Genomic DNA, 57,671 nt, shown 5'->3' with positions numbered 1-57,671 from the left:
TTCTTCATTCCGTTGCTGGCGGCGTAAAGGACCTGGCCCAGGACTTTCTTGGTCTCTTCTCTGGCCATGGCGGCCATGGTTTCGTTCCGGGCTTCCAGATACCGGCTTACATTCTCTCCGGCTTCTCCCCGGTCTCCTTCCTTCAGCAGGGCATGGGCCCGGGCGGCCACTTTGTTCTGGTAACGCTCGATCAGATTGGCGCAGGCGCCGAAATGAGCATCGGCCAGGGCCCCGATCAGTCGGTTAGCCCAATAGAACTGATTGGAATCCGGTTCTTCTCCCGTAACCGCCAGATAGTCCGGGGTCTTGTCCACATTGGTGTAGAAAGGCACAAAGGCATTGAACACATTGCATCCTTCGGCGATCCATTCCACGGCCCGCCGGTTTTCCGGCAGGTCCGGCCGCAGCTGGGTGAGAGCCAGGAAGTTGGTCCGGTTGATGCCGATGGGACGGTATTTCCCCCGAAGGCTCCCGTCCCCTTTGTGGCCGTAAGGATCGTAGGGAGTCCCCTGGTAGTGACTGCTGAGGATGTATTTCACGTCTTCCACGGTCACCTTCCGGTCCGGTTCCACGGACCAGGGCAGATCGTCGTCTTCCGGATGGAACGGCGCTTCCGGTCCTTCCCACTGGACACTGAAGGGAGTCAGGCACCGGAGCATGTACCAGGCCCGGGGTGTGTTGTAGGTATGGTCCGCATCATCGTGGCTGCCAAAGGCGGACCGGCAGTCAAAGGCCGTATCTTCCGCCACCGGCCCTTCCCGGTCTTCCGCAAGGGTCAGATCCAGGTGGTTGTCTTCAATGAATTCCGCCAGATCCCGGGAGCACAGGTTGTCCTTTCCCTGGTCCAGGGCGTCCGCCAGGTCCAGGAAATCGATGCCCTGCTGGTTGGGCATGACCACCGCCTCGTCGTCAGGCACCCGTTTGGCAATCCAGTGATGGCCCCCGATGCTTTCCAGCCACCAGATTTCATTCACATCCTGGAACCCGATGCCGTTCATCTCATAAGTGCCGTACTGTTCCAGCAGGCTCCCCAGCCGCAGCACCCCTTCCCGGGCAGACCGGATATAGGGCAGCACCAGGGTCAGCAGGTCCTCTTCGCCAATGCCTCCCGGCACCAGAGGATCCGCCCCCAATACCCGGGGATTGGAGGTGATGGTTTCCGTTTCCGTCATGGCCACATTGGCGGCGTTGATCCCCGCCTCTCCCCAGATCCCTTCCGTGGCCTGGGCATTGGGCATGGCCGTATAGCGCAGAGGATTGTCCGGGAGGTCGATTTCCACTTGGGAAATCACGCTTTTGTAGTGCCGGGGCTGGTCCTCCGGCCGGACCACGATGAACTTCTTGGCGGTAAACTGTCCGGAAGGAGAATCCTCGTTCCGGGCCATCATGGTGGATCCGTCAACGGTTGCATTCTTTCCTACTAATAATGTGGTACAAGGCATTGTTCCGTCTCCTTTCGTATACAGAAGGGGGCTGTCGCCCTTGCAGCAGCCCCCTTTCCTTTTATTTTTCTTCATACCGGTGTGCATGGTCATGGCAAAGGCGAAAACCGTGGCCCAGGCCCAGAATTTATGCTGTTTCATGGATGTTCCCTGTCTGCAGGTCCTTCCCTGCCGCTTTCCCTTTATTATACCAAGCTAACCTGGGGAATGCAATCTCACAGGATGATCGGGTATGTCCTGACCCGACTGACCGGAGTCACCTTTCCCTATTACGTGGGGTGCCTGTTTGGGGGCATGCTCTTCCGGAACATCATGGATCATTATCAACTGAATCTGAACATGAAGGAAGTGGACCTGATCGGCAGCTGCAGCTGGTTCATCCTTCCGGTGATCACCGTAGTTTTCATCAACATCTGCAAGACGCTGATCATTACCCTGTTCATCAATCTCTGCAAGTAAAAAGGTTATTCCAATCCAAAATCAATTTGCTGAACTGATTCCCTATGGCCACTGCCCCTTGCTTTTCCTTTGTCTCCCCTGTATAATGGCAATTGTATATAAATTAATTACAGGAGGGATTTTCTCATGAACCATCCCCTGCTCCACCAGCCCATCTCCCTGGGTTCCCTGACCCTGAAGAACCGTCTGGTGCTGCCTCCCATGGCTACGGAAAAATCGGACAAGGGCCAGGTGACACAGGCCCTTGTGGATTATTATGGAGATATGGCCCAGAGCGGGCCAGCCCTGATCATCCAGGAACACTGCTTCGTTGCTCCGGAAGGCCGGGCCAGTGTCCATCAAATTGCCTTTGATGAAAGGGCAGATCTGGACGGGTTGAAACGGATCACCGCCGCCGTCCACCAGCACCATGTCCCCATCCTGGCCCAGCTGAGCCATGCAGGCAGTGCAGCCCATAAGGCCCTGACAGGACAGGAGCCTCTGGGGCCCAGTGCCGTCCTGAACCCGGCCCGGACCGCTTCCGCCTACGGCCAGCCGGAACTGCCCCGTCCCATGGGGGAAAAAGACCTGGTCCGGGTGCGGGACGCCTTTGCCGCGGCCGCCCTCAGGGCCCGGGAAGCCGACTACGACGGAGTGGAGATCCACGCTGCCCACGGGTACCTGCTGAACCAGTTCTATTCTCCCCTTACCAACAAACGGACGGATGCCTATACCGGCAGCACCCTGGAAGGCCGTACCCGTTATCTCCGGGAAGTGATCCAGGCTGTACGGGTCGCCGTCCCGGCTGATTTTGCGGTGACCCTGCGGCTGGGAGGCGGAGACTACATGGAAGGCGGCTCCCGGCCGGAAGAACTGCCCCAGGCTGTGGAACTGCTGCAGCAGGAAGGCCTGGACGGCATCAGCCTGTCCGGCGGCCTGTGCATCTTTTTCCGTCCCGGCCACCCGGAACCCGGTTATTTTGCAGAACTGTCCCAGGCCGCCAAAGAAACGGCCCGGATCCCGGTGCTCCTTACCGGAGGCATCGTCACAGGAGATCAGGCAGAACATTTCCTGGCCACCGGTCAGGCCGATCTCATAGGCCTGGGCCGGGCCGCCCTGAAAGACCATCAGGTGTTCCGGAAGATATTGGAAGAATAGCAAAGGGTTTGTCCTTCCAGCTTCATGTCGAATTTGTGGTTGGGGTCTTCTGCATAGGCTCTGGCCTGGAACAGGATGCTCTTTTTTTCATTTCCGTTTTGCAGGGACAAAAAAGAGACCGGGGCTTACCCAACGGTCTCTGCCATCTTCACTTTCTCTGCCACCTGCTCCCCGGTAAGATTGGACAGGGCATCCAGCAGGCGGATGTGGAAGGTGCCCAGCCCAGGACACTCTTTGGCGGCTTCTTCCCCGGCGATGCCCAGGACCGCTGTGCCCAGGGCTGCGGCGGCCAAAGAGGATCCACAGGCGTGCCAGGTGCCTGCCAGAGCCCCCACCATGCAGCCGGTGCCGGTGAGACGGCCCAGAAGAGGCGTCCCGTTGGCAATGCCGAAGGCGGTCTCTCCGTCCGTCACCAGGTCCACTGCCCCAGTGACCAGGAGTACCGCTCCGTGCTGCCGGGCATACTGGCCGAAGGCACGGGCATCTGCGGCGAAGTTTTCCCTGGTCACCGCATCCGCCGCTCCGGCATCCACTCCGTGGGCATGGGCGGAAAGGCCGCAGAGGGTCCGGATTTCCGAACTGTTCCCCTTGATGATCCCGGGCCGGTTGTGTTCGATGAACTGCTGGGCGTACACCAGCCGAAGGGTGCTGCAGGCTACCCCTACGGCATCCAGCAGGATGGGGATGCCTTTTTCATGGGCCTTTTCCCCGGCGATTCTCATGGCTTCCAGCCGTTCTTCATTGATGTTCCCCAAATTCACCACCAGGGAATCTGCCGCCTCCACGATCTCTTCCACTTCTTGGGGATGGGAGGCCATGGTGGGACTTCCCCCCACAGCCAGGATGGCGTTGGCGCTGTCATTCATGGTGATGGCATGGGTCATGCAGTGGATCAGCGGTTCATTTTCCCGCACCCTGGACATGATGTCCATAAAGGTTCCGGGCAGCTTGCGGATGACTTCCCCGGTCATAGATATTCACTCCCAATTTTCTCTGGAATTCCAACAGGGTCCCGTTCCGGGACAGGATGGTGAGCAGCCCGAAGGCAATGGAACCGCCGATCAGGGTACCGGCAATGAAGCTGGGTACGTAGAACATCCAGGAAAGGCCGGTGCGGCCCATGAGGATTTCCATTACAGGATAGGACACCATGGCCCCGATGATCCCGGTGCCGATTACTTCACCCAGGCAGGCGGCAATGATCTTGCCCCCGCTGGCCCGGTAGAAGATCCCGGAAAGAGTAGCCCCGAACACTGCCCCGGTCAGGGCCAGAGGCGGGATCCCCATCACCGTCATCCGGATGATGCCGATGAGGGTGGCACACAGGAGAGAATACCAGGGCCCCAGCATCACCGAACAGGTAATGTTGATCAGATGGGCCATGGGGCACATGCCTTCCACCCGGAGAATGGGGGAAATCACAACCCCCAGGCCGATCATCATGGACAAAAACACCAGACGCAGGACTTTTTGCTGTTTGCTTTCCATAAAAAAACTCCACTCCTTACTGGACCGGTCTGCCGATCCTTCGGGAGTGGAATCGATTCCATTGCCGTATCCATTCCACAGCGCCAAAAAAGATGGCAAAAGCCAATCCTGACGGTCGGTACTGTGGTACCCTCTCAACCCGGCACACGGGCTCCCTCGCTGTAAAATGAATACCAATCCAGGGCGCTCCCCCTCGATCGTTACAAGTATAGCAGATTGGGGGAATTTGTTCAAGGGGAGAGTCGGGCCGGTATGTGTCAACAAGTTCTCGGTAAATCCTTCATCACAGTATCGTTATTCATTCATGTCCGAAAGTGAAGAGTGCAGAGCATGGACCCGTAGAGGCCGCACAACCGGCGGCTCGCCAGATGTACGAATCTCTGACCCCAACGATGTAGGGGGGCGCCGCAGGCAAACCCGTCCCGGCCGCCCAGAGGGCAAAAACTTCTATACCCATACACCCGCGAGGGCTCTCCGCCGGGAGGGCAGACCCGTTCGTCCCTGGCGGGAGGCTCACAGCCTATCGCCTTGCCCTGACGGTCAAAGGCTGCGGCTACGGACCAGGAAGCCGGACCCCATCGCCCGCGTGCTCCACCCCAGGAGCGACAACACCCGATGTTGTCCCGCCGACTCCTCCTGGGCCTGTCCTCCCGGTTCCCGGAGAATCGATGTATACTCGTACAAAGTACCAGCAAGGCCGGAGGCCAAGTCTGCCCTGCAGGGGCGGGTGCCTGCTTATGCCCCCCGGGCGGACTTTTTGGGCCGTGCGGTCCATTGGGGCCTATTCAGCAGGCGGCCGGGCCTGCTGCCCTTACGGATAAGCAAAGGTTCCTCCGGCCGCTGCCAACCTGCTCTGCACTCTTCACTCTGCACTCTGCCCTATTCCAGTCCCTCCCAGCTTCCCCCGCTTCCAGTCTCTCCAGAACAGGGCACCGATCAGCACATCGGCGGCCAGCCAGCTCAGGGGATAGCAGTACATGATGTTCCGGTAGGTGGGGTTGGCGGCATAGACGGTGGCCAGCCACAGGAGCCGGGTGCCCACGATGCTCACCAGCATGGCCAGGGCCGGGGTCAGGGAGTTGCCGAACCCCCGCATGGAGGCGGACAGGCTTTCGTAAATCGTTGACAGGAAATAGAATCCGATGATCAGATGGATCCGCATGACCCCCAGATCCACCGCTTCCTGCTCCAGTCCGAAGATCTCCAGGAAGGGCCGGGCCACCAGGAACACCAGACCGATCAAAACGCAGGTGAACAGGAAGTTCAACGTCAGGCCCCGGCCCAGCACCTTCCGGCACCGTTTCAGGTTCCCCGCCCCGAAGTTCTGGCTGGTAAAGGTGGTAATGGCCTGGCCAAAGGCGATGATAAAGGGATAGGTGTTGATTTCCAGCACATAGGCCGCAGCCGAAGCCGCCATGGCCAGGGCCCCTTCGCTGTTGATGGCGGACTGGATCACCATATTGGACAGATTGAACACCATGCCCTGGATCCCGGCAGGCACCCCCACCCGGAGGATTTCCCGGATGTCATCCAGCCGCAAACGGATGGCGCCCGGATAAAAATGGAGCACCCCGTGTCCATACCGGAGCATCCGCAGCAGCAGCCCGGAACTGACGTAATTGGACACGGCGGTAGCCACCACCACCCCGGCCAGCCCGAACCCCAGGAACACTGCCAGGAAATTCCCTGCAATATTCACCAGGCTGGCGGTGATAAGGGACAGCAGCGGGGTCCGCACATTCCCGTGGCTCCGGTATACGGCGGACAAAAAGTCGTAGAGAGTCATCCCCGGCATGCCCAGCAGATAGATCCGCAGGTAAAATTCCGAAGCAGCCCGGACCTCTTCCGGCACGCCCATCCAGACCATGAGAGGTCCGGCCAGGATTTCCCCCACCACCAGGATGAACAGCCCGGTCAGAAGGGCCATGAGCACGGTGGTGTGGATGGCCTGGGAGGCTTCCTTCAGCCGCCTTCCTCCCAGCCGCCGGGCAATGAGCACATTGGCCCCCAGGGAAATCCCCAGGAACAGATTGACCATGACCCCGATCACCGGAGCATTGTTCCCCACTGCCGCCAGGGCCTCCTTCCCTACAAAGCGGCCCAGGACCATAATGTCCGCCGTATTGAACATCTGTTGGAGGATCCCGATAAGAGCCACCGGGATGGCAAACTGGAACAAAGGCTTTGTCAAAGAGCCTTCCAGCATGTTGATTTGCGAAGCAGCCAAGGCATTGATTCCTCTCTTTCTTGTATCATAGCATTTCTTCTATTATACACTGTACCTGGTAAAAGAAACAGACAGACGCCGTCAGTGGTATATGCCAAAATATCTTCCTATAAATTGTCTGTTCTGGTGTATAATAGAGGAATATTATTACTATTCCCGGCTGAATTTCCAGCTGACGGATCCGGTCCGGCTGCTGGATGAAGCCCTGGCCCGCCTGATTCTGGACGGACAAACCTGATGTTCCGGCAGAAAATCCACCAGCTGACCAGGGTACCCCGCAGGACTCCCCCGAAAATCTAACAAAGACAGAGGGCGGCAGCCACGGACGCCCGCAAAATCATCAATGAACAGGAGAATCTCATAATGAAATTTACCACCTACACCCAACTGCCTCCGGAGGCCAAGGCCCTCCGGGAAGAAGTCTTTTGCCAGGAACAGGGATTCCAGGAGGAATTCGACAGCCAGGATCAGGCCTCACATCACGGTCTCCTGTGGGATGACCAGGGAGAAGCCGTGGGTGTCTGCCGTTTCTTCCCCGGCGAGGAACCGGGAATCTGGATCCTGGGACGGATTGCCGTAAAAAAGCGGTTCCGTGGCAAAGGCGCCGGCAGCCTTCTGGTAAAAGGCACCGAGGCAGCCGTAAAGGAACTGGGAGGAACGGAAATCCGTCTCCACGCCCAGGTCCGGGCTGAACATTTCTATGAGACCCTGGGGTATCGGGCCTATGGACCGGTGGAACCGGATGAAGGAGTCCCCCACCAGTGGATGAAGAAGCAACTGGAATAAAGGGAATAAAGACAGTTCCATGTTTTTGGAAAGGAGAATGTGTGTATGATCCAGGATAAAGATTTCCGTCAGCTGGCGGAGCTTGCACCTTTCGGCACCTATATGGTGACCCCGGACCGGACCATCGTCTATTGGAACAGGGCGGCGGAACAGATTACCGGGTATACGGCAGAAGAGATGATCGGTCTCCGCTGTCCGGAAACAAAGCTGGATCATATGGATGAAAAGGGTCGGCCTCTGTGCAGGACCTACTGTCCCCTGTTGGCCTCCATGGACCAGAAAAAGCCTCTGTCCAAAAAGCTGGTCTTTACCCATAAAGACGGAACCATGGGGGTGATCCAGGCCCATTTTGTGCCTCTTGCTGATGAAAAAGGCCAAATCCGGCTGGTGGCGGAGCAGTTCGAAGAAGTGAGCCTGTTGGACCGGGGAAGCCTGATCATCCAGAATCTGTATTCTCTGGCCTACCATGACACTCTCACCGGCCTGCCCAACCGGAAGTTCCTGGATCCCCTGCTGAAAATGCGTTTTTCGGAGTACCATCGGCTCCATCAGCTGTTTGCGGTGCTGTTTGCGGACATCGACCATTTCCACGATTTCAACGGAAAGTATGGCCACCCGGCCGGGGACCGGATGCTGAAGGCCTTTGCCGACGCCGCCACCCACTCCATCCGGTCCACGGACACCCTGGGCCGCTGGGGCGGAGAAGAATTCATCGGGATCTACCCCATCAAAAACAGATCGGATATCATCCCCATTGCCAACCGGTTCCAGCACATGGTGGAACAGGCTTTCATCCACCACGAAAGCCACCCTCTCCACATTACCATGAGCGTGGGGATCACCGCCGTCCAGGAGGGAGATACTCCGGATTCCATCATCCAGCGGGCAGACAAATACATGTACGAAGCCAAGAACCGAGGACGGAACACCATTGTGCATGATAGGGTGGAATGAAAGGGGGGTGTGAAAAAAATTCACACCCCCGGTGTCTGCCTTTTATCTCCCCGCCAGGGCCGACTTTACAATGTACTTCCTGCACTGCCAGTACACCACAGCCAGCACCGCGGTGGCTATGATCCAGCTCACCGGATAGGCCTGGATCAGGGTCAGGTAGTCCGGATGGTTGGCAAATACCGTATAGATCCACACCAGCCGCACTCCGCAGATGCCCACCAGGGCCACAAGGGCCGGAGGCAGGGAATAGCCGTAGCCCCGGAGAGCTCCGGAGAGGATATCCATGGCCCCGTTAAGGTAAAGGGTATCCCCCACCCACCACAGCCGCAGCACCCCCAGCCGGATCACCTGGGGATCCGGGTTGAAGAAACCGATCACATGCTCTCCGAAGAACAGGATGGGTACCGTAATGCACAGAAGGAACAGCCCTTCCACCCAGAAGGCCGCCTTGGTGGTGGCAAAGCACCGGCTCAGCTTCCGTGCCCCGTAGTTCTGGCCTACAAAGGTGGTGGTGGCCTGGCTGAACCCGTTTACGAAGCAGTAGATGTTGAATTCGATGATTACGGAAGCGGCAGCCGCCGCCATGGCCGCGGTGCCCAGGCTGTTGATGGAAGACTGAATCACCACATTGCTCATGGCAAAGACCATGCCCTGGATCCCGGCAGGGAGCCCGATATGGAGGATTTTCCCCATTTCATGGCCGTTCAGCCGCATCTTGTGCCGCTGGAGCTGGATGGGCTGAGGGGTCCGGCACAGCAGCACGAACAGGATCCCGGAATTCACCGCAAAGGACAGTACCGTGGCGCTGACCACCCCGGTAATCCCCCAGTCGAACACGGTTACAGACAAAAGGTCCAGGGTGATGTTCAGGAGATTGGCCGCCACCAGGCTGTAGAGCGGGGTCTTCCCGTCTCCGCAGCTGCGGAAAATGGCCGCTTCGAAGTTGTACAAAGTCAAAAAAGGCATCCCCAAAAGGAAAATCCGCAGATAGGTGGCCGCCAGATCGTGGACCTCTTCCGGCACCGCCAGGATCTTCAGGGCCGGATGGGCGATCAGTTCCCCCACCGCCGTCAGCAGCACCCCCAGGCCCAGGGCCATGACAATGGCGGTCTGGACAGTCTCTTCCACTTTTTCCTGCTTCCCGGCTCCCAGATACTGGGCAATGGTTACATTGGCCCCCAGGGAGATCCCGATCAACAGGGTCACCAGGAGGCCGATCACCGGCATGTTGTTCCCTACGGCTGCCATGGCGTCCTTCCCTACAAAATGCCCCAGCAGGAACACATCTGCGCTGTTGAACAGCTGCTCAAAGAGCCCCATGAGCCCGATGGGCATGGCAAAATAGAACAGTTTGTCTGCAATGGAGCCATGGAGCATGTCCAGGCCCGGTTTATGGGCCGACTTCTTGGTTTCTGTCATGATTTCTTCCCTTTCCCCACAAATTCATCATTCTGTCATTCCATGCCCTGTGTGGCTCCACTCCCGGACCCGTTTCCGCACGTCTTCCAGGTTCAGGACCCCCAGGGCAAAGCCTTTTTTCACCAGTTCTTCCGGCAGATATTCATCATACTTGTCAAAAAGCGGCACCTCATGGGGGTAGACCAGTTCCAGGGGATCGATTTCCTTCTGGATTTCTTCCTCCACCACCTGGAAAAAAGTCTCCTCGTCCGCTTCCATGGTAAACTGCATAAAGAAGGGACGGAAGGGATCCAGCTTCTTCAGCCCCAGTTTTTGGGCGCATTTCAGGTTCAGGAACCGTTCCAGGGCCAAAAAGCCATAGCTCCCCAGCCAGGGCAGAAGGCACCACATCTTTCCTCCCAACTGGATCAGAGGCTTTTCCGCCGCGCCCGAGGCTTTGGCGGTGAACCGGGCCTGCTGGAGCCGGGCCACGGCGTTTTTCATCAGATAAGGATAGGACCGGTCCTCCCGGAGCACCTGGCGCATCCTCTCCAGCACTTTGGTATGGATATCCCCGGGACATTCTCCAAAATAAGCGGGCACTTTTCCCTTAACCAGTTCGCAGTAGATCACATGGCGTTTCCGGTCCACTTCCAATACCCGCCACACATGACCGGCCAGGGCAATCTTTTCTCCCGGAGGAGGGGGCGCCACCACGGTGCCCAGTTCCTGGGAATCGCACCGGACGGTGAACTCCTCGTTTTCCTGGAACACCCCGTAAAATTTGAAGGAGCTGATCACCCGTTCCCCGGCCAGGCCCACGATCAGGCCCCCCTGTTCGGTCCTTGCAATATGGTCTTCGGCGATCAGATACCGGAGGAGCACCTTGTAATCTTCCTGGGTGATCCGGTGGAAATAGCTGAGCCGGAGCACCCGGTCCGCCAGAGCCGCCGGAGACATTTCCCCATTGCTGGCCAGGACGCTCATGGTCTGGTGGTACAAAAGGCTGTAGGGCAGCCGGTCCAGCCGGGGCGGTTCCACCCATTTTTCCTCCAGGTACAGCTGGATCAGGGCGATTCCCTGAAGCAGCTTCCAGGGGATGGTGGCCGGCAGCATAGCCCGGATCTCCGGCTCGTCCTCCCGGATCACGAACCACATTTCCGGAGGCAGGTCCCTCCGGCCCGTCCGTCCCATCCGCTGGAGGAAGGAAGACACCGTCCAGGGCGCATCGATCTGAAAGGCCCGCTCCAGCCGGCCGATGTCGATGCCCAGTTCCAGGGTGGACGTGGTGACGGTGGTCAGGTTCCGGCTCTCGTCCTTCATCAGTTCTTCCGCTGTTTCCCGGTAGGAGGCGGACAGATTCCCGTGGTGGATCAAAAACCGGTCCGGCTCATGGTTCAGCTCGCAGTACTGCCGGAGGCTGGTGGTGACCCCTTCACATTCTTCCCGGGAATTCACGAACACCAGGCACTTTTTCCCCCGGGTGTGCTCGAAGATGTATCCCAGTCCCGGGTCCGCCTGGGCCGGAGCCTGGTCGGTCTTCACATCCAGTGCCGGCAGGGCCTGGAGGTCCGCCCGGTCCTCCCCGGCCTGGGCGTCTTTCACGTAAAAATGTTCCATGGACAGCCGCCATTTGGTCCCCGGGGCCTTCACCTGGGGGATCAGGGTCTTCCGGCCCGTGCCCAGGCTCAGGAATTCCCCCACCTTTTCCGGATCCCCCAGGGTGGCCGACAGCCCGATCCGCCGGGGATTCACCCCGGCCAGCCGGGACAGCCGCTGGATCAGGCACAGGGTCTGGCCTCCCCGGTCCCCCCGGAGCAGGGAATGGACTTCATCGATGACCACGAACCGCAGATCCCCGAACAGCCGGGGAATGGCCATGTGTTTGTGGAGCAGCAGGGCTTCCAGGGATTCCGGGGTAATCTGGAGGATCCCGGAAGGATGCTTCATCATTTTGGCCTTGTGGGACTGGGAAACGTCCCCATGCCAGTGCCACACCGGGATGCCCCCTTCTTCACAGAGAGGCTGGAGCCGGAGGAACTGGTCATTGATCAGGGCCTTGAGAGGACCGATGTAGATGCACCCCACGCTTTTGGGCGGATTCTGGGCAAACAGGGACAGGATGGGAAAGAAGGCCGCCTCGGTCTTCCCGGAGGCGGTGGAAGCAGTAAGCAGCAGGTTCTGGTCCGTGTTCAGCAGCACATCTCCGGCCGCCACCTGGATGGGCCGCAGTTCCGACCACCCCTGGCTGTAGATGAAATCCTGGACAAAAGGTGCATACCGGTCAAAGATATTCATGGCAATCCTTTCTTATACGGTGAACTCCGCAAATTCCGGAGCGGTTTCCTCCCCTTCCACGGCGTTCTGGGCATACTGGAAGCTGTCGGACTGGAGCAGGGCTTCCACCTTCAGTTCCGGATGCTGGTACAGGATGTCCAGCACCTCGATGAAGTCCCGGATTACTTCCCGGGGAGTGATGTGGGAATCCGCCCCGATCCGCTGGAATTCGATCCGGATGAAGGCCACCAGATCTTCCTGGGTCACTTTCGGGGCATAGCCGTAGAGCACCCCGTGGATCTCCGCCAGTTTTTCCACCAGCACCAGCATTTCGTCGCTGGTAAGAGGCTGGAGCCGGATCACCGGTGCCAGCAGGTCCTTGTGTTCTCCGGCAAAATGGCCTTCCGCCAGCCGGGACCGGAGGGCCTCATAGCTGTACACTCCCCGCCGGGGGTCTTCCATACACTGGGGAGTGCCTCCCATGATGATGCCCAGGTAGTGGGCCTTTCCCTGGAGGGTATCGTTGTACATGGTGAGAATCTTTTCGTAGTTGTACTGCCGGGTGATGGCATGGGGAATCTTGTAGATGTTCACCAGTTCGTCGATGCACACCAGGAGCCCGGCGTAACCGGCCTGCTTCAGGAACAGAGCGAAGATCTTCAGATATTCATACCAGTCTTCATCGGAGATGATGATGTTCACTCCCAGTTCCTGGCGGGCTTCGGTCTTGGTATGGAATTCTCCCCGGAACCACTGGATCACCTTTGCCTTGGTGGCTTCGTCCCCTTGACGATAGGACCGGTAGTACAAAGTCAGCAGCCGGGCAAAATCGAACCCGTGGACCATTTCATTGAGGGCCTGGATCACCTGGCCGATTTTCTGTTCCACCAGGGTATTCAGCCGGCCGTCTGTAAGGGCCAGGCCCGTTTCCGTCACCACCTGCTGCTGGATCTGGTTGATCCACCGGTCCAGGATCAAAGGCAGGGCGCCTCCTTCGGGACGGGTCCTGGTGGCCATGTTCCGGACCAGTTCCCGGTAGGTGGCCAGTCCCTGTCCTTTGGTGCCCTGGAGCCGCCGTTCCGGGGACAGGTCGGCGTCCACCACCACGAAATCCTTTTCCATTACATAGTTCCGGAGGGTCTGGAGCAGGAAACTTTTCCCGCTGCCGTACCGGCCCACAATGAACCGGAAAGAAGCGCCCCCGTCGGCAATCACGTCCACATCGTGGAGCAGGGCGTCGATTTCGTTCTTCCGGCCTACGGTAATGTAAGGCAGCCCGATCCGGGGCACCACGCCCCCTTTCAGGGAGCTGATAAGGGTCCGGGCAATCCGTTTGGGTATCTTCAGCGTCATGGTTCTATCGTTCCTTTCAGGTCATCCGCATAATCTTCGATCACAGAAGGCGGGTCCCCGGCTTCCAGCACCGTATCCCCGAATTCTTCGTAACATTTTTCGTTGATGCTGTCTGTTAAAATAGAAGGCATCAGCCCCTTGGCCCCGGTCCAGGAGGTGTCTTCCCCATAGAGCAGGTCGTGGAGGTAGCGGTATTCCTCTTCTGTCAGATTCCAGGGCCGGGCCGGTTCGGCCGGTTCCGGGGATGCTTCTCCAGAGGCCGGAGAGATTTTGCCGGATTCCGGTCTTTGTCCTGCAGCTTCCTGACCGGAAACTGCCGGGGCCGGAGCCATTTCCGGAGGTTCCGGAGCCTTTTGTGCTGCCGGGGCTTCCGTTCTGTCCTCCAGGGAAGGCAGAGCTTCCTCCCGCCGTTCCTCTTCCGTCATCAGTCTGTCCCGGGTCACCGCCGCATCCTGGCGGATCTGGTCCAGCTGATCCAGATGGAACACCACTTTCCGTTTTTCCGCTTCCTTCTGTTCCTTCCGGTCCTCTTCCACCCCCTGGTGGACCAGTCGGGTGAGCCATTTGTAGGACAGGGGCTGCTGGAGGGGCTGAGGGAAGTCCAGTTCCTCCCGGAGGAGGCCGTCCAGGGTCTTCATCAGTTTTCCCAGCTTCCGGAGCTGTTTGGAGGTGTACACGTAATGGCGGAAGGTCCAGATGCCCTTTCGGTCATGGTAGATGCACAGGGGATTCACCACCACCGTGAAATCCCGTTTGTCCTCCTTCCGGAGGAATACGGCGTTGGCAAACAGCTCCAGCCATTCGTAGCCGGGCCCTCCCACATGTTCCTCCAAAAAAGATTTTTTCCGGTGGGTCTTCCAGTACCCCTGGATCATCCGGTAGATCCGGCCCAAAAGCCGCACGGTGTCTTCCGGTTTCTGTTTGTACAGTTTGGACCGACTCATATGGTAGGTGGAAAAAAGGTCCAGGGCGTCGAAGAGTTCCTGGTCCGTGGCATTTTCCCAGTCATCCAGCACCAGATAGGCTTCATCCTGCCGGTTCCGCTGGGTTTCCGGCAGCAGGGCGGAATTCAGCTGGTAATACAGCACGTAATCCCGGAGCCACTGGTGGAGATAGGGCAGGATCCGGTCGTCCAGGAGGCCGTAGGTTTCCCCGAAAGCCTTCAGCTTTTCATAGCCGTCCTCGGGATTTTCCACCCCGATCTGGTTCAGCAGTTCGTATATATAAAGGAAAGCATAGGTCAGAGAGGTCCGTTCCAGCTGCTGATGCCGGAGCCGGGTCCGCCAGCCGAAATACCCCCGGAGCTCTTTGTCCGTAAGCACCCGGTAGGTGGGATAGTAATGGAGCACCGGCAGGTCGTACACTGTGTCATCCTCGTAATCCGCCGCCAGTTTCCCCTGGCGGACGAACAGTTCCGGAGTGGTCTCATACCGGCTGGAGTCGTCCTTTTCCATGGCCCGGAGCTGCTGGAGCAAAGGGGGCAGCGGTTCGGGCGGGGTCCGGGGCTTGATGGGCTCTGAAGCATACATTTTCTGGAGCAGCCGGAAACTGGCCTCCTTCTCCTCCGGTGTCTTCTTCACAAATTCCATGCCCCTCCCCCTTTCTCCCAACTGGAAAGAATTTCAGCCAAAAGCAAACATTTTTTCACCAATCTTTATTATAAACCGAAAGAGGAGGCTGTTGCAAGAGCAACAGCCTCCTCTTTCCTTCACTCCCTTACGCCATGCAGGTGGTGCAGTTCTTGGACTGGGGGAACAGCAGCTTCCACAGGCATCCTTCCAGGACCACCCCTTCTTTGGGGTCGGTACCGGCTTTGAGAGTGGTGTCGATGACATAGCTGACAAAATCCGCCGCTTCCTGGACGCACCGGTTCAGATCTTTGCCATTGAGCACATAGCCCAAAAGGGTGCTGGTGAACACATCTCCTGTACCGCAGGTGGCAAAGGGCAGCTTCTTCACTTCATAGGCTTCCGGGAACAGCTGGTTGGGTTCACTGCTGACGATTTTCAGATGGTCCTTATCGCAGGGCACGCTGGTGATCACCACCTGTTTGGGTCCCAGGGCCAGCAGCTTGTCGCAGAGGGCTTCCAGCTCATCGTCAGTGGGGGCTGCGTCTTTCCAGGGCGTATCTGTCAAGAGGCAGGCTTCCGTATAGTTGGGGGTAATCAGAGTGGCATGGGCCACCAGTTTCTTCATGGCTTCCACCATGGAAGCATCGAACACCGGGTACAGCTTCCCGTCGTCCCCCATGGCCGGGTCCACCACGGCGATCCGGTCTTCCCCGGCAAAGTCCTCGACGGCAGCGATTACCTGTTCCACCTGGGCAGGCCCTGCCAAAAAGCCGCTGTAGACTGCATCAAAAGAGAGCCCCAGCTGCTTCCACTGGTCCCGGTACCCGGCCATCAGGTCCGTCAGATCCCGGGAAACGAATTTCCCGTAAGTCAGGTTGTTGCTGTACAGAGCCGTAGGAAACGGGCACACCTGGTGTCCCATGGCGGACAGTACAGGCATGGCCGCCGTCAGGGAACAGCGCCCAAAAGAACAAAGGTCATGGATGGCCAGAACACGTTTGATTTTCATGGAAATACCACCTTTCAATTGCAGAAAATTGGACACGGGCAAATGGACAAGTATTATCTGTATTGTACCCCATATGGGCCAGAGATACCAGAGGGGGTTGCTGCTCTCTTATTTGTTGTACTGACAACGGATTTTCCCGGTTATTCCATGTATACTTGAACCATGGAAAAACAGACTGCTGCCAAAGGAGATGTTTCATATGGGAAAGAAAATTACGGATAAAGTCACCTGGGTTGGGAAAATCGACTGGGAACTGACGGAGTTCCATGGCCATGAATATTCTACGGAAAAAGGCTCCTCCTACAATTCCTATCTGATCCGGGGAGATCAGAAGACGGTGCTGATGGACACGGTCTGGAAGCCTTTTGATGAAGAATTCGTGGCCAATCTGAAACAGGAAATCGACCTGAAGGCCATTGATTATATTGTGATGAACCACAACGAAAACGACCACAGCGGTGCCCTGCCGGCCCTGATGCGGGAGATTCCCCACACCCCCATCTACTGCACCCAGAAAGGGGAAGCCATTCTCCGGGGGCTGTACCACCAGGACTGGAATTTCGTCACCGTGAAGACCGGGGACACCCTGGACCTGGGGGGCTCTCAGCTGGTGTTCATCGAAGCTCCCATGCTCCACTGGCCGGACACCATGTTCACCTACATGACCGGGGAGAACATCCTGTTCAGCAACGACGGATTCGGCCAGCACTACGCCAGCGAAACCTTGTTCAATGATGCAGTGGACAAGGGGGAACTGTACCGGGAAGCCATGAAGTATTACGCCAACATCCTGAACCTGTACAGCCCCATGGTCACCCGGAAGATTGCCGAGATCCTCAAGATGGGCGTGCCGGTAAGCATGATCTGCCCCAGCCACGGGGTGATCTGGCGGGATGATCCCCTGCAGATCGTCAAGGCCTACCAGGAATGGGCCCAGAATTACCAGGAAAACCAGGTGACCCTGATTTACGACACCATGTGGAATTCCACCCGGCGGATGGCGGAATGCATCGCCGAAGGCCTGATGGAAGCGGACCCTACCCTGAAGGTGAAGATCTACAACTCTGCGGTGGATGACAAAAACGACATCGTGACGGAAGTGTTCAAATCCAAGGCCATTCTGGTAGGGTCCCCCACCATCAATTACGGGTTCCTGTATTCCATCGGGGGCATTATGGAAATGATCCGGGGCCTGAAGTTCAAGAACAAAAAGGCCGCTGCTTTCGGCAGCTACGGCTGGAGCGGAGAAGCGGTGAAACAGATCACGGAACTGCTGGGCGGTGCCGGGTTCCAGTTGGTCAACGAAGGGCTCCGGTGCCAGTGGGCCCCGGACCAGGCCAGCCAGGAGCTGTGCCGGAAGTACGGAAGAGAATTTGCGGAAGCGGTGAAATAAAATACGAAGGGGGTGTGAAAAAATTCACACCCCCGGTCACTGGTCTCTTGTCACTGGTCACTGGACGAAGGAAGCCGCCGGGTCAAGGCCCGTGGCGCTTTTGTCCAGCCCCTGGAGGCAGGCGGTCACTTTTTTGTAGGTTCCGCCCTTTACCAGGCAGAACTTTTCCAGGATCTTGGGGTCCGCCCCGGCCAAAGGATCCCGTATGGCCTTTGTGCCGGTATTTTTCAATTCCGTCAGCTCCACGGTTTTCCCGGCTGAAGCCGCTGCTCCCGTTGGCTTGACAGCCGGTTCCGGAGCCGCGGCAGAAACCAGACCGCCATGGGTTTCCCGGAAGGGATTGGCTTTGGCCGGTCCATAGTTTTCAATTCTGTCAAGCCTCCTGCATATGTGCTGTACCTTTTTATTTATAGCAAAAAACCTGCCCTGTCAACACAGGTGCAGGTTTTGTCATGGTTTGTTCAAGAAGTTGACGCAAACGGCCGTTTCTATTTCAATTTTTTGGTACGCGTAGGATCGATGATGAACCCACTGCCGCTGGGAGAAGGTCCCACGTAGCCCGGGACATTTTCAAAGACGGTCTTCCCTGCACCCGCGGCACTTTTCCCCTGGCTGTTGAACAGCCCTTCCGTGATCCTTACCGTAGCTTTATTTTCCCCTGTAGATGCATCATAATACGTTTTGGTATTCTTTTGGTAATCTGCTGCCAGCTGACTGAAGGTCATCCCCTTGTTTGCCTCTGCGGAGTAATAGGAAAACACCGTTACCCCATCGGTTTGGACCCTGGCGAACCAGCCGTCCCCTTCTTTGGTCTGGATGTTCAGTTGCCGGGCCAGCTCCTGTCCTGCGGCACTGTCCGAGGCAATCACCAGGGTGCTGGAAGGTTTCCCCTGGAGCACATCCGCCAGGCCGTCGTACCGTCCCTGCCGGAGCCGTTCGATGATATCTTTCGCTGTGGACGCGGCCGGGAGTTTTTCCTTGGAAGATTCGTCCAAGAGAGCGCTGGCGTTGTTGAATACAGAATTGATGGACCCGGCCAGGCCGCCATTGACACCGGCGTTGTATATCCATCCGCCGATACCGACGATGATTGCCAGCATCAGTGCATATTCAATGATGTCCTGCCCTTTCTGTCGTCTCATCCGTATCCATCTCCCTTGCGGTGTTCTTACTTGATTATATCATATTTTAGGAGAGTGGTCAGAGCGCCCTTTCAGGCAATCCTGCGGATTTATCGTTTATCGTTTGCCTTCCTGCTCTTCACTCTGCACTGCTTTTCTCCCCCAGCAGCCCCTTCATATCCTCCGGCACCGGGGCCGTGAGGAACACTTCTTCTCCTGTCCTGGGGTGGCGGAAACGGACGGTCCAGGCGTGGAGGGCCTGGCGGGCAATCCTTGGGTCCCTTGTGCCGTACACCGGGTCCCCCACCAGAGGGTGCCCCTTGTGGGCGAAATGGACCCGGATCTGATGGGTCCTTCCGGTAAGGAGATGGATCTTCAGCACCGTATGGTCCCCTCCGCCAGCCAGGATCTCATAATCGGTCACCGCCGGCCGTCCGTCTTCCCGGACCATCCACCGGTCCACCCCTTCTGCCACCCGGCCGATGGGAAGATGGATCCGGCCCCGGGGTTCTGCCAGATCCCCTTCACACACCGCCAGGTATTCCCGGTAGATTTCCTGGTGGCTGCGGGTGAGGGCGTGTTTGGCAAAAGCGGATTTGGCTACCAGCAGGAGGCCCGTGGTGTCCCGGTCCAGCCGGTACAACGGGTGGATGCCGCATTTCTGCCCCGACTGGCGGAAATACCCTCCCACCGCCTGGACCAGGGTATCCCGGGCCCCGGACCAGGTGGGGTGGATCAGCATGCCGGCAGGCTTGTCCACCGCCAGCAGGTCCTCATCCTCGTACAAAATGGCAAGAGGCAGATGGACCGGGATCACCGCCGCCGTTTCTTCCCATTGGAAAACAAGCCGGTCCCCGGCCTCCAGCCTGTGAGAAGGACTGGAAACCGGGGATCCGTTCACGGTAATGGTGCCGTTCCATTTGATTTTCCGCCAGAGTTTTTCCGAAAGGTGCATGGGACCCCGGGCTGCCTGGCGGACGCAGCATCCGGCATGGTCCCGATCCACCTGGTACGTCAGTTCCATATCAGTAAGACCGTAAAAATTCCTTGAAAAAGTCCACACTGGCCTTCAGGGCATCAGCGGGGATCTTTTCGTTCACCTGGTGGGCGGCGCCCCAGCGGCTGTCCCGGAGATACCCGGAGAACAGCATCACATTGTCGGCGATCCGCTTGTAATAGTGGCTGTCGGTGCCTCCCAGCATCAGGAAGGGCACCACGTCCACTTTTTCCCCGTACTGGTCCTTCAGGACTTTTTCCGCCACCTGGATCCCGTAACTCTGGGGATCGGAAGCGGGCAGCGGGTCCTTGCCGGACACATGGCGGATTTCCACCCCTTCCGGCAGGAACTGGCGGAAGTAATTTTCGCAGGATTCCACCGTATCCCCCTGGAGCACCCGGACGCTCATCTGGGCCGCCGCCCGGCTGGGCAGCACATTGGGCTGCTTGCTGGCTTCGGCCATGGTGAAGGCGATGGTGGTGTGGAGCAGGGCATCCAGAGCCGGATCTTCCTGGGCCAACTGGCACAGTTCCTGCCAGTGGCCTTCCGGGTCTTCATAGATGGCCTGGCGGCCGGCATCCTGGAGTTTGGCGCTTTTCTGGAGATGGGCCAGGGTCAGGGGAGTGAACCGGTAAGGGAAAGGATGGGATTCGATGGCCACAATGGCTTTGGCCAGGGTCCCCAGGGCTGTCCCTTTCCCGGGACGGCTGGAATGGCCTCCGGGAGAGGTGGCGTAGATCTCGAAGTTCACCGGGGATTTTTCCGCCACTCCGATCTTGGCTTCCAGCTTGTCCCCCACCGGGAACAGGCCGCCCCCTTCGTCCACTACGGTGCCCAGCCGGACCCCCTTCTCTTCCAGGTGCCGGGTGAGCTTTTCCGCCCCGTCCACATCGTTTTCCAGGTACACTTCCTCACTGTAGCCCAGGGACAGGTACAGGTCGTAAGACGGCCGCCAGCCTTCTGCCAGCAGGGCTTCCACCGCTTCCATTTCCGCCAGCAGCTGGTGCTTGCAGTCGGTGGTACCCCGGCCGCAGATACAGCCGTCGATGATTTCGCCTCCAAAGGGATCGAATTTCCACTGGCCCCGGTCCCCTACTTCCACCACGTCCTGATGGGCCATGAGCAGAAGGGGCTTCTTTGCGCTGCCAGTGCCCTTCAGGTGGAACTGGAGGCCTGCCTGGCCCACTTCATCCAGCTCCATCAGGCGATAGATGTGGGGATAGAATTCCCGGAAGGCCTCATGGAGTTTTTCAAACTGGCTCCAGTCCACCTTGTCCACATTGGCGTTGGACACGGTGGCGCACTGGATGAACCGCTGGAGATGGGCGGCGTATTTCTGTTCTTCTTCCGTAAGCTTCATTGCCGTTCCCTTCTTTCCCAATTACCAGGCCGGTTCCAGGTTGCCTTTGCAGTTTTCCAGGATGTAGTCCTTCACCGGCTGGCTCTGGAAGATCTGGACGAATTTCTTGTAGGTGGGGTTGTCCTTGTCTTCTTCCCGGGCGGCAATGATGTTCACATAGGGGCTGGTATTGTCTTCCTTGGCAATGGCCAGGTCCGTGGACAGACCGGCGGAGTTGGCATACCCGGCGTTGATGATGGAAGCGGCAGTGTCATCCAGGCTCCGGGGCAGCTGGGCAGCTTCCAGTTCCACGATCTGCAGGTGTTTCGGGTTTTCGGTGATGTCATTGACGGTCAGTTCCGTGGGCTTCACATCCGGGTTCACTTTCAGGAGGCCCAGTTTGCTCAGCATCAGGATGGCCCGTCCTCCGTTGGAAGGATCGTTGGGGATGGCGATCTTGTCCCCGTCCTTGATGTCCGCCACGTTTTTGATCTTGGTGGAATACAGCCGCAGGGGAGCCAGGTAGGTCTTGCCGATGCTCACCAGTTTGGTGCCGTTCTTTTTGTTGAAGGCCAGCAGGAAGGGTTCATGCTGGAAGGAGTTCAGGTCGATGTCCTTCTGGGCCAGAGCCTGGTCCGGAGTCACATAGTCGGAGAAGGTCTTGATTTCCACCTTCAGCCCCTGTTTTTCCGCTTCCTTCTTTACCACTTCCATGACCTGTTCGGAATACCCGGGGGTGATCCCTACAGTGATGGTCTTCTTTTCCGCCGGGGCGGCCGCCTTTTTGTCGCTGCCGCAGCCGCTGACCAGGCTGGCCAGGGCCAGGACGGATACGGCTGCTGCAATCCATTTCTTCAGTTTCATGAACATCTCTCCTTTTTCGCCTTCCCGAAAGCCACACAAAGAAAAACACCACCTGCTGGGCAGATGGTGTTTTCGATGACTGAGCTCGCTTTTCATCTGCCAGGGAATCCCTGTTGGAATTGGCACCTTCCCTTCCGGGGGTTGCCGCAGCTTCATAGGGCCAAATCCCTCTGCTGCTCTCGATGAAGGTATGTGATTTTGATGGTTCTGATTCTACACTACTTCACTAGGAAAGTCAAGGACTTTTTGTAACCTGATCAGGAACAGTTGCAGGTAACCGGCTCAAGTCTGGAGTCTGAAGTCTGGAGTCTGGAGCCGAATGTTAAATTTGCAGGCAAATTTTTTGAATGTGTAGAACCTTTGGACGAGTTGATCTCTCAGATTGATTGCGATTCTGGTTTTGCAGAATCAAAAGGATCCGTCCAGCCAGACGGATCCTGTCCAGAGGCTTCCGACTTCAGACTTCGGACTTCCGACTAAGGGGCTGTTGCTCATGCAACAGCCCCTTCTTACTAAAACATTACATCTTCTGATGAGCGCGGCGGGCGATTACGTCCATCTGCTGTTCTCTGGTCAGGTCGATGAATTTCACCGCGTAGCCGGATACCCGGATGGTGAAGTTGGCGTATTCCGGTTTTTCCGGATGTTCCATGCAGTCGATCAGCTTGTCCACGCCGAACACGTTCACGTTCAGGTGGTGGGCTCCCTGGTCGAAGTAGCCGTCCATCACCCGTACCAGGGTGGCTTTCTGTTCTTCTTCATTGTGGCCCAGGGTTTCCGGAGCGATGGTCTGGGTGTTGGAGATCCCGTCCAGAGCATATTCGTACGGCAGCTTGGCCACAGAGTTCAGGGAAGCCAGGAGGCCGTTCTGTTCTGCGCCGTAGGCCGGGTTGGCACCGGGAGCGAACGGGGTGTAGGCTTTCCGTCCGTCAGGCAGGGCACCGGTGGCGCCGCCGTACACCACGTTGGAAGTGATGGTCAGGATGGAAGTGGTGGCTTCGGAATTCCGGTAGGTGTGGTGTTTCCGCAGCTTGGTCATGAAGGTCTTCAGCAGCCATACAGCGATTTCATCCGCCCGGGGATCATCGTTGCCGTATTTGGGGAAGTCCCCTTCGATCTTGTAGTCCACCACCAGGCCGGATTCATCCCGGACCGTGGAAACTTTGGCGTATTTGATGGCGCACAGGGAATCCACCACATGGGAGAAGCCTGCGATGCCGGTGGCAAAAGTCCGGCGCACATCGGTGTCGATGAGGGCCATTTCTGCCGCTTCATAGTAGTATTTGTCATGCATGTACTGGATCAGGTTCAGGATGTTCACGTACAGCCCGGCCAGCCAGTCCATCATCAGGTCGAATTTGTGCATCACTTCGCCGTAGTCCAGCACGTCGGAGGTGATGGGTGCATATTCCGGACCTACCTGCATGTGTTTGCCATCTTTGGTCAGGAATTTTTCATCCTTGCCCCCGTTGATGGCGTACAGCAGACATTTGCCCAGGTTGGCCCGTGCCCCGAAGAACTGCATTTCCTTCCCGGTCTGGGTGGCGGATACGCAGCAGCAGATGCTGTAGTCATCGCCCCATACCGGCTTCATCACATCGTCGTTTTCGTACTGGATGGAAGAAGTGGTGATGGAAATGTGGGCGGCGTATTTCTTGAAGTTGTCCGGCAGTGCGGAAGAATACAGCACCGTCAGGTTGGGTTCCGGAGAAGGCCCCATGTTTTCCAGGGTGTGGAGGAACCGGTAGTCGTTCCGGGTGACCATGTGCCGGCCGTCCATGCCGATGCCGGCCATTTCCAGGGTGGCCCATACCGGGTCGCCGGAGAACAGCTGGTTGTAGGAGGGGATCCGGGCGAATTTCACCATGCGGAATTTCAGGGTCAGGTGGTCGATCAGTTCCTGGGCCGCCTCTTCGGTGAGGGTCCCTTCGGCCAGATCACGGCTGATGTAGATATCCAGGAAGGTGGAGATGCGGCCCACGCTCATGGCAGCCCCGTTCTGGGTCTTTACTGCAGCCAGGTAGCCGAAGTACAGCCACTGGACGGCTTCCTTGGCGTTCTTGGCAGGAGCGGAAATGTCATAGCCGTAGACTTTGGCCATTTCCTTCATCTGTTTCAGAGCCCGGATCTGTTCCGCCAGTTCTTCCCGCTGCCGGATGATGTCATCGGTCATAACCCCGCATCCGCAGTTGTCCAGGTCTTCGCTTTTCTTGTTGATCAGGAAGTCGATGCCGTAAAGAGCCACTCTCCGGTAGTCCCCTACGATCCGGCCCCGGCCGTAGGTATCAGGCAGACCGGTTACGATATGGCTGTGGCGTGCTTTCCGCATTTCAGCGGTGTAGGCATCGAATACAGCCTGGTTGTGGGTCTTGTGGTATTCGGTGAAGATCTTGTGGAACTTGGGGTTCACCTTGTACCCGTAGGTTTCCGCAGCTTCTTCCGCCATTTTGATGCCGCCGTAGGGCATGAAGGCCCGTTTCAGAGGCTTGTCGGTCTGGAGGCCCACCACCTGTTCCAGATCTTTCATGGATTCATCGATGTAGCCGGGGCCGTAAGCCGTCAGGCTGGAGACTACTTCCGTTTCGCAGTCCAATACGCCGCCTTTGGCCCGTTCTTCCTTCTGGAGTTCCTGGACTCTGCCCCACAGTTTGTTGGTGGCTTCCGTAGGCCCTGCCAGGAAGCTTTCGTCCCCGTCATAAGGGGTATAGTTGTTCTGGATGAAATCCCGGACATCCACATCGTCCGTCCATTTCACGCCTTTAAAACCTCTCCATGCAACATTCTGATTGATGCTGTTCATTACAGATCCTCCTTTTTGAGTTCCCGTTGGTTCGTTTTTCATGGCTTAATCATAGCCGTTTTTCCATTTTAAAACCTTGACTGGAATCAAGTTTGCTTAGGCTAACTTATTTTATATTTGTTCATCGTCCAGGGAACCCGTGCCCGGGTTCCTTCCTTCCACCAGGTATCAGTGACAGCCCTTACACGGCTCCCAGTATTTTCCGGGCCTTGTCCACCTCTTCCTGGGTGGGGGGCTTTACGTCCTTCAGCTTGTTGGGGATCCCCAGCTGTTCCCATTTGTACAGGCCCATGTTGTGGTAGGGCAGCACTTCCACCCGCTGGATGTTGGTAAGGGTGTCCAGGAATTCCCGGGTCCGCTGCAGAGACCCTGGATCGTCGGTCCACCCGGGCACCAGCACCTGCCGGACCCAGATGGGCTTTTGGATTTCCGACAGATACCGGAACAGGTCCAGGATGTTGTCATTGGGCTGGCCGGTGAGCTTTTTGTGGGCTTCCGGGTCGATGTGCTTCACATCCAGCAGCAGGATGTCCGTTACCTCCATCAGCTCTTTGAACTGGCTGAAGAAAGGTTCCTTCCGGGTAAAGGGCTGGCCGGCAGTGTCGATGCAGGTGCCGATGCCCCGGGCTTTGGCCTTCCGGAACAGGTCCAGCAGGAAATCCATCTGGAGCAGAGGTTCCCCTCCGCTGACGGTGATGCCCCCTTCCGGACCCCAGTAGGGCCGGTAGCGTTCCGCCTGGTCCAGCAGTTCGTCAGCGGTTTTCAGCTGGCCCCCCTGGCCGCATTTCCAGGTGTCCACATTGTGGCAGTACAGGCAGCGCATGTTGCAGCCCTGGACAAAGATGATGAAACGGGTTCCGGGCCCGTCCACGGACCCGAAGGTTTCGATGGAATGGATACGTCCCTGGATCATAATACCTCCTGATAAAAAAAGACCCCATCAAAGGGGGCACAGTTCGTACGCCTCTTGATGGGTCTCATTGTATGTGTTTTTGCAAAAAGGTTCCTTGATTTGGGTCAATAATTCACCAGCTCCATCAGCCGGTCCGGATCCAGGACCTTGATGCTGCTCTGGCCGGTCTTTTTTACGTACCCTTCCCGTTCCAGTTCCTTCAGCTTCCGGCTGATGGTTTCCGGCCGGAGAGCCAGGCTGCCGGCCATTTCCTCCAGGCGCATGGTGATGGTGTCGCTGGTCTGCCGCCGGTACCGGTACAGCAGCAGCCCGGCCACCCGTTCCTTGGGGTCGGCGATGCTTTTCAAAAGGTTCCGCCGGTTGGCGTCGTGGAGCTTCTTGCTCAAAAGAGCGATGATCCGCATGGCCACTTCCGGTTCCTGGATGGCCTCCTCGAAATCCCTCCGGGCCAGTTTGCAGCATTCCACCCCCGTCATGGCAATGGCCGAGGCGGAATACCGGCTGTCCGGCACCAGTACCCCTTCCCAGATGGTATCATGCTCCACAAAGATTCCGGCGATCCGTTCCAGGCCGTCCTGGTCGTAGGTGCACAGTTTCACCCGGCCCTGGTGGATGATGTAGATGGCATCACAGGGCTCCCCTTCGTGGAACAGGTACTCCCCCTTGGCCAATTTCAGCCGTACCGACCGGCGGAGCAGGGTGGTCACCTTTTCCGGAGGCAGCCCCACCAGGAACTCCACACTCTTCAGGCATTCTCCCCGGCAGACCTTGCAGTGGGCGGGGACGGGGCCTGTCATGCCTTTCCTCCGTAAAGGGCGTCATACACCGCCTGGAGCTTTTTGTCCCGGGCGGCAGTGGCTTCCCGGGCCTTGTCCCCGGCATAGTCATAGAAGCCTTTCCCGGTCTTCACCCCGTAATCCCCGGCTTCCACCTTTTCCTTCAGCAGGGCGGGCACTTCATGGGAATCTTCCAGATCCGGCATCAGGTATTCGCTGATGTGGCAGAACACGTCCAGGCCTCCGAAATCCACGGTTTCCAGGGGCCCCAGGCAGGCCCACCTAAAGCCCAGGCCGTATTTCATCACCGCATCGGCCCCTTCCACGCTGACCACTCCGTCCCGGACCAGAGCCAGGGCTTCCCGGAGCACGGCCAGCTGGATCCGGTTGGCGGCAAACCCGGGTACATCCTTTTCCACCAGGGCCGGTTTCTTCCCGATGGCCAGGGACAGGTCATAGATGGTTTTGGCCACATCCGGCCGGGTCTCCTCATTTTTGATGATTTCGATAAGGGGGATCAGAGTGGGCGGATTGAACCAGTGCATCCCCAGGAACCGGCCCGGCCCGGTGACCGCTGCCGCCAGTTTGTTGATGGACAGGCCGGAAGTGTTGGTGGCAATGATGGTTTCCGGATCTGCCAGGGGGCTCATTTCCCGGTAAAAAGCCAGTTTGGCCTCCATGTCCTCCACAATGGATTCCACGATCAGGTCCCGGCCCCGGAAGGCGTCCATACTGGTGGTATAGGTGATCTTGTCCGCCGCACCCGCCGAGATCTTCGTCCTGGCCTTGTCCAAGGTGGGCTGCCGGTGGTTCCACAAGGTCACTTCATACCCGTTCCGGGCAAAAATATCCGCCATGGAATACCCCATGGTCCCTGCTCCTGCAATGGTGATTTTTTTGATGTCCATAGTCAGCAATCCCTCGATTCTGTGATAGTGAAGGAAATCATCCTGTTTTCCCAGTTCCCGGATCTGGGCAGGGGTGGCCAGCTGGAAGCTTTCCACTTCGTCTTCCTGGATCTTTACCTGGTCCCGGGTAAAATCTCCTCGAAATTCATAAATATCCACAAAATAATTGTTCTGTTCCTCCGGGCTGTCGCTGCGGTAGGTATGGATGCACCGGGCCTCTTCCGGGGCAAAATGGAGTCCGGTCTCTTCCCCCACTTCCCGGAGCACCGCCTGCCGGGAGGTTTCTCCCGCCCGTACTCCGCCTCCGGGGATTTCCCATTTCAGGGCAGCCCATTCCTTGTCCGCCTTCCGCTGGGTGATCAGGATTCTCCCCTGTGGGTCCCGGATCAGGGCCAGCACCGTCAGATGGTAGTCCCCCGGTTTCATATGCCAGTCGTTCCGGATCATTTTCCGGCCGGTGACCTGTTTGTTGCTGTCGTAGATATCCCAATATTCCATGGGTGTTCCTCCTTGTGTATGTTGGCGGGGCGCCGGGCCTGCGCCCCCTACGGCATCCCTGTGGATCTGTATTTTCCCTGTCTGCCCCACAGTTCCGTTTTGCTTCCGGTTCCGTAGGGGCGGCAGGCCCGGCCGCCCTCAAAATTTTCGTCCCCCTGCATGAAAAGAACCCGGCCCAAAGGACGGGTTCTCTCTTTCGGCTAGTGACTGATGACTCGTGACTGCCAGCTGGTGCTGCTCCGCAGCACCTTACAATTCCAATCCCGTTTCCGGATCCAGGCCCATGGCGATGTTCATGTTTTCGATGGCTGCACCGCTGGCCCCTTTCCCCAGGTTGTCGAACTGGGCGGACACGGTGAACCGGTCCTCGTTGCCGCACACATAGATCCGCAGGGAATCCTTCCCGGCCAGGGTGTTGGACCCCAGCATCTTGGGCAGTTCCTCGTTCTGGACCACTGTGATGAAGGGCTGATTCCTGTAGAAATCCGCATACATCTTCCGTACCGCTGCCAGGCTCAGGTCCTGGGGCATCTGGAACCCGGCGGTCACCAGCATGCCTGCATAATAGGGCGCCACAATGGGCAGGAAAATGGGAGACTGTTCCAGTCCGGCATATTTCAGGATTTCCGGCAGATGTTTGTGCTGCTGGTTCAGCCCGTAGATCCGGGGAGCATCCAGTTCCTTGTCATGGAGATTTTCGTAAGAAGCGATCATCTTCTTGCCCCCGCCGGAATACCCGGTCAGGGAAGTAAGGGTATAGAGCCCGTCCGGAGCAATGAACCCGGCCTTCACCAGGGGCGCCAGCACGGCAATGGAACCGGTGGCATGGCAGCCCGGGTTGGAGATCCGGCTGCTCTCCTGGATGGCATGGAGGTAGGAGGGGCCCAGTTCCGGGAACCCGTAGGCCCAGGCCGGGTCGCACCGGAAGGCCGTGGAGGTGTCGATGATCTTGGTGTCGCAGTCCTTGGCGGCTGCCGCCACTTCCCGGGACGCGGCATCGGGCAGGCACAGGAAGGCCACGTCCGCCTGGTCGATCTTTTCCAGCCGGGCATCCAGGTTCTTCCGCAGGTCCGAACTGATGGTGAGCAGTTCGATATCCGTCCGCTGCTTCAGCCGCTGGGCCAGCCGCAGGCCGGTCGTTCCTTCGCCGCCATCGATAAATACTTTAAACATCATGACCACCCCTCATTCACTGGTGCACTGGGCCCAGCCTTTATAGAATAGGAACATTATAACACAGATGGAGCCATAGGGACAGATTTTTTATTTGCATTTTATGCATAAAAATACATTATGGTTTTTCCGGGTCCCGGATCCGTTCCACCTGGGCCTCCACCGCCGCCTCATGGCGCCGGAGGGCCTTTTCCACCAGTTCCTCATAACCGTTCAAGGCCGCAAAAGGGGCAAACTGGGCCGCCCGCTTCTTCCGGTCCATCCGGGGATGGCCGGAGATCCTGGGCCGGGGCAGATCCAGCATATCTTCATACGGCTTCATGCCCGGTGTCCTCCCACCTGGCCGTTCCGCTCCCGGGTCATGGCCCCGGGCAGCAGGTTGCTCCCCCGGAGCAGGGCGTTCTTCCCGTACCGGTCCTGGATGGCCAGGATGGTTTCCTGGAGTTCCTCCTCCCGGCCCCGGGCGTACACCGGTGCCTCTTCCCGGGCAAACAGGTCCGTTTCGGCCCCCAGCAACCGCAGGGCCTCCGGGGCCTTCACATGTTCCGCGGTAAGGGAGATCTTCCGGATCAGCAGCTGGGGATCGGCCACCTGGTGGAAAAGCCCCAGGGCCGCCTCCCTGATCACCTGTCCTGAAGCAGTGTACCCACCCGGCAGGTTCCGGGACCCGTGGCCGTGGACGGGCACCGGCCGGCCGAAATGGTCCGCTGCCACCTTTCCCCGGTAGGACCGGCGCCGCTCCGGGTCTTCCAGATTGCACCGGTCGTAACCCAGGGTCAGCACCAGCTGATCCGTCACCCGGTGCTTCTTCACCAGGTCCAGGGCCAAAAGGTCCGCCATCTCCCACAGCAGCAGCCGGGCCGTTTCCGCAGTGGCAGGCTGCTGGAGCACCTGGCCGGACCCCAGGCTGCTGCTCATGGGCTCATAGGCCCGGATATCCTTCAGGGTACAGGGTTCCCAGCCCCAGGCATGGTCGATGAGCAGTTCCGCATTCACCCCGAACAGATGGTACAACAGGTCCGGATCTTCCAGGGACATCCGGGCCACCGCCCCCATGGTGTACATGCCGTACCGCTGGAGTTTCCGGGTGATCCCCGGCCCGATCCGCCAGAAATCCGTGAGAGGGCAGTGGTCCCACAGCAGCTGCCGGTAGGTCTTTTCCGTCAGGGAAGCGATCCGCACCCCGTCCCGGTCCGGTTCCATGTGCTTGGCCACAATGTCCATGGCCACCTTGCACAGATACAGGTTGGTGCCGATGCCGGCAGTGGCGGTGATCCCTGTTTCCTTCAGCACCTGGCGGATCATCTCCCGGATCAGGCCGTAAGGAGTCCAGCCTCCTGATTTCAGATAAGGGGTCAGATCCAGGAGCACTTCGTCCACAGAATACACGTGGATGTCCTCCGGGGCCATGAACTGGAGGTACACCTGAAGCACCTGGGCACTTTTTTCCATGTACCGCTGCATGTGGGGCATGGCGGTGATGTAATCCACCTCCAGGGTCCGGTCCCGGCCCAGTTGGGAGGCCAAAAAGGATTTCCCTGAAAAAGGGCGGCCCCGGAGCCATCCCCGACGGAGAGTGTTCATTTCTTCCACCTGGCGGATCACTTCGAACAGCCGGGGACGGCCCGGGATCCCCCAGTGCTTCAAAGCCGGGGACACCGCCAGACAGATGGTCCGGTCCGACCGGCTCCGGTCCGCCACCACCAGACAGGCATCCAGAGGATCCAGTCCCCGCTCCACACACTCCACCGAGGCATAGAAAGATTTCAGATCAATGGCCCCATAGATTCGCTGTTCCATGACTCTCCCCGCTTTCGTTTGTTTTACTAAACATTTGTTTGCTATTATCATAGCACAAAAGAGGAAAAGAGGCAAGAGAAAGGGGCTGCTGCGGTGAGCAGCAGCCCTGTCAACGGCCAGCGGCCCAGTCCGCCCTGCAGGGGCGGGGGACCGTTGCGCCTGCGCAATGGTGGTGGGGGCATGAGGTCCTGAAAGGACCGAATACCTTGGCGGGGGTATAGTTCAACCGTCCTGGAATCCTGCAGCGAGACCTGCGGATATGAAGATCGTGCTCCTGTCGGACACCCCGCTGTTGTCCATCATTCCTGCAAAGTATCGGCTGCCGCCGATGCCCCCACCACCATCCTTGCGGATGGTCCCCCGCCCCTCCCAGGGCGGACTTTTGGCTGTGCAGCCTATTTTATTGTACTGCTGTTGTCCATCGTTCCTGCAAAGTATCGGCTATCGCCGATGCCCCCACCACCGTGCTCCGCACGGTCCCCCGCCCCTCCCAGGGCGGACTTTAGCCGGCAACGGCTCATATTGTTCCCAACTTCTTCATTCTTTCCCGGATTATCCGATCGATGTTCTCTGTCACTCCGGAAAAATTTCTCATCACATCCCGGTTGGAATACCGCAGGACCAAGAATCCCAGCCGTTCCAGGTGCCGGGTCCGTTCAGCATCGGCTTTTTTATTTTCCGTCTCATAATGCTGTCCACCGTCCAGTTCGATAATCACCTGAGCCCGTTCACAGCAGAAATCCACAATATACTTTCCGATGATGACCTGCCGTTTCACCCGTACAGGATATTTCCGGAAAAAGTCGAACCAAAGGTGCCGTTCCTCTTTTGTCATGTTTTTCCTCATCTTATGAGAAAAGTTTTTCAGGTAATCCGGGATTTCGTTCCTGCCAGCCAAAGTCAACACTCCTTGAAATTATACTGAATTATCTTATAATATTATATTTGCAGTTATAAAGCAAGGCCGGAGGCCAAGTCCGCCCTGCAGGGGCGGGGGACCGTTGCGCCTGCGCAATGGTGGTGGGGGCATGAGGTCCTGAAAGGACCGAATACCTTGGCGGGGGGATGGTTCAACCGTCCTGGAATCCTGCAGCGAGACCTGCGGATATGAAGATCGTGCTCCTGCCGGACACCCCGCTGTTGTCCATCATTCCTGCAAAGTATCGGCTGCCGCCGATGCCCCCACCACCATCCTTGCGGATGGTCCCCCGCCCCTCCCAGGGCGGACTTTTTGCTGTGCAGCCTATTTTTATCGTACTGCCAAGATGAAAATAGCCCCGTCATCGGCAGTTGACCGTTGACGGCTGACAAAGGGGCTGTTGCTCAAGCAACAGCCCCTTCTCTCACTCCCCTGCCTCCGCAGGGCTTTCTTCTGTTTTCTCCGGTTTTTCGGGTTCCGGCACCTGTTCCGCCTCTTCCAGCTGGGCCACGATAATGTCCACCCGGTCCACCTGGAAATCGGTGATCCGCACCACTTCTCTCACCACGGCTTCCCGCAGCTGTTCGATGGTGTCGGGGATGGAGGTATCGCAGGCCACGGACACCTTCAGGGTGAAGGCCACATGGCCTTTTTTCACCGTGCCGTTTTCCGCCACTTCCGCGTCGGTCTTTTCCACCGCCACCGCCGGAGTGTTCTTGCCGGTGAGCCCTTTGGCAAAGGACATGAGTCCCCCGCCGGTGTGTTCCCACAGGTTCACCCGGTCCACCCGTTCTGCCGCCAGCCGGACCAGCTGGACGAACACTTCTTCACAAATAATGGTCTTGCCCTGGATCATGGTATCAGCTCCTTTATTACCGGAACTCCACCTTCAGATGCTGGCGGTTCACCAGCCGGTTGTACTTGTATTTGGGATACCCTACCAGCAGAGTTCCGACGATGACCTGTTTCTGGGGTACCTGGAGCAGTTCCCGCAGCGGGGCGTAATCTGCCCGGGCACAGGTTTCAATAAAGCCCATAATGGTGGTTCCCAGGCCCAGGGTGGGAGCATACAGTTCCACATAGGCCCAGGCCTGTTCACAGTTGCTCACGCCGGTCACGTTCAGCCGCCGTGCCAGTGCGAACACCAGCTGTTTGGCATTCCGGCCGATGATGTCGATGCCCCGGCCCCGGTACACTTCCAGTACCTTCCGGAAATACCGGCGGCGGGGAGAGTTGTTGTCGATTTCTTCCTGCATCCAGTCCGCCACACAGTCGCAGATCTTCCGGATCAGTTCCTGGTCGGACACCACAATGTAGTAAAGCCCCTGGGAATTGGCAGCAGTAGGTGCATACCGGGCAATGTCCAGCAGCTGTCTCATTTTGTCTTCACTGACCAGTTCCGGAGTGAAGTTCCGGATGCTCCGGCGCATCCGCAGGAAGTTGTAGGCCGTTTGGGAATCCAGCACCGGCATGGGGATGGGTTCGGTTTCGGCATAGGGACAGCGGGAATTATCAAGAGCACCGGTGGGACAGACGGATACACAGTGGCCGCAGGACATGCAGGACATATCATTGATGCACACCGGGCCGTTTTCACCCATTTCAATGATACAGCTGGGACAGACTTTGGAGCAGATCCCGCATCTAACACACTTATTCTGATCGACCGTTAAAATTCCAACCAAATGAAACACCTCATATTCTCTCTGACTGCAGTGCTGCCGGGGAAGCGGCGAACCCCTGTAAATTTAAAAAAAGCCGGACATCCGTCCGGCATGATTTGCAATTGGCTCCCCGAGTAAGACTCGAACTTACAACAACTCGATTAACAGTCGAGTGCTCTACCATTGAGCTATCGGGGAATCTCAACGAAGATTATTCTACACGAAAAGCCGATTCCTGTCAACAGTTTTTTAAGATTTATTTTGCCATTTCCACATTGGCCGGCACATCAGCCACCGGTTCTGACTCCCCCGCCTTTTCCAGGTTGGCCTGGATATGGCGGACAGCACAGGACAGGCTGTAGTTGATGACGAAATACACCAGGGCCGCAAACCCGAACAGCACGAACACGTCGGATACGTTGATGGTGCCGGTGCCGTTGTACATGGCGGCCCCTCCCAGCACCTTGTTCACCCGGGCCATCAGTTCGATGGTGGCCACGTTGGCCATAAAGGAGGTATCCTTGGTGATGGTGATCACCTGGCTCATCAGGGTGGGGATGATCTTCCGGAAGGCCTGGGGCAGGATGATGTACCACATCACCTGGACGATGTTGAAGCCCTGGGCATAGCCCGCTTCGAACTGCCCCTTGGAAATGGCGTTCAGGCCGCCCCGGATGATTTCCGCAATGATGGCGGATTCAAAGATGGTCAGGGCAATGGTGCACTTGAACAGGAGCTTGGTTTCCACGGAACTGAGCCCCAGGATCCGCCGCACCCCGGGAGCGGGGAAGAATACGGTGCCGATGAAGATCCAGAACAGAAGCGGTGTGTTCCGGAACAGTTCGATGTAGGCAGTGGCAGCCCAGCGGAAGACTCTTTCCGCCGGACGGGTGCAGTAGTTCCGCACCAGGGCCAGGACGGAAGACACCCCCAGGCTGGCGGTAATGGAAACCACCGCCAGGAGCAGAGTGAAGCAGGCTCCCTTCAGCATAAAGGACATAATGTCCGGATTTTTCAGGATGGCAAAGCTGCCGGCTAATGTACTCATACTCCATTCCTCCTCAGGCATTCATCATTTCGTCCTGGGCCTTCAGCTTGGCTTCCCAGCGGCCTGCCAGGGTGGACAGGGGGAAGCAGATGATGAAGAACAGGACCCCGCACACAATGTAGGCCGGTGCGTAGGAACCCCCGGTGTTGGCCCCGGTGACGAAGTTGTAGGTGGACGAAATCAGGTCCGCCCCGCCGATGATGTACAGCACTGCGGTGTTCTTGATCAGGTTCCCGATCTGGTTCACCGTAGGAGGCAGGATCACCTTCACCGTCTGGGGCAGGATGATGTAGGCCATTTTCTGGGTGTAATCGAACCCCTGGGCGTCCGCCGCCTCAAACTGGCCTCTGGGGATGGATTCGATCCCCGCCCGGATCACTTCTGCCATATAGGCGCCGTGATAGATGCCCAGGGCGATGATCCCGGCTGCCAGCACCCCGATCTTGTGTCCGGAGAAGGAGCAGGCATAATAGAGAAGACACAGCTGCAGGATGAGCGGTGTATTCTGGATGGCTTCCACGTAGATCCGGTTGATGGTTTTGGGAAGCCGTCTGGTGCTCACGCCCATGAGCCCCAGCAGGATGCCCAGTACGGTGGCGATTACAATGCCCCCCAGGGCACTTTCCACCGTCACCCCCAGTCCCTGGAGGAAGCTGGCCTTGTGGGTCAGGACCACTTCCCATGCTTTTTCTGAAAATAAACCGCCCATAATCATTGCCTCCTGTTGAAAGAGAAGGGCAATCCCGCGAAATTGGAGGATTGCCGCTTCCCACCTTGCATTTACTTTCTCACGTTATTTATCCAGGTTGTATTTGGCTTCCAGTTTCTTGATGGTGCCGTCTTTCAGCCAGCCCTGGACAGCTTCTTCACAGAACTTGCTCATGCCGGAGCCCTTCTTGGTGGCCAGGCCGTATTCCTGAGGCGCGAATTCTTCCTTGATGAAGGTCCTGTCGTCGGTGTGGTAGATGGCCAGGATGGATTTATCCACGCAGAAGGCGGATACTTCTCCGGAAGTCAGGGCCGTGGAAATGGCCGGATAATCGGCGTATTGTTTGAAGCTTACCCCCTTGTTCCAGGTGGCTGCATCGAAGCTCTTGGGATCGAAGCCGTCCCCGTCGATGACTTTGGCCTTGATCATGGCTTCCACCAGGGCTCTGGCGGAGGTGGATCCGGAGGATACCCCTACCACTTTCCCTTTCAGGTCAGCCAGGCTGTTGATGTTGCTGGCTTTTTCCACCAGCACCCCAACATGGTCTGTATAGTAGGGAGTGGTGAAATCCCAGCTCTTTTTCCGTTCCGGAGTGATGGTGAAGGTTGCGGCAACCATATCGATGTCTCCGGAATCCAGAAGAGCGGTACGGGTGGCTGCCGTTACCGGCGTGTATTCCACATCCACTCCCAGTTTCTTGGCCAGTTCTGCACTCAGGTCAACTTCCAGCCCGGTGAATTTCCCGGTGGCCGGATCCTGATACCCGAAGCCCTTGGTGACGTTCTTGACGCCTACCCGCAGGACCCCGCGTTTCTTGATGGCGGCGATGTCTTCCGCCACATTGGAGGATTTACCACTGTCAGCGCTTTTCTTCTCGTCCCCGCACCCTGCAAACAGCGATACGGCCATAAGTACGGTGACCCCTACTGCAAAGATCTTTCTCAGCTTGCCCAAACTTTTCATGATAAAACCTCCTTCAAATGCTTCCTTGCTGCTCTATGATTATCGCCGGGTGGTAATCAGCGGATAATCTTGCTTAAGAACTTCTTCACCCGTTCATTGGTGGGGTTCACGAAGAAGTGGTCCGGTGTGCCTTCGTCGATGATCCGGCCGTCTTCCATGAAAATGATCCGGTCGGCCACCTGCCGGGCAAAGCCCATTTCGTGGGTCACCACCACCATGGTGATGTTCCCTTCCTTGGCCAGCTTGATCATCACGTCCAGCACTTCCTGGATGGTTTCCGGATCCAGGGCCGAAGTGGGTTCATCGAACAGGATGATCTTGCTTTCGTCGCACAGGGCCCGGGCAATGGCGATCCGCTGCTGCTGCCCGCCGGATAAGGTGGTGGGATACACATTGGCTTTGTGCCGGAGCCCCACCACTTCCAGATAATGGTAAGCGGTTTTTTCCGCATCCTCTTTGCTCTTGTGCCGGAGCTTCATGGGGGCCAGGGTCAGATTCTGGAGTACCGTCATGTGCGGGTACAGGTTGAACTGCTGGAATACCATGGACATGTTGTCCCGGATGATCTGGGTCCGGTTCTTGTGGGTGAGTTCTGTACCATTGATGTACACATGCCCGTCGGTAGTTTCCTCCAGGAAGTTCATGCACCGAACTGTGGTGGATTTTCCTGAACCAGATGGCCCGATGATTACCAGTTTTTCCCCTTCTTTCACTTCCAGGTTGACGTCCTTCAATACATGGTTGGTGCCAAAGTATTTGTTGACGTGCTCGAGTTTGATCATCATAGCCATCCCTGCTTTCATTTTATTTTGCAATCGTTATAGCTTGTTTTTGAAATACTGTTCGTATTACTTCGAACAATTACGATTATACGCAAAATACGGTTTGTGTAAATCGGTTCACAAATAGTTCACAAATAATTATCTCGAAAACGAGAAAATTGTTACGATGTTTACTGAATTTGTAGGATTATTATGTATACAAAGGGAGTATGCTGCACGTTGCGTGCGGCACACTCCCTTGTCAGCAGTCAACGGTCAATGGTCAGCGGCCGATGGAAACCATCTGCTAAGAGCAGATGGTTCTGAAGGAAAACGCAGTCCCAAGGGCTGCTAACCCACCACCATTGCGCATGCGCAACGGTCCCCCGCCCTTGAAAAGGGCGGATAGAAACGCGGGGCGCAAGGCCCCTTGTTTGGGATGCATAGGTGCGGCTTTCTAATGTTATAAAAAGCAATGGGCACCAGCCCGAGCGTATATCCGCCCTTTGCAAGGGCGGGGGTATCCATGCGCAGCATGGGTGGTGGGTTAGCAGCGCCAGCTGCGTTTCCCTTCAAAGGAATCTGCAGCCGCAGATTCCTTCCTTCAGCCGTTGACAGCTGACTGTTGACGGGGCTGCTGCCTCAGCAGCCCCCTTTTCGTTAACTTTTTTCTTATTGTCTTGACAATTCTTTTATTTCGAGTATAATAGGTACCCGAATGATGGAGCTTCTGGCAGGAGATAAATTTAGGGTTCCATCCAATATATGGTTATCCGTTACTGGACCGCGCGCAGGCCATGATCCCTATGGTCAGGATCCATTCGGAACCGGAACCAAAAACATATCGAAAGACTGGGACGGCAAGGTGCCCCTCTCTCTTATGGGTACTGGATATTCCAGGACTTTCACCGAAAGGTGTTGTCATTATGCAACTGTTCCGTACCGTAAAAGATCTGAAGGACTTTGTCCGCACTGTGAAAAAAGAAGGCAAAACCATCGGTCTGGTGCCCACCATGGGTGCCCTCCACGAAGGCCATGCCTCCCTGATCAAAGCCGCTGCCAAAGAAAATGACGTGGTCATCGTCAGCGACTTTGTAAACCCCACCCAGTTCGGCCCCAACGAAGACTATGATGCCTATCCCCGGAAGCTGGCCGCAGACGAAAAAGTCGCGGAAGCCGCCGGTGCCACGGCCATCTTTGCTCCTTCGCCGGCTGAAATGTATCCCCACCAGGATATGACCTGGGTGGAAGTGACGGGCAATATCACCAAGGTTCTTTGCGGCCGCACACGCCCCATCCATTTCCGGGGTGTGGCAACGGTATGCACCAAGCTGTTTAATCTTTCTCAGGCCGACCGGGCCTATTTCGGGCTGAAAGACGCCCAGCAGACGGAAGTCCTCCGCCGGATGGTGGAAGACTTGTTTATGAATGTTGAACTTCGTATTATGCCTATTGTTCGGGAATCTGACGGACTGGCCAAAAGTTCCCGGAACGTGTACCTGTCTCCGGAAGAACGGAAGGCGGCGCTGGTCCTTTCCCGGAGCCTGAAACACGCCAAAGAGGCCTTTGCTGCCGGTGAGCGGGATCCCCGGAAGCTGGTGGATCAGGTAACTGCTGAAATCAAGGCCGAACCCATGAGCAACATCGACTATGTGGAACTCTACGGCATGCCCGGACTGACGGAAGTCTCCGGCCCCATTGCCAGCCGTGTGCTGCTGGCCGTGGCGGTGAAGTTCGGGACCACCCGGCTCATCGACAATGTAGTGCTGGAGGGCTGACCGGATGGTGGATGGAATCGTACGTTTCTGCACCCGGTACATGTCCGTGGGAGTGGTGCTCATCGGATTTTTGGGGATCCTGGAGCCAGGGCTCATGAAGCCTCTGGCCCCCCAGATTCCCACCTTTCTGGGCATCATCATGTTCGGCATGGGCATGAGCCTGACCCCGGATGACTTCCGCAACGTGTTCCGCCAGCCAAAAAACGTGGCCATCGGGACCCTGCTCCAATTCACCATTATGCCCGCCGTGGCTTTCGGGCTGATCCACCTGTTCCGCCTTCCTGAGGCCATCGCCATCGGGGTAGTGCTGGTGGGCTGCTGCCCGGGAGGCACCGCTTCCAATGTGATTTCCTACATTGCCCATGCAGATGTGGCCCTGTCGGTTTCCATGACCATGGTGAACACCCTGCTGGCCCCCTTTGTGACCCCCTTTCTGGTGTGGTTCATTGCAGGCACCTGGGTGGATATCAACTTTGTGTCCATGATGGTTTCCATTGTGAAAATGGTGCTGCTGCCCCTTGTCCTGGGCATCGGGATGAATTATTTCTTCCCCCGGCAGGTCAGCCGGATAATCCGGGTGATGCCCATGCTGTCTGCCCTGGTGGTGATCCTCACCGTAGGCTGCGTGGTGTCCATGTCCGGCCGGGCCATTGTGGACAACGGACTGGTGATCCTCTGTGTGGTAATGCTCCACAATCTGTGCGGCATGGTGCTGGGCGGATTCTTCGCCCGCCGGTTCGGGCTGGACAAAGCCCAGTGCCGGGCCATGACCATTGAAGTGGGCATGCAGAATTCCGGCCTGGCCTCCACCCTGGCTCTGATGTACTTTACCGCCGCCGGCGGCATCGCCGGTGCCATTTTCTCCGTATGGCACAACGTGTCCGGCTCCCTTTTCGCCTCCTACTGTGTAGGAAAAGACGAGGAAGGGCAGCAGGAAGACAGCGTGGGAGAACTGGTGGGAGAAAAAAACAGGAATTGAATGAAAAAAGGACTGTTGCGTAAGCAACAGTCCTTTTTTGGGTCGCGGCCCGCGAACGGGGGTGTGTGAATTTTTTTCACACACCCCCGTTTTTCACCACCCCTTGGGCAGCATCCCTGCCATGCTCAGCAGGGCGTAAACGCCGGAGGCCAGGAACACCACAAGGACCAGTTCCTGGATGGGTCGGGCGGCCAGCCAGCCGCACTGCCAGCAGGGTTCCTGGTCTCCTTTTTTCCGGGCGCTCCGGAGCATGAACACCGGCAGCACGGACATGATGATGCCCCCGAAGGTGCCGGCGCTGAAAATGGCGCTGACAAAGCCCACCAAACCGCTGCTGGCCAGGAAAATGGGCGGAATCACAATAAAGGCCAGACACAGGGCCCGGCTCCGGATATCCCGTTCCGACCGGAACCCCAGCCGCTCGATGCAGTTGGTAAGGAAGCTTTCAGCAATGGCCCAGAAGGAAGTAAGCATGGCACAGAAGGCAAAGAAATTCACCAACAAATAGAAAAGCGGATTCTCCAGGGCCCTGCCCCAGGAAAGAGACGCCACTTCCGTGATTTCCTTCCCTGGCAGCATCAAAAACACCGCCAGGGGCACCAGGGACAGGATCAGGAAAGAGATCCCCGTGCCTCCCAGGATGGCCGGCACCAGCTTTTCCGGACGGTCCCGGAAGCCCCGGGCCAGTTCCGGCACAATGTACTGGACCGCATAGCAGAATACGGCAATATTGAACACCGGGATACCCCAGGTCCAGTGGGCATAGAGGATTTCATCCAGAGGCACCCGGGCCCGGAGGAAGGACGCCCCCACCAGGAGAACCAGCATCAGGATCATCCCCAGCCCCAGGAACTTTTCCGCCGCCCCGGTAACTTTCAGGCCCAGCCAGACCACGGCAGTTGCCCCGATGGAAAACAGCAGGCTGGCTTCTTCCAGGGGCAGGCCCAGGAAGGTGCTGAAAATCTTTCCGCAGCCGGTGATATAGGCGATCAGGCTGCAGAAACTGGTAGCTCCCACAGAAAAGAAGATCAGCCAGGATCCGGCCTTCCCCACATATTTTTCCGCCAGTCCGGACAGCTGCAAAGGCCGCCGGGTGCGCAGGGCTGTTTCCGCCACATAGAGCATGGACGCCACCGAAAGGAACCCGGCTGCCAGAAGCCAGGTGAGCAGCACCGGCCACCCTGCCTTCCGGCTGGCATAGGCCAGGCCCAGCACCCCGGATCCGATGGTGGCCCCCACCACCAGCATCACCGCTTCTGTAAAAGTAAGCCGGCGGACTTCCAGGGTCCCGTTCTCCTCCTCTGCCGTCTCCAGATTCTCTGATTCCGTATACTCCATCTTGTTCTCTCTCCCCGTTATATTGTCAAGTCAGCTGACCTGCATACCGGTTTATTGTAGCATAACAAGGAGCAGGAGGGAATGGGAGTTAACGTAAAAAGGAGGGGCTGTTGCATGCGCAGCAGCCCCCCTTTCATCCATTCTTCCGCATCTTCGGTTCCCGGGTCCAGCAGACTGCCTGCATCAGGCAGATTACCGCCGCCACGGCTCCCATTCCGATCCAGAATACCGGTTCCACGTTCATCAGATTCATCATGGCAATCGCTCCTTTCATAAGTCGTTTATCGTTGGTCGTTCATTGTTCGTCGTTTTGGAAGGAACCCGCTCTCAGCGGGTTCCCTGAAGGGAAACGCAGCTGGCGCTGCTAACCCACCACCATTGCGCAGGCGCAACGGTCCCCCGCCCTTGCAAAGGGCGGATAGTGGATACGCGGGCCTTACGCCCTTGTACCCACAAAAAACAATGGGCACCAGCCCGAGCGTATATCCGCCCTTTTCAAGGGCGGGGGACCAGCCGCAAGGCTGGTGGTGGGTTAGCTGCCGCAGGGCAGCGTTTCCCTTCAACGGAATCTCAATGGATTCGCCGCTCCCACGCCGATCCTGCTCTTCACTCTTCACTTTTCCCTGTTACAGCAAACTCCCGTAATGCCGGATGTAGGCCTTCTTGATGCTGGTAGTCAGCAGCATATATCCGGCCACTACCAGCGCCAGGAACCCGAAATACATCCCTGGCAGGGGCAGGAATCCCAGATCCCTTCCCAGGGCCCCGGTAAAGGGCAGCAGGGTGCACAGGGCAATGCCGCTGCCGGTCATGGCAGTCAGAAGCGCCGACGCATGGCTCTGAACAAAAGGCAGTTTGGGCGTCCGGAGCATGTGGATCACCAGCGTCTGGGTCCACATGGATTCCACGAACCACCCGGCCTGGAACAGGGCCTCATAAGCATCCCGCAGGTTCATGCCGGCAAAGACTCCCTGCCCCACCACTGCATCGGCAGCAATGTGGTTGTAGGTGACCCCGCCAGAAAGCATCTGAGGACAGATCACAAAATACAGCACCAGATAGGTGATCCAGTCGAACACCGAGCTGGTGGGCCCCAGCCACAGCATGAAGCTGCCGATGCTGGAAGCATCCCAGTTCCGGGGCACCTTCAGATAATCCTCGTCCACATTGTCCCAGGGAATGGCAATGCAGGAAATTTCGTACAGCAGGTTCAAGATCAGCAGCTGGAGACTGCTCATGGGCAAAAACGGCAGCAGAGCGCTGGCCGCCAGCACCGAGAACATGTTCCCGAAGTTGGAAGAGGCAGTCATCTTGATGTATTTGATCATGTTGGCGTAGGTTTTCCGGCCTTCCACGATTCCTTCTTCCAGTACCATCAGGCTCTTTTCCAGCAGGATGATATCCGCACTTTCCTTGGCGATATCCACGGCACTGTCCACGGAAATCCCGATATCCGCCATCTTGAGAGCCGGGGCATCGTTGATCCCGTCTCCCATGAACCCCACCGTATGGCCTTTGGCCTGGAGAGCGCCCACCACCCGGGCCTTCTGGTCCGGAGACAGCTTGGCGAACACTGTGGTCCCTTCCACTTCTGCTGCCAACTGTCCGTCATCCATTTTTTCCAGGTCGCTGCCCAAAAGGATGTGTTCCACCGGCAGCCCCACCTGACGGCAGATGCACCGGGTGGTCTTTTCGTTGTCCCCGGTAAGCACCTTGGTAGTGACCCCATGGTCCTTTAGGGCCTGGATGGCCTGGCCGGCGCTTTCCTTGGGCGGATCCAGGAAGGCCAGGTACCCCATGAGCACCATGTCCCGTTCATCCTTGGACCCGAAAGCCCCTACCGGAGAAGGATTGATTTTCCGGGCCAGGGCGATCACCCGCATCCCCTCTTCATTCAGCCGGTCCGCTACCTGGCGGATTTTCCTCCGCAGGGCATCGGTGAGTTCCACCGTCCCTTCCGGCTGTTCCACCTGGCTGCAGATGGCCAGCATTTCTTCCACCGCCCCTTTGGTGATCATCTGGGTCCGTTTTTTGGGATCGATGACCACAACGGACAGTCTCCGCCGGGCAAAGTCAAAAGGCACCTCGTCCACCTTCCGGTAATTCTCCGACAGATCCACCAGCTTGGGGTCTGCCTTTTCCTCTTCTTCCGTTTTTTCAATAATGGCCCGATCCATAAAATTCTTGTACCCGGTCTGGAAATAGCTGTTCAGGTAAGCATACCGGAGCACCCGCTGACTGGACTGACCGTTGGGATCCAGATGGTATTCCAGAGCCACCTTGTCCTGGGTCAGGGTACCGGTCTTGTCCGTACACAGCACATCCATGGCCCCAAAGCTCTGGATGGAGTTCAGGCTCTTCACCACCGTCTTTTTTTCCGACATGGAAACGGCCCCTTTGGCCAGGCAGGTGGTAACGATCATGGGGAGCATTTCCGGCGTCAGCCCCACCGCCACAGAAATGGCGAACAGGAAGGCGGACACCCAGTCCCCTTTGGTAAATCCGTTGATGAAAAATACCAGGGGCACCATAGCCATCATGAACCGGATCAGTACCCAGGATACCGAGTTCACTCCTTTGGTGAAGTTGGTTTCCGGAGCCTCCTGGGCCATGGAGCTGGCCATGCTGCCGAACAGGGTGTGGTCCCCGATGCCCAGCACCAGACCGGTGGCGGAACCGGAAATCACATTGGTGCCCATAAAAGCCAGGTTGGACAGTTCCGTCACCGCTTTGTCCCCGCTGGCATCCACTTTATAAGGGACCTTCTCCTGAGGGGCGCTTTCCCCAGTCAGGGAAGCCTGGCTCACAAACAGGTCCTTGGCATCCAGGATCCGCAGATCCGCCGGTACCATATCACCAGTGGACAGCCACACCAGGTCTCCCACCGTCACGTCCTGGAGGGGAAATTCCTTCTTTTTGCCCCCGTCCCGGATCACCGTGCAGGTGGTGGTGATCAGTTCCAAAAGTTTCGCTGCCGCATCCCCGCTGCGGGTTTCCTGGACGAACCGGAGTACCCCGGAGATCAGCAGCAAAGTCAGGATGATGCATACCGTCACCGGGTTGAAATCATCCATGTTCCCGGATCGCAGGGGCAGGATGATATCCGTTACCGTGGACACCCCCGCCAGCACAAACAGGATCACCGTAAAGGGATTCACAAAAGCTTCCACCAGACGGGCGGCCACGCTCTTCTTCTTTTCCCGGGTCACCTTGTTGGCTCCGTATCTGTCCCGGGAAGCCTCTGCCTGTTCTTCCGTCAGGCCGGAAGCCCCGGTACCGTACCGGGCCATCACATCGTTGGTTTCCAGGGCAGCTGCCTCCAGGAGCTTTGCCTGGGCTTCATGGGCCGCCAGCTGGAATTTTTTGTCCATATTTTCTTTTTTCATGTTCTCCTCCTAAAGAAATCCGGGGACCGTTTCCCCTCTTTAAGAGGCCGTCAGCTCAGAAACGCGCAGCAAAACCGGACCGGCACTGCCAGTCTGTGAAAATTCCGCTGCCCAAACCGTGAGGATGACTGCCTCCACCAGCACCGTCCATGCTTTGCCACCACCTTTCCAGGACTCAGATTCACATAACAGAAAAGCCGTCCGGGGGAAACCCGAACGGCACAAATGCAAAACACACTTCAGTGGAAACAGCTGCCAGCCGCTTTCACCGCCACCGTACGAGCTTCAACTCTACAGGGCGGTGTAACTGCATTATGCGGCGCCTTCTTGTTTGACGCAGCCTGTTCAGACCTACGCGGGATGTCTCCATCCTGTTGCGGCAGCAGTCCGTATCCCTGTAGGAGCCTTGCCTACCGGAACTATTCTGTTGATACCCATACTATAGCAATATGCAGGGATTTTGTCAAGGATGAAACAGAAAAAGGGCTGTTGCATGAGCAACAGCCCCCAATCGCAGGCTGCTTTGCAGCCCTTATCTTTTCTCTTTCGGCAGTACGATCTGCTTCGGTCCGGTTTCCGCACTTTCCGGCACCAGCACATCGTTGAAGCTGATGCTCCGGGTGTGGATGGTGTGGCTCCACACGTGTTCGTGCCGGTGCAGGAAGCCCAAAATGGTGATGGGCACCCAGCTGTAGAGCAGCAGCGGATAGAACAGGGTGTAGAACCAGGACTTGGGGGCCGCGTTGATCTTGAACAGGATAATGGCCGGGATCACGTACTGGGCCACCCCGATCACCTGCCACACATGGTAAGGCAGCAGGGCATAGAGCACATTGGTGTAAAAAGGCACAAAGTTGTAGATGGTGCTGCAGAGCACGAAGAAGGTGGAGATCAGCATGAAATAGGGCTGGAACACATCGATGACCCCATCCAGGATCACAATGTCCCGCTTCCGGATCCCTTCCTTCAGCAGCTTCCCCATGTACCGGCCTGCCACATCGAACTGGCCCTGGGCCCACCGCTTCCGCTGGTTCCAGGAAGCCTTGAAGGTCTGGGGCTTTTCGTCGTAGATGATGGCATCCTGGCACCAGGTGGTGGGGATCCCTTCCAGCAGGCACTTCATGGTGAATTCCATGTCTTCCGTCAGGCAGGTGGCTTTCCACCCGTACTTTTTCAGCACTTCCGTGGCAATCACCATGCCGGTGCCCCCGAACACGCTGGAGAGCCCGATGGTATACTTGGCCAGGTGCCATACATGGTTCACGATCCAGAAGTTGATGGCGAAGGTGCCGCTGACCCAGCTGTCGTTGGGGTTCTTCACGTCCAGATACCCCTGGATCAGCCGTTCCCCTTTGCAGAACCGGTTGTTCATTTCCTTCAGGAAGTCCGGGTGCACCAGGTTGTCCGCGTCGAAAATGGCCACCGCATCATACTGTCTGTCCAGGGCAAACAGCTGCCGGAACATCCATTCCAGGGCGAACCCCTTCCCCACTTCCTCCTGATTGAACCGTTCGTACACAATGGCCCCGGCTTTCCGGGCCACATCCGCCGTATGGTCCTTACAGTTGTCGGCGATGACGAAAATGTCATACAGTTCGTCGGGATACCGGAGCATATGGAGGTTCTCCACCAGCTCCCCGATGACTTTTTCTTCGTTGTGGGCGGCCACGATCACGGCAAAGGTAGTCTTGGGCGTCAGGATCTTCTTTTCTTTTTTCCGGGGCAAAATGCCAAAAAGGGAAATCACAAAATAATAGATGGTGAAAAAGACGATCAGCACTTGGAGGGGAACCATGATGATGTCAAAATACGTGCTCATAAAACCTCTTGTTTCCTCCTCTTACTTAAAGACGGCCTGTTTCCCCGTCACTTTCACATACACAGCATTGAGCACCCCGCACAGGGTATAGGTGAACATGATCACAAAAGGCCAGGCCTTCAGATCGCTGTACAATACCAGAGCCCCCAGGATGAAAGAAATGATCACCGGCACCCGGAACAGGGGATTCCCATGGCCCTTGAAATCCGGATACTTTACATCACTGTACATCAGGCAGGCCACAGCCACCGTCAGGAGGGAGGTGAGCACCGGGCCGATCTGCATGCCTCCCAGCACGAAGGTGACGATGACGCAGGCTCCCGCCGGCGCCGGCATCCCCTGGAAGTATCCGTGGATATCGCTGACATTCACGTTGAACCGGGCCAGCCGCATGGCCGCCCCGAAGGCAAAAAGACCGGAGATGATCATCCCCGCCACTCCCAGTTCATGGAGGGAATAGGTATAGATCAGCACCGAAGGTGCCATGCCGAAGGAACACACGTCACAGAGAGAATCCATCTCCACCCCGAAAGGTCCGCTGACCCCCAGAGCCCGGGCGGCACGGCCGTCACAGGAATCGGCCAGGATGGCCAGGATAATGAAGATGGCTGCCAGGGAAAAATCCTTTTCCATGGACAGATAAATGGAAATCAGTCCCAGCATCTGGCTCAGTCCGCTGATGCTGTTGGGGACCATGCGTTTGTAGTTCATTCTGCTTTCTGCCTCCCGATGATACTGATACCGCCCTGCACCTTGTCCCCTTTCCGGACCAGGATCTCCACAGAGCGGGGAACCACCAGTTCCGTACAGGAACCGAACTTGATCATGCCGTAGCAGTCACCCTGTTTCAGCCGGCTGCCCAGGCTGGTCCAGGAAACGATCCGCCGGGCCAGGATCCCGGCAATCTGGATCACCAGGATCCGGTTGGTGCCGTTGTCCAGGCCGATGGCCATCCGTTCGTTCACAATGGGTGCCGAATCCTTGAAAGCCGGTTCGTACCCCCCACAGGTGTAGCGCATGTACTTCACCAGCCCCGTCATGGGAGCCCGGTTGGTATGCACATTGAACACGGACAGGAAAATGGTCACTTTCTTGGCCGGTTCGTTGAGATATTCTTTATCGAAAAACTCCTCTACCCCCATCACCGTACCGTCCGCCGGAGAATACAGGATATCAGGATCCTGCTTCACATCCAGCACCCGGTTCCGGAAGAAGTAGCCAAAATAAATCATCAGGACCGCCGGGGGTACTGCAAAAACCGGACCGGCCACATAACCGGCCAGGATGGTCACGGCCAGCATGGTCCCGATAAAGGGATAGCCTTCCTTTACTATATGGTATTTGTATTTGGTCACATCTTCACCTCCACCCATCGTTTTATTATACCTTATCTCAGTTTCTTTGTCCAAATCTGTACGGCAAAAAACGGTGGAGTCCAGACCCTGTTATTTCCGGCCGTGTTTGGCTTCCAGTACCTTCACCACGAATTTCGGCAGGGCCATCATCCGTCCCAGGCGGCTGGGCTGCTTGTACAGCCGGAACAGCCACTCCAGGGAAGCTTCCTGCATCCATTTGGGCGCCCGTTCCATTTTCCCGGCCAGCACGTCGAAGCTGCCTCCCAGGCCCACCCGCAGGGCAGGCTTCAGGGCATCCCGGTGTTCTTCCAGCCAGAATTCCTGCTTGGGAGCCCCCAGGGCCGCGAACAGCACCTGGGCTCCGCTTGCGTTGATCTGCCGGATGATGTCCGGTTCATCGGCTTTGGTGAAGTAGCCGTTCCGGGTGCCCACGATCTGCACCCCCGGGGCGATTTCCGCCGCCTTGGCGGCCGCTGCTTCCGCAATTCCCGGAGCCGCCCCGAACAGGAAGAATTTCGTGCCTCTTCGGGCCCCGTCCTTCAAAAGCTCCAGGAACAGGTCGAAACCGGCCACCCGTTCCGGCACCTGGTTCCCCAGGGTCCGTCCGGCCCACACGGTGCCGGCCCCGTCCGCCAGGATCAGGTCCGTTTTGTCCAGCAGGGCCTTGTAGGCCGGCATCTGCTGGGCCATCATGATGATTTCCGCATTGGCGGTGACCACCTGGGTAGGCAGATCCCGGTCCACCCGTTCCATAAGCCACGCCACTGCTTCCGCCATGGAAAAAGGAGTCACCGGCACTCCCAGGATATCCACAGCAGGTTTCTTGTTGTCCATAAGTCCACCTCACTATATCCGCCCTTTTCAAGGGCGAAGGGCCAGCCGTTACTTTCACTCTTCTATATCCGCCCTTTTCAAGGGCGGGGGACCATCTGTTACTTTCACTCTTCTATATCCGCCCTTTTCAAGGGCGGGGACCAGCCGTTACTTTCACTTTTCTATATCCGCCCTTTTCAAGGGCGGGGGACCAGCCCCCAGGCTGGTGGTGGGTTAGCAGCCCCCGGCTGCGTTTCCCTTTACGGGAACCTGCTTCAGGCAGGTTCCTTCCTTTTCTCCTTAAATCGCCCGTGCCTCGCTGGGGACCTGGGTGAAGTTGATTCCCGGATTCCGTTCCAGGATCCAGTTCAGGTTCCATTCATTGGATACCAGCACCACCGGCCGTCCCAGCTTGTCGTACACCAGCATCCCGTTGTCCAGGCCCTTGATGTTCCGGATCAGTTCCGGATCATCCGCATAGACCCACCGGGCCACGGAATAAGGCAGCTGTTCCAGCAGCAGCTTGGCATTGTATTCGTTCAGCAGCCGGTATTCCAGTACTTCCAGCTGCAGCACGCCCACCACGCCGACCACGAAACTTTCCATCCCGATGTCCTTCTGCTTGAACACCTGGATGGCCCCTTCCTGGGCCAGCTGGACAATGCCCTTTTCAAACTGCTTCCGTTTCATGGAATCCTTGGGCTGGACCTTGGCGAAGATTTCCGGCGGGAAAATGGGGAAATCCTCGAACTGCACCGGGTGCTTCTCATTGCACAGGGTATCTCCGATGGTGAAGATCCCCGGGTCGAACACCCCGATGATATCCCCCGGGTAGGCCTTTTCCACAGTGGTCCGTTCCTGGGCCATGAACTGCTGGGGCTGGGCCAGTTTCACCGGTTTCTGTCCCTGGACATGCCATACGGTCATGCCCTTTTCGAACACCCCGGAGCAGATCCGCATAAAGGAAATCCGGTCCCGGTGGGCCGGGTTCATGTTGGCCTGGATCTTGAAGATGAAAGCGGTGAAGTCCTCGTCGGTGGGATTCACCACGCCCCCGTCCTTCAGTTTCCGGGGCTGGGGTTCCGGAGACAGTTCCAGGAATTTTTCCAGGAAGCTCCGTACCCCGAAGTTGGTCATGGCGGACCCGAAGAACATGGGCGTCAGTTCCCCGGCATCCACTTTGGCCAGATCGAATTCATCCCCGGCCATATCCAGCAGTTCGATATCATCCATCAGATTCTGGAGATTGGCTTCCCCGATGGCTTCCTTGATGGCAGGATCATCCAGGCTGCCGGTTGTGCTCTTCAGGATCTTGGATCCGTGGCTGCTGTCGTTGTCGAACAGTTCCACCTGCTTCTTCAGCCGGTCGTATACCCCGATGTAATGGCCGTCGGTGCCGATAGGCCAGTTGATGGGATAGGCGTTGATGTGGAGCACCTTTTCGATTTCGTCCATCAGGTCCATGGGGGCCCGGCCGTACCGGTCCAGTTTGTTCACAAAGGTGAAGATGGGCAGCTTCCGCCGGTGGCACACCCAGAACAGCTTCTTGGTCTGGGGTTCCACCCCTTTGGCCGCGTCGATGAGCATCACCGCGCTGTCAGCGGCGATCAGGGTCCGGTAGGTATCTTCCGAAAAGTCCTGGTGCCCGGGGGTATCCAGGATATTCACCCGGTACCCGTCATAATCGAACTGGAGTACCGAAGAGGTTACGGAAATCCCTCTCTGCTTTTCGATTTCCATCCAGTCGGACACCGCATGCTTGTTGGCCTTCCGGGATTTGACGGAACCGGCCAGATGGATGGCCCCTCCGTACAGCAGCAGTTTTTCCGTCAGTGTGGTCTTCCCGGCATCCGGGTGAGAAATAATGGCAAAGGTTCTTCGTTTGGCAATCTTCTCCTGCAGCTCAGACATGCAAGGTATTCCTCCAATCCTCAATTACAGATGGTCCAGATTCTTCCATTGTACATTATACCATGGGCAGCCGGGACCGGTCACGGACCGTCCCGGTTCTTTTGCATATGAAAAAACGCCACAAAGCTGACCTTTGTGGCGTTCCGTTCAATTAAATGGTCGGAGCGGCGAGATTCGAACTCACGACCTCTTCCACCCCAAGGAAGCGCGCTACCAAACTGCGCTACGCCCCGAACACAAGAATGATTATACGGCATAGAAGGGAAATCGTCAAGCACTTTTTGCAACTTTTTTTATATTTTTTTCTGATTCCCGTTTTTTGGGAAAAATACTGAATTTTTTGAGACAGCCGGACGGTTCTCCTGTATAATAGGAAACAGCCAGTCAATCAACCTAAACAACCTTAAAGGAGTCATCACCTTGCAGAATACAGAAACCCGGGGCCGTCTCCTGGCCCTGTTCACCGTCATCATCTGGGGCACCACTTTCGTATCCACCAAAGTCCTGCTTACCGGCTTCACTCCCCTGGAGATTTTGTTCTTCCGGTTTGTGCTGGGGCTGGTGTTCCTTTTTGTGCTGTGTCCCCACAAGCTGCCCAAACGGACCTTCGACCAGGAAAAGACCCTGGCCGCCGCCGGGCTCTGCGGCATCTGCCTCTATTATTTGCTGGAAAACATCGCCCTTACCTATACCATGGCCTCCAATGTGGGGGTGATCATCTGCGTGGCCCCTTTTTTCACCGCCCTGGTGAACCACCTGTTCATGAAGCAGCGGGAGCCCATCCGCCGGAACTTCTTCATCGGATTCCTGGTGTCCATGGCCGGGATCTGCCTGATCAGTTTCAACGGCACCAGCCTCCATTTCAGCCCGGTGGGAAATTTCCTGTCGGTTTTGGCAGCAGTGGTCTGGTCCTTTTACTCCAATCTGGTGAAAAAAATCAGCAGCTGGGGATGGAACACCATCCTGACCACCCGGCGGGTGTTCGCCTACGGGATCCTGTTCATGATCCCCGCCCTGGGGGTTCTTCCCTTCCGGCTGGACCTGGAACGCCTTTGCAATCCGGTGTGGCTGGGGAACCTGCTGTTTCTGGGACTGGGAGCCTCCGCCATCTGCTTCGTTACCTGGAACGGAGCAGTGAAGCTTTTGGGAGCCGTAAAGACCAGCGTATTCATCTACCTGGCCCCGGTAGTCACCGTAATCCTCTCCGCTCTGATTCTCCACGAAACCATCACCCCTCTGGCAGTGGCAGGGACCCTGCTGACCCTGAGCGGGCTGGTTTTTTCCAGTAAAAGATAGGGGCTGCCGAAGCAGCCCCTGTCAGCAGTCAGCGGTCAACGGTCAGCCACCGAAAGAAAAAATTGCAGGCAATTTTTTTGAAGGAAAACGCCGCTGCCGCGGCTAACCCACCACCCATGCTGCGCATGGATACCCCCGCCCTTGTAAAGGGCGGATAGTGATACCGGGCACAGCCCGGGTATCACAAGGCAATAGGACACCAACCCGTCTCTCTATATCCGCCCTTTTCAAGGGCGGGGGACCAGCCGCCAGGCTGGTGGTGGGTTAGCAGCCAAAGGCTGCGTCTCTTGTCAAAGAAACCCGCCAACCGCGGGTTTCTTCCTTCGGCCATTGACAATTGACCATTGACCGCTGACAAAAAATGAGGCCACTGTACAGAACGTACAGTGGCCTCATTTTTTCTTACCTGATAAAATTCGTCATCACTTTCGCCGGTTTGGCCGGTTCTTCCACTCCTGCTTTTTTCCCTGCTTCCAGGCACTTCAGCAGCCAGGCCATGTTCTTGCCCAGGGTTTCCATGATCTGGACCCCTTCTTTGTCCTGAAGCACTTCTTCCGGCGTGTTCCCGTGGACCATGTTCCAGTAGTTGGAAGACACCACCGGCATTTCGTTGTACATCAGGTACTTGTTCAGCACATCCAGGGTGGTGCTGGTGCCGGCTCTCCGGGCAGAGGCAATGGCCGCAGCCGGTTTGTGCCGCAGGTCAGCTCCGGCCACCCCGGCAAACCGGTCCAGGAACACCTGGATTTCCCCGGTGGGAGAAGCATAGTACACAGGGGAACCGAATACGAAGCCATCTGCCTCTTTGGCCTTGGCCGCGGCTTCCTTCACCAGGTCGTCCAGTTTCCCGTTCACTGCATTCAGACCCACATAGATGATTTCCGTATCGATCCCGGCCTTTTCCAGTTCCTTGGCAACAAGAGAAAGGGCCGTGTAGGTGCAGCCCTTTTCCCGACGGCTGCCATTAAAGAGCAAAACTTTCATTTCATACGTCTCCTTTGAAATGTAATATTTTATGATACATTCGTATTATACCACGACCGGTCAACATCCCGGGGTGAGACATCAGACCCGGCCCTACTGCTTCCTTACCACACAGCTCAGGGCGATGAGCCCGGCTCCCAGGAAAAATTCCTGCTGCACCAGGGCGATGCAGCCGAACCCCAGGATCACATTGGCAATGACTCTCCTGTCCATGGCCGCCTCACAGGCGCCGCACTGCCGCCGCTGCCAGAAGGCACCGTTCATACAGGGATTCCACCTGGGCATATTCCTGATCTGTATGGGACCCGGCGCCCCGCACCCCCATGCCGCAAAGGGTGGGGATTCCCAGGCCCACGGTGATTCCCGCATCGGACAGGCCGCCCACCTGGATGCCCCGGGGTTTCCCCAGGCCCAGGGCCTCTCCGGTCTTTGCCACATGGTCGTACAGCTTCAGGACCCCGTCAGTGGTCTCCATGCAGGCCATTACCCGGCTGGTGTCCAGTTCCGCACTGGTCCCTTCCACCGTGCACTCCTCCGTCACCTGCCGGAGCAGAGCAAAGATTTCGTCCCCGATGGCCTGGTTCCGGTACCGGATGCCGATGCGGATTTTGCAGTAGTCCGGGATGGTGTTTTCCCCGATGCCTCCTTCCACAGCTCCGCAGTTGATCAGTTTCCCCCGGGGAATGTCATTGGCAGCCTCCAGTTTCACAATCTTGTGAGCCGCTTCCAGCACAGCCGACCGTCCCTTTTCCGGGGCACTGCCTGAATGAGCCGCCACCCCGTGGACCGTAATGGATACAGGCCCGCCCCCGTACCGGCCGATCACCAGGCTGTCCTCCACCGGCCCCGGTTCAAAATTCAGGGCAGCCGCCGCTCCAGCCGCTTCCCGGGCAATCAGAGTCTTGGCATTGGAGAACATGTGAAGGGTCTCTTCGTCCGGGATCCCCAGGAACCGGATGGGTCTTTTGTTCCAGCCAATGGACTGGAGAGCCTTCAGGGCATAAAGGCCGATCACCAGCCCCGCCTTCATATCCAGCACCCCGGGTCCGTGGGCATTGCCCTCTTCATCCACCCGGAAGGGATTTTTTGCCGCTGCTCCGGCCGGGAACACCGTATCCATATGGCCCATGAACACCACCGGCGGTTCCGGGGAACCCGGATTCCAGTCCCCTACGATCAGGTCCCCGGCCTGTTCCACCTTCACCCGGCGCACAAAGGCCCCTGCCTGTTCCAGTTCCCCCTGGAGGATATCCCCCACCTGGTTCACCCCGTCCAGCTGTTTGGGGCCGCTTTCCGTGTTGACGAATTTCGCCCACAGGTTCAGCATCTCCAGCCGCTTTCCCTCAATATATTCCTTCAATTGCAGATCCAGTCCATCCATATCCCTACACTCCTTCTACAGAATATTCACCACAAAGCCTGCCAGCACCACGGAAGTGATGGTCACCGTCACGAATCCAGCCACCAGCATCTTGGGCAGCAGGAAGTTCAGGAGAGCCTTCCGCTGTTCTTCCGTTTCCCCCATGGCCGTGGACACTTCCTGGGAAATCAGCATGGTGGTGGGGAACCCGAAGGTGCAGGTGATCCCCAGGGACACCGCCAGGGTAAAGGGCATCCGGAACAGACGGCTGCACAGAGCCGCCGCCACACACAGACCGGCCACCCCCAGCACCGCCGACCACAAAAGAGGAGGCAGCACCGACAGCACCTGCTGGGGCGTGGTGGCCCCCAGGTTGGAAAAGATCACGATGGTCACAAAAAAGATGATCAGGCCGCTGGACTGGGTCTTGCCCAGGATTCCCTTGTCCAGGAACCCCAGGGCAAAGAACACCGTTCCCAGGATCAGGCACATGACCAGATAATGGACATGGCCCCCGGTGAGCTTCGCTGCATAGAAGGACAGGGTGGCCACCAGACCCAGTTTGGCCAGGTACACCGAAGGCTTGTCCAGCACCGAAGGCAGGGCCAGAGGCTTCTTTTGGGCCGCCTGGGCTGCTGCTTCCGCCTCCTCACAGTGCCGGCGGACGAAAGCCTCATCTTCCCGCAGCTGCCGGGCCAGGCGCCGGAGGGCCACTGAAGCAATGGGGATCCCGAAGAACTTTTGGGTCACCAGGAGCACCAGACAGAAGGTCCCCACATAGGCCAACCCCTTCTCCTTGGCCGCTGCCAGCATAATCAGGGTGGCCGCATTGCCTCCGGCAAAAATGGGAGAACCGGCAATGGCGATCTTGGGATCCATCACAAACCCGCCCAAAAGGATAATGGCCGCTACTGCAAACACCACACAGAGCACGGAAGTGACCACCACCTTCCATTCCTGCTTCAGTTCCGCAAAGTCGATGGTGGTCCCCATGGAGACGATCAGCATCCCCACCACCCCCATGCCGATGCCAGAAACCTGGGCATCCTTGATGATGGTCTGGGGCAGGATCCCCGACCAGAACCCCGCCAGCAGGATCACCGAAATCCCCAGCACCGTGGAAAGGATCGCCCGGGTTTTCATGGCGATCAGTTCACTGACCGCATAAATGCAAAAAAGCACCGTCAAAGAAACAATACTGCCCATAATCCCCCTCATTTCTCATACCATAAATAAAACTTTATTGCGGTAAATTGTAAGCATGTGGCTATTATAACGCATTTTTGTACTTTGGAAAAGGCCGCCGGACAATTCGGCGGCCTTTTGGGTTCATCGTTGGTCGTTCGTCGTGAGTCGTTTCGGATGCCAGATGCTCACGCATCTGCCTTTGAACATGAAAAACCGGCGGCCGGGATGGGCTTCCCTGCAGGCAGCCCCTACACGTTGGGGTCAGAGATGGAACAGAAAATCAGAGAAACGGGGTCTTCAAAAAATCCGTTCCTGTGACCGTTGTATCCAACATCCGACCCCAACGCCGTAGGGGCGAGCCGCAGGCACGCCCATCCCGGCCTGCGCTTTTTATACGTTCCCAGGAACCCACCCGGCGGGTTCCCTCCTGCCGCTAGAGACTAGTGACTAGTGACTGTCAGCTCATGACCATCTGCCCCCGGCAGATGGTCTCTGTCTGCGTGAGACAGAAAAACGGCCCTGCCGCTTTTCATTTCTCGTCCATCCCCATCAAATATGATAAAATTAACAATATAGAAATCATATTCTTTAGCTAAAATACCACATCCCCATGACCGTTGAAATGAAAAAGGAGGCGGAAACCATGTGCGGTATCGGACACGCCATTGCAAGAAAGAACCTGGAAAAGGGTATGGAACAAGGTATGGAACAAGGCCTGGCAAAAGGTCTTGAAAAAGGCCGTTTCGAAGGCCGTCAGGAAGAACGGGAATCCAACATTATTGCCATGCTGAAAGAAAAGATCCCCATGGAGACCATTTCCCGGATCACCCATTACTCTCTGGACCAGATCCAAAAACTTGGAAAATTGCATGGATTGCTGTAGGTTGGAAAACGCCCCGGGCGTTTTCCTTCCCAATGATAAGGCCGCCGAAAAATCCGGCGGTCTTTTGGTGTATCGTTGGTCGTTTCGGATGCCAGATGCTCACGCATCTGCCTTTGAACATGAAACCCGGCGGCCGGGATGGGCTTCCCTGCGGGCAGCCCCTACCACGTTGGGATCGGAGATGCAACAGAAAATCAGAGAAACGGGGTTGTCAAAAAATCCGTTCCTCTGACCGTTGTTACCAACATCCGACCCCAACGGCGTAGGGGCGAGCCGCAGGCACGCCCATCCCGGCCTGCGCTTTTTATACGTTCCCAGGAACCCACCCGGCGGGTTCCCTCCTGCCGCTAGAGACTAGTGACTAGTGACTGTCAGCTCATGACCATCTGCCCCCGGCAGATGGTCTCTGTCTGCGTGAGACAGAAAAACGGCCCTGCCGCTTTTCCCCTTCCTCTGCTCCCTTTTCCCGCCCTCCAAATTCATTCCCTGCAGATTCTTGCCGTTAATACCCCGATTTTTCCACTCGGGAAGGAACTTTCTGTTGGATGTCGAAGGGTATTCCTATACCAATTTTATAAGGAGGCAGATTAATGGAAAGGATCAAAACCTTTGACGAACTCACCATCCGTGACAACTTTCTCTTCCAGCATGTGATGCGCAATGAACAGCTTTGTACCCACCTCATCGAAAAGATTGTGGGAATCAAAGTCCACTCCCTGCATTACCAGGCCTTCGAAAAGACCGTCAACCTCCGGCTGGACGGCAAAAGCATCCGTCTTGATGTATATGTGGAAGACGAAGAAGGCCGCGTGTACGACATCGAGATGCAGTGCACCAACTCCCCCAGAAATGACCTGGCCAAACGCAGCCGTTTCTACCAGAGTCTGATTGATGGGGAACTGCTGGATAAAGGCAAACCCTATGAAGAACTGAACCCGTCCTACGTAATCTTTATCTGCACGTTCGACCCGTTCCATCGAAATCTGCCAATTTACACATTTACCCATTGCTGTCAGGAAGATAACAGGGTAAAATTAAAAGATGAGGAAACCAGGATGTTCCTGAACAGTAAAGGCAGCGAAAATGCGGCTGATCCTGAGATTGCCGCTTTTCTCCGGTACGTGGATGGAAAAGCGGCAAAAGGGAAATTCGTGGAAAGCCTGGATCAGGAAGTCCATCTGGTAAAGAGTATGGATAAAGTGAGGCGAGAATATATGATTTTAAGTGATGAAATCAGAAGACGCCAGAAAGAAGCAGCTGAAGAAGGCATGCGGCAAGGTATGCGGCAAGGTATGCAGCAAGGCATACAGAAAGGCCGTCAGGAAGAACGGGAATCCAACATTGTTGCCATGCTGAAAGAAAAGATCCCCATGGAGACCATTTCCCGGATCACCCATTACTCTCTGGACCAGATCCAGAAGTTGGGAAAGTTGCATGGAATTCTTTAGGTTGGAAAACGCCCAGGGCGTTTTCCTTCCCAATGATAAGGCCGCCGGAAAATCCGGCGGCCTTTTGGTGCATCGTTGGTCGTTCATCGTGAGTCGTTTCGGATGCCAGATGCTCACGCATCTACCTTTGAACATAAAAAAAACCGGAGGCCGGGATGGGCTTCCCTGCGGGCAGCCCCTACCACGTTGAGGTCAGAGGACCAACGGAAATTCACAGAAACGAAGTTATCGAAGATTCCGTTTCTGTGACCATCGGCTTGAACATATGACACCAAACGCCGTAGACCAACTATATAAAGTCAAGCCAATTTTAAAATAAATTTCAGTTGCTATGGATCTTTGCAAAAGGGTGCACTTACCCAAGCCCCCTTTTGTGGGCTTAAAAA

General features: G+C 57.1%; 50 protein-coding genes, 2 tRNA genes and 2 riboswitches (1 of these 54 running past the window's edge). Of the genes, 10 read left to right on the top strand and 42 right to left on the bottom strand.

Annotated elements, in window-relative coordinates; all coding sequences use genetic code 11:
• Nucleotides 1–1,442, bottom strand: partial view of a C69 family dipeptidase gene (locus ACTQY1_RS08775; protein WP_288174251.1) — the 5' portion only. 25 nt of this gene lie to the left of the window's left edge; 1,442 of the gene's 1,467 nt are visible here — the first part of the coding sequence; the start codon lies at nt 1,440–1,442; its stop codon lies beyond the left edge, outside the window.
• Between the two features lie 222 nt (nt 1,443–1,664).
• Here ACTQY1_RS08775 and ACTQY1_RS08770 point away from each other — a divergent pair, with 222 nt between their 5' ends.
• Nucleotides 1,665–1,901: a hypothetical protein gene (locus tag ACTQY1_RS08770; protein WP_308664232.1), complete on the top strand. Its 237-nt coding sequence runs from the start codon at nt 1,665–1,667 to the stop codon at nt 1,899–1,901.
• 126 nt (nt 1,902–2,027) lie between these two features.
• Nucleotides 2,028–3,038: an NADH:flavin oxidoreductase gene (locus tag ACTQY1_RS08765; RefSeq protein ID WP_441374062.1), complete on the top strand. Its 1,011-nt coding sequence runs from the start codon at nt 2,028–2,030 to the stop codon at nt 3,036–3,038.
• Between the two features lie 125 nt (nt 3,039–3,163).
• Here ACTQY1_RS08765 and thiM read toward each other — a convergent pair whose 3' ends face one another.
• The 3 genes from thiM to ACTQY1_RS08750 all read right to left on the bottom strand — a co-directional run bounded on the left by thiM (nt 3,164) and on the right by ACTQY1_RS08750 (nt 6,753).
• A complete protein-coding gene (gene thiM / locus ACTQY1_RS08760) occupies nt 3,164–4,009 on the bottom strand; it encodes a hydroxyethylthiazole kinase (RefSeq protein WP_441374061.1) in 846 nt (281 codons plus the stop codon).
• Nucleotides 3,939–4,526 carry an energy coupling factor transporter S component ThiW gene (gene thiW, locus ACTQY1_RS08755; RefSeq protein WP_288311511.1) on the bottom strand — a complete coding sequence of 196 codons (588 nt, stop codon included), beginning with the start codon at nt 4,524–4,526 and terminating at the stop codon, nt 3,939–3,941. Before thiW ends, thiM begins: the two co-directional genes overlap by 71 nt.
• Before the next feature lie 862 nt (nt 4,527–5,388).
• On the bottom strand, nt 5,389–6,753 hold the full coding sequence (locus tag ACTQY1_RS08750) for an MATE family efflux transporter (RefSeq protein ID WP_154488789.1): 1,365 nt from the start codon (nt 6,751–6,753) through the stop codon (nt 5,389–5,391).
• Between the two features lie 363 nt (nt 6,754–7,116).
• On the opposite strand from ACTQY1_RS08750, the gene ACTQY1_RS08745 reads away from it, so the two are divergent.
• Complete coding sequence (locus tag ACTQY1_RS08745; protein WP_022486949.1) at nt 7,117–7,539, top strand: GNAT family N-acetyltransferase; 423 nt, start codon at nt 7,117–7,119, stop codon at nt 7,537–7,539.
• A gap of 45 nt (nt 7,540–7,584) precedes the next feature.
• Nucleotides 7,585–8,493 (top strand): sensor domain-containing diguanylate cyclase, encoded by a 909-nt coding sequence (locus ACTQY1_RS08740; protein WP_154488791.1) that lies wholly within the window; start codon nt 7,585–7,587, stop codon nt 8,491–8,493.
• A gap of 42 nt (nt 8,494–8,535) precedes the next feature.
• Here the strand turns inward: ACTQY1_RS08740 and ACTQY1_RS08735 are convergent, their stop codons facing one another.
• From ACTQY1_RS08735 to ACTQY1_RS08715, 5 genes are all read right to left on the bottom strand, one after another.
• Nucleotides 8,536–9,912: an MATE family efflux transporter gene (locus ACTQY1_RS08735; protein WP_154488574.1), complete on the bottom strand. Its 1,377-nt coding sequence runs from the start codon at nt 9,910–9,912 to the stop codon at nt 8,536–8,538.
• Between the two features lie 27 nt (nt 9,913–9,939).
• The gene (locus tag ACTQY1_RS08730; protein ID WP_022486952.1) at nt 9,940–12,189 is read right to left on the bottom strand and encodes a DEAD/DEAH box helicase; all 2,250 of its coding nucleotides are present in this window, start codon (nt 12,187–12,189) and stop codon (nt 9,940–9,942) included.
• A gap of 12 nt (nt 12,190–12,201) precedes the next feature.
• On the bottom strand, nt 12,202–13,521 hold the full coding sequence (locus ACTQY1_RS08725) for an ATP-binding protein (RefSeq protein WP_288311340.1): 1,320 nt from the start codon (nt 13,519–13,521) through the stop codon (nt 12,202–12,204).
• The gene (locus ACTQY1_RS08720; protein WP_154488576.1) at nt 13,518–15,110 is read right to left on the bottom strand and encodes a TerB N-terminal domain-containing protein; all 1,593 of its coding nucleotides are present in this window, start codon (nt 15,108–15,110) and stop codon (nt 13,518–13,520) included. Before ACTQY1_RS08720 ends, ACTQY1_RS08725 begins: the two co-directional genes overlap by 4 nt.
• A gap of 127 nt (nt 15,111–15,237) precedes the next feature.
• The gene (locus ACTQY1_RS08715; RefSeq protein ID WP_441374060.1) at nt 15,238–16,101 is read right to left on the bottom strand and encodes a pyridoxamine kinase; all 864 of its coding nucleotides are present in this window, start codon (nt 16,099–16,101) and stop codon (nt 15,238–15,240) included.
• 199 nt (nt 16,102–16,300) lie between these two features.
• On the opposite strand from ACTQY1_RS08715, the gene ACTQY1_RS08710 reads away from it, so the two are divergent.
• Nucleotides 16,301–17,494 carry an anaerobic nitric oxide reductase flavorubredoxin gene (locus ACTQY1_RS08710; RefSeq protein WP_154488577.1) on the top strand — a complete coding sequence of 398 codons (1,194 nt, stop codon included), beginning with the start codon at nt 16,301–16,303 and terminating at the stop codon, nt 17,492–17,494.
• Nucleotides 17,495–17,551: 57 nt separating this feature from the next.
• Here ACTQY1_RS08710 and ACTQY1_RS08705 read toward each other — a convergent pair whose 3' ends face one another.
• The 20 genes from ACTQY1_RS08705 to ACTQY1_RS08610 form a co-directional block, all read right to left on the bottom strand.
• Entirely contained in the window at nt 17,552–17,740 is a 189-nt protein-coding gene (locus tag ACTQY1_RS08705; RefSeq protein WP_441368714.1) for a hypothetical protein, read from the bottom strand.
• 242 nt (nt 17,741–17,982) lie between these two features.
• Complete coding sequence (locus ACTQY1_RS08700) at nt 17,983–18,636, bottom strand: Flp family type IVb pilin (protein WP_441374059.1); 654 nt, start codon at nt 18,634–18,636, stop codon at nt 17,983–17,985.
• 118 nt (nt 18,637–18,754) lie between these two features.
• Nucleotides 18,755–19,639 (bottom strand): RluA family pseudouridine synthase, encoded by an 885-nt coding sequence (locus ACTQY1_RS08695; RefSeq protein ID WP_441374058.1) that lies wholly within the window; start codon nt 19,637–19,639, stop codon nt 18,755–18,757.
• 1 nt (nt 19,640) lies between these two features.
• Complete coding sequence (locus ACTQY1_RS08690) at nt 19,641–20,972, bottom strand: M20/M25/M40 family metallo-hydrolase (protein ID WP_154488580.1); 1,332 nt, start codon at nt 20,970–20,972, stop codon at nt 19,641–19,643.
• A gap of 21 nt (nt 20,973–20,993) precedes the next feature.
• Nucleotides 20,994–21,815 carry a MetQ/NlpA family ABC transporter substrate-binding protein gene (locus ACTQY1_RS08685; protein WP_022486961.1) on the bottom strand — a complete coding sequence of 274 codons (822 nt, stop codon included), beginning with the start codon at nt 21,813–21,815 and terminating at the stop codon, nt 20,994–20,996.
• 89 nt (nt 21,816–21,904) lie between these two features.
• Nucleotides 21,905–22,004, bottom strand: a riboswitch (SAM riboswitch).
• A 331-nt stretch (nt 22,005–22,335) separates the two neighbouring features.
• A complete protein-coding gene (pflB, locus tag ACTQY1_RS08680) occupies nt 22,336–24,615 on the bottom strand; it encodes a formate C-acetyltransferase (protein ID WP_302575966.1) in 2,280 nt (759 codons plus the stop codon).
• 181 nt (nt 24,616–24,796) lie between these two features.
• Complete coding sequence (pflA, locus tag ACTQY1_RS08675; RefSeq protein WP_288311357.1) at nt 24,797–25,528, bottom strand: pyruvate formate-lyase-activating protein; 732 nt, start codon at nt 25,526–25,528, stop codon at nt 24,797–24,799.
• Nucleotides 25,529–25,632: 104 nt separating this feature from the next.
• A complete protein-coding gene (locus ACTQY1_RS08670; RefSeq protein ID WP_154488584.1) occupies nt 25,633–26,325 on the bottom strand; it encodes a Crp/Fnr family transcriptional regulator in 693 nt (230 codons plus the stop codon).
• A complete protein-coding gene (locus ACTQY1_RS08665) occupies nt 26,322–27,710 on the bottom strand; it encodes a 3-hydroxyacyl-CoA dehydrogenase NAD-binding domain-containing protein (protein WP_154488585.1) in 1,389 nt (462 codons plus the stop codon). Before ACTQY1_RS08665 ends, ACTQY1_RS08670 begins: the two co-directional genes overlap by 4 nt.
• Before the next feature lie 249 nt (nt 27,711–27,959).
• Nucleotides 27,960–28,886: an N-acetyl-gamma-glutamyl-phosphate reductase gene (gene argC, locus ACTQY1_RS08660; RefSeq protein WP_195839652.1), complete on the bottom strand. Its 927-nt coding sequence runs from the start codon at nt 28,884–28,886 to the stop codon at nt 27,960–27,962.
• Nucleotides 28,887–29,001: 115 nt separating this feature from the next.
• Nucleotides 29,002–29,205 carry a hypothetical protein gene (locus ACTQY1_RS08655; RefSeq protein WP_154488586.1) on the bottom strand — a complete coding sequence of 68 codons (204 nt, stop codon included), beginning with the start codon at nt 29,203–29,205 and terminating at the stop codon, nt 29,002–29,004.
• The gene (locus ACTQY1_RS08650) at nt 29,202–30,683 is read right to left on the bottom strand and encodes a Y-family DNA polymerase (protein WP_441368718.1); all 1,482 of its coding nucleotides are present in this window, start codon (nt 30,681–30,683) and stop codon (nt 29,202–29,204) included. The genes ACTQY1_RS08655 and ACTQY1_RS08650 overlap by 4 nt, the downstream gene beginning before the upstream one ends.
• Nucleotides 30,684–31,200: 517 nt before the next feature.
• Nucleotides 31,201–31,590 carry an endonuclease domain-containing protein gene (locus ACTQY1_RS08645; protein ID WP_326831137.1) on the bottom strand — a complete coding sequence of 130 codons (390 nt, stop codon included), beginning with the start codon at nt 31,588–31,590 and terminating at the stop codon, nt 31,201–31,203.
• A gap of 436 nt (nt 31,591–32,026) precedes the next feature.
• Entirely contained in the window at nt 32,027–32,458 is a 432-nt protein-coding gene (locus ACTQY1_RS08640; RefSeq protein WP_154488587.1) for an Asp23/Gls24 family envelope stress response protein, read from the bottom strand.
• A gap of 16 nt (nt 32,459–32,474) precedes the next feature.
• Nucleotides 32,475–33,296: a nitroreductase family protein gene (locus tag ACTQY1_RS08635; protein WP_279128400.1), complete on the bottom strand. Its 822-nt coding sequence runs from the start codon at nt 33,294–33,296 to the stop codon at nt 32,475–32,477.
• Between the two features lie 93 nt (nt 33,297–33,389).
• Nucleotides 33,390–33,464: transfer RNA gene (locus ACTQY1_RS08630), tRNA-Asn, on the bottom strand.
• Between the two features lie 58 nt (nt 33,465–33,522).
• Nucleotides 33,523–34,314, bottom strand: coding sequence for an amino acid ABC transporter permease (locus ACTQY1_RS08625; RefSeq protein ID WP_441374057.1), 792 nt, complete (start codon nt 34,312–34,314; stop codon nt 33,523–33,525).
• A gap of 13 nt (nt 34,315–34,327) precedes the next feature.
• Nucleotides 34,328–35,023 (bottom strand): amino acid ABC transporter permease, encoded by a 696-nt coding sequence (locus ACTQY1_RS08620; RefSeq protein ID WP_022486639.1) that lies wholly within the window; start codon nt 35,021–35,023, stop codon nt 34,328–34,330.
• An 84-nt stretch (nt 35,024–35,107) separates the two neighbouring features.
• The gene (locus ACTQY1_RS08615; RefSeq protein WP_154488590.1) at nt 35,108–35,986 is read right to left on the bottom strand and encodes a transporter substrate-binding domain-containing protein; all 879 of its coding nucleotides are present in this window, start codon (nt 35,984–35,986) and stop codon (nt 35,108–35,110) included.
• Nucleotides 35,987–36,042: 56 nt separating this feature from the next.
• A complete protein-coding gene (locus ACTQY1_RS08610; RefSeq protein ID WP_154488606.1) occupies nt 36,043–36,768 on the bottom strand; it encodes an amino acid ABC transporter ATP-binding protein in 726 nt (241 codons plus the stop codon).
• 905 nt (nt 36,769–37,673) lie between these two features.
• Here ACTQY1_RS08610 and panC point away from each other — a divergent pair.
• Both panC and ACTQY1_RS08600 read left to right on the top strand, forming a co-directional pair.
• Nucleotides 37,674–38,525 carry a pantoate--beta-alanine ligase gene (panC, locus tag ACTQY1_RS08605; RefSeq protein ID WP_154488591.1) on the top strand — a complete coding sequence of 284 codons (852 nt, stop codon included), beginning with the start codon at nt 37,674–37,676 and terminating at the stop codon, nt 38,523–38,525.
• A 4-nt stretch (nt 38,526–38,529) separates the two neighbouring features.
• Complete coding sequence (locus ACTQY1_RS08600; protein WP_154488592.1) at nt 38,530–39,504, top strand: bile acid:sodium symporter family protein; 975 nt, start codon at nt 38,530–38,532, stop codon at nt 39,502–39,504.
• 93 nt (nt 39,505–39,597) lie between these two features.
• Here ACTQY1_RS08600 and ACTQY1_RS08595 read toward each other — a convergent pair whose 3' ends face one another.
• The 9 genes from ACTQY1_RS08595 to ACTQY1_RS08555 all read right to left on the bottom strand — a co-directional run bounded on the left by ACTQY1_RS08595 (nt 39,598) and on the right by ACTQY1_RS08555 (nt 50,359).
• Entirely contained in the window at nt 39,598–40,842 is a 1,245-nt protein-coding gene (locus ACTQY1_RS08595; RefSeq protein ID WP_154488593.1) for an aromatic amino acid transport family protein, read from the bottom strand.
• A gap of 133 nt (nt 40,843–40,975) precedes the next feature.
• Nucleotides 40,976–41,098 (bottom strand): hypothetical protein, encoded by a 123-nt coding sequence (locus ACTQY1_RS08590; protein ID WP_022486633.1) that lies wholly within the window; start codon nt 41,096–41,098, stop codon nt 40,976–40,978.
• Between the two features lie 370 nt (nt 41,099–41,468).
• Entirely contained in the window at nt 41,469–44,228 is a 2,760-nt protein-coding gene (gene mgtA, locus ACTQY1_RS08585) for a magnesium-translocating P-type ATPase (protein WP_441374056.1), read from the bottom strand.
• 263 nt (nt 44,229–44,491) lie between these two features.
• Nucleotides 44,492–44,653, bottom strand: a riboswitch (M-box (ykoK) riboswitch).
• A 107-nt stretch (nt 44,654–44,760) separates the two neighbouring features.
• Complete coding sequence (locus ACTQY1_RS08580) at nt 44,761–46,047, bottom strand: glycosyltransferase family 2 protein (RefSeq protein ID WP_154488597.1); 1,287 nt, start codon at nt 46,045–46,047, stop codon at nt 44,761–44,763.
• Nucleotides 46,048–46,068: 21 nt separating this feature from the next.
• Complete coding sequence (gene pssA / locus ACTQY1_RS08575; RefSeq protein WP_022487745.1) at nt 46,069–46,758, bottom strand: CDP-diacylglycerol--serine O-phosphatidyltransferase; 690 nt, start codon at nt 46,756–46,758, stop codon at nt 46,069–46,071.
• Nucleotides 46,755–47,420 carry a phosphatidylserine decarboxylase gene (locus ACTQY1_RS08570; protein ID WP_154488598.1) on the bottom strand — a complete coding sequence of 222 codons (666 nt, stop codon included), beginning with the start codon at nt 47,418–47,420 and terminating at the stop codon, nt 46,755–46,757. Before ACTQY1_RS08570 ends, pssA begins: the two co-directional genes overlap by 4 nt.
• 72 nt (nt 47,421–47,492) lie before the next feature.
• Nucleotides 47,493–48,236, bottom strand: coding sequence for a WecB/TagA/CpsF family glycosyltransferase (locus ACTQY1_RS08565; protein ID WP_154488599.1), 744 nt, complete (start codon nt 48,234–48,236; stop codon nt 47,493–47,495).
• A gap of 279 nt (nt 48,237–48,515) precedes the next feature.
• Entirely contained in the window at nt 48,516–50,126 is a 1,611-nt protein-coding gene (locus ACTQY1_RS08560; RefSeq protein WP_154488600.1) for a peptide chain release factor 3, read from the bottom strand.
• 156 nt (nt 50,127–50,282) lie between these two features.
• Nucleotides 50,283–50,359, bottom strand: a tRNA-Pro gene (locus ACTQY1_RS08555).
• Nucleotides 50,360–50,546: 187 nt separating this feature from the next.
• Between ACTQY1_RS08555 and ACTQY1_RS08550 the strand changes: the two genes are divergently transcribed.
• Nucleotides 50,547–51,422: a DMT family transporter gene (locus tag ACTQY1_RS08550; RefSeq protein WP_441374055.1), complete on the top strand. Its 876-nt coding sequence runs from the start codon at nt 50,547–50,549 to the stop codon at nt 51,420–51,422.
• 402 nt (nt 51,423–51,824) lie between these two features.
• On the opposite strand, the gene ACTQY1_RS08545 is transcribed toward ACTQY1_RS08550, so the two are convergent.
• The 4 genes from ACTQY1_RS08545 to ACTQY1_RS08530 form a co-directional block, all read right to left on the bottom strand.
• Complete coding sequence (locus ACTQY1_RS08545; protein WP_022487106.1) at nt 51,825–52,406, bottom strand: flavodoxin family protein; 582 nt, start codon at nt 52,404–52,406, stop codon at nt 51,825–51,827.
• A gap of 93 nt (nt 52,407–52,499) precedes the next feature.
• Nucleotides 52,500–52,670 (bottom strand): hypothetical protein, encoded by a 171-nt coding sequence (locus tag ACTQY1_RS08540; protein ID WP_022487107.1) that lies wholly within the window; start codon nt 52,668–52,670, stop codon nt 52,500–52,502.
• Nucleotides 52,627–53,787, bottom strand: a complete 1,161-nt coding sequence (locus ACTQY1_RS08535; RefSeq protein WP_154488602.1) for a M20/M25/M40 family metallo-hydrolase — start codon at nt 53,785–53,787, stop codon at nt 52,627–52,629. Before ACTQY1_RS08535 ends, ACTQY1_RS08540 begins: the two co-directional genes overlap by 44 nt.
• Nucleotides 53,788–53,802: 15 nt before the next feature.
• Nucleotides 53,803–54,972 (bottom strand): hypothetical protein, encoded by a 1,170-nt coding sequence (locus ACTQY1_RS08530; protein WP_154488603.1) that lies wholly within the window; start codon nt 54,970–54,972, stop codon nt 53,803–53,805.
• 625 nt (nt 54,973–55,597) lie between these two features.
• On the opposite strand from ACTQY1_RS08530, the gene ACTQY1_RS08525 reads away from it, so the two are divergent.
• Nucleotides 55,598–55,837 carry a hypothetical protein gene (locus ACTQY1_RS08525; protein WP_195839653.1) on the top strand — a complete coding sequence of 80 codons (240 nt, stop codon included), beginning with the start codon at nt 55,598–55,600 and terminating at the stop codon, nt 55,835–55,837.
• A 590-nt stretch (nt 55,838–56,427) separates the two neighbouring features.
• Entirely contained in the window at nt 56,428–57,285 is an 858-nt protein-coding gene (locus ACTQY1_RS08520) for an Rpn family recombination-promoting nuclease/putative transposase (protein WP_154488752.1), read from the top strand.
• The last annotated feature ends 386 nt before the right edge of the window (nt 57,286–57,671 follow it).

Source organism: Acidaminococcus sp. HCP3S3_G9_1, from assembly GCF_052122455.1.
Taxonomy (GTDB): Bacteria; Bacillota; Negativicutes; order Acidaminococcales; family Acidaminococcaceae; genus Acidaminococcus.
This window is presented reverse-complemented; position numbering and strand designations above follow the sequence as displayed.

Bases quoted from the DNA above. Each gene is read 5' to 3' on its own strand.
- ACTQY1_RS08530 (WP_154488603.1), bottom strand. From the start codon at position 54,972: ATGGGCAGTATTGTTTCTTTGACGGTGCTTTTTTGCATTTATGCGGTC.
- ACTQY1_RS08580 (WP_154488597.1), bottom strand. From the start codon at position 46,047: ATGAGCACGTATTTTGACATCATCATGGTTCCCCTCCAAGTGCTGATC.
- ACTQY1_RS08625 (WP_441374057.1), bottom strand. From the start codon at position 34,314: ATGAGTACATTAGCCGGCAGCTTTGCCATCCTGAAAAATCCGGACATT.
- ACTQY1_RS08740 (WP_154488791.1), top strand. From the start codon at position 7,585: ATGATCCAGGATAAAGATTTCCGTCAGCTGGCGGAGCTTGCACCTTTC.
- argC (WP_195839652.1), bottom strand. From the start codon at position 28,886: ATGATGTTTAAAGTATTTATCGATGGCGGCGAAGGAACGACCGGCCTG.
- ACTQY1_RS08710 (WP_154488577.1), top strand. From the start codon at position 16,301: ATGGGAAAGAAAATTACGGATAAAGTCACCTGGGTTGGGAAAATCGAC.
- mgtA (WP_441374056.1), bottom strand. From the start codon at position 44,228: ATGAAAAAAGAAAATATGGACAAAAAATTCCAGCTGGCGGCCCATGAA.
- ACTQY1_RS08535 (WP_154488602.1), bottom strand. From the start codon at position 53,787: ATGGATGGACTGGATCTGCAATTGAAGGAATATATTGAGGGAAAGCGG.
- ACTQY1_RS08700 (WP_441374059.1), bottom strand. From the start codon at position 18,636: ATGAGACGACAGAAAGGGCAGGACATCATTGAATATGCACTGATGCTG.
- ACTQY1_RS08725 (WP_288311340.1), bottom strand. From the start codon at position 13,521: ATGACGCTGAAGATACCCAAACGGATTGCCCGGACCCTTATCAGCTCC.
- ACTQY1_RS08590 (WP_022486633.1), bottom strand. From the start codon at position 41,098: ATGATGAATCTGATGAACGTGGAACCGGTATTCTGGATCGGAATGGGA.
- ACTQY1_RS08770 (WP_308664232.1), top strand. From the start codon at position 1,665: ATGATCGGGTATGTCCTGACCCGACTGACCGGAGTCACCTTTCCCTAT.
- ACTQY1_RS08720 (WP_154488576.1), bottom strand. From the start codon at position 15,110: ATGGAATTTGTGAAGAAGACACCGGAGGAGAAGGAGGCCAGTTTCCGG.
- ACTQY1_RS08565 (WP_154488599.1), bottom strand. From the start codon at position 48,236: ATGGACAACAAGAAACCTGCTGTGGATATCCTGGGAGTGCCGGTGACT.
- ACTQY1_RS08650 (WP_441368718.1), bottom strand. From the start codon at position 30,683: ATGGAACAGCGAATCTATGGGGCCATTGATCTGAAATCTTTCTATGCC.
- ACTQY1_RS08600 (WP_154488592.1), top strand. From the start codon at position 38,530: ATGGTGGATGGAATCGTACGTTTCTGCACCCGGTACATGTCCGTGGGA.
- ACTQY1_RS08735 (WP_154488574.1), bottom strand. From the start codon at position 9,912: ATGACAGAAACCAAGAAGTCGGCCCATAAACCGGGCCTGGACATGCTC.
- panC (WP_154488591.1), top strand. From the start codon at position 37,674: ATGCAACTGTTCCGTACCGTAAAAGATCTGAAGGACTTTGTCCGCACT.
- ACTQY1_RS08620 (WP_022486639.1), bottom strand. From the start codon at position 35,023: ATGGGCGGTTTATTTTCAGAAAAAGCATGGGAAGTGGTCCTGACCCAC.
- ACTQY1_RS08540 (WP_022487107.1), bottom strand. From the start codon at position 52,670: ATGAACGGTGCCTTCTGGCAGCGGCGGCAGTGCGGCGCCTGTGAGGCG.
- ACTQY1_RS08765 (WP_441374062.1), top strand. From the start codon at position 2,028: ATGAACCATCCCCTGCTCCACCAGCCCATCTCCCTGGGTTCCCTGACC.
- pflA (WP_288311357.1), bottom strand. From the start codon at position 25,528: ATGATCCAGGGACGTATCCATTCCATCGAAACCTTCGGGTCCGTGGAC.
- ACTQY1_RS08615 (WP_154488590.1), bottom strand. From the start codon at position 35,986: ATGAAAAGTTTGGGCAAGCTGAGAAAGATCTTTGCAGTAGGGGTCACC.
- ACTQY1_RS08690 (WP_154488580.1), bottom strand. From the start codon at position 20,972: ATGAAGCTTACGGAAGAAGAACAGAAATACGCCGCCCATCTCCAGCGG.
- ACTQY1_RS08695 (WP_441374058.1), bottom strand. From the start codon at position 19,639: ATGGAACTGACGTACCAGGTGGATCGGGACCATGCCGGATGCTGCGTC.
- ACTQY1_RS08520 (WP_154488752.1), top strand. From the start codon at position 56,428: ATGGAAAGGATCAAAACCTTTGACGAACTCACCATCCGTGACAACTTT.
- ACTQY1_RS08545 (WP_022487106.1), bottom strand. From the start codon at position 52,406: ATGAAAGTTTTGCTCTTTAATGGCAGCCGTCGGGAAAAGGGCTGCACC.
- thiM (WP_441374061.1), bottom strand. From the start codon at position 4,009: ATGACCGGGGAAGTCATCCGCAAGCTGCCCGGAACCTTTATGGACATC.
- ACTQY1_RS08730 (WP_022486952.1), bottom strand. From the start codon at position 12,189: ATGAATATCTTTGACCGGTATGCACCTTTTGTCCAGGATTTCATCTAC.
- thiW (WP_288311511.1), bottom strand. From the start codon at position 4,526: ATGGAAAGCAAACAGCAAAAAGTCCTGCGTCTGGTGTTTTTGTCCATG.
- pflB (WP_302575966.1), bottom strand. From the start codon at position 24,615: ATGAACAGCATCAATCAGAATGTTGCATGGAGAGGTTTTAAAGGCGTG.
- ACTQY1_RS08570 (WP_154488598.1), bottom strand. From the start codon at position 47,420: ATGGGTGGAGGTGAAGATGTGACCAAATACAAATACCATATAGTAAAG.
- ACTQY1_RS08560 (WP_154488600.1), bottom strand. From the start codon at position 50,126: ATGTCTGAGCTGCAGGAGAAGATTGCCAAACGAAGAACCTTTGCCATT.
- ACTQY1_RS08655 (WP_154488586.1), bottom strand. From the start codon at position 29,205: ATGAAGCCGTATGAAGATATGCTGGATCTGCCCCGGCCCAGGATCTCC.
- ACTQY1_RS08745 (WP_022486949.1), top strand. From the start codon at position 7,117: ATGAAATTTACCACCTACACCCAACTGCCTCCGGAGGCCAAGGCCCTC.
- ACTQY1_RS08670 (WP_154488584.1), bottom strand. From the start codon at position 26,325: ATGACAGGCCCCGTCCCCGCCCACTGCAAGGTCTGCCGGGGAGAATGC.
- pssA (WP_022487745.1), bottom strand. From the start codon at position 46,758: ATGAACTACAAACGCATGGTCCCCAACAGCATCAGCGGACTGAGCCAG.
- ACTQY1_RS08525 (WP_195839653.1), top strand. From the start codon at position 55,598: ATGTGCGGTATCGGACACGCCATTGCAAGAAAGAACCTGGAAAAGGGT.
- ACTQY1_RS08665 (WP_154488585.1), bottom strand. From the start codon at position 27,710: ATGGAATATTGGGATATCTACGACAGCAACAAACAGGTCACCGGCCGG.
- ACTQY1_RS08685 (WP_022486961.1), bottom strand. From the start codon at position 21,815: ATGAAACTGAAGAAATGGATTGCAGCAGCCGTATCCGTCCTGGCCCTG.
- ACTQY1_RS08715 (WP_441374060.1), bottom strand. From the start codon at position 16,101: ATGAAAATCAAACGTGTTCTGGCCATCCATGACCTTTGTTCTTTTGGG.
- ACTQY1_RS08640 (WP_154488587.1), bottom strand. From the start codon at position 32,458: ATGATCCAGGGCAAGACCATTATTTGTGAAGAAGTGTTCGTCCAGCTG.
- ACTQY1_RS08610 (WP_154488606.1), bottom strand. From the start codon at position 36,768: ATGATCAAACTCGAGCACGTCAACAAATACTTTGGCACCAACCATGTA.
- ACTQY1_RS08595 (WP_154488593.1), bottom strand. From the start codon at position 40,842: ATGGAGTATACGGAATCAGAGAATCTGGAGACGGCAGAGGAGGAGAAC.